The organism is Brachybacterium phenoliresistens (genome assembly GCF_000576425.1).
Lineage (GTDB): Bacteria > Actinomycetota > Actinomycetes > Actinomycetales > Dermabacteraceae > Brachybacterium > Brachybacterium phenoliresistens.
This window is the reverse complement of record NZ_KK069993.1, coordinates 114684-161998: the sequence shown is the minus strand read 5'-3', so window position 1 is coordinate 161998 and position 47315 is coordinate 114684. Positions and strand designations below refer to the sequence as shown.

Sequence of the window (47315 nt, the reverse complement as noted above, 5' to 3'; positions counted from 1 at the left end):
CGAGGGGCCCGCCCCCGCCGGGCCCCGTCCGGCCCGGCGGGCGCTCGCGCCCGCCCTTCCCGACGCGTCCGTCCCGCCCGCCCGATCCGTCCCGCCTGATCGCCGCCCGCCCCGACCGATGGAGACCCCGTGACCCCGCACCCCGCCCCCGCCCTGCCGGAGCCCGGCCGGCCCGCGAGCGACCCGCACTTCCCGAGCCTGCACCGCGTGCACCCCCGCGGCTGGATCAACGACCCCAACGGGATCCACTGCCACGACGGCCGCTGGCACGTGTACTTCCAGCACAACCCCCGCTCCACGGTCCACGAGCAGATCGAGTGGGGGCACATGTCCTCGCACGACCTCGTCACCTGGCGGGAGGAGCCGGCCGGCCCCCGGCCCCGGCCCGGGGAGGCGGACCGCGGCGGCTGCTGGAGCGGCGTGGGCCTGGTCGTGGACGGCGTGCCCACGCTCGTGTACTCCGGGGTGGACGGCGTCGACGACCAGCTCTCCCGCGTGATCCTCCAGCGCGGCGACGCACAGGAGACCCGCTGGACGCCGGTGCCCGGGACCGTCGCGGACGTCCCCGAGGAGCCGGGCCTGTTCGGGCTGCGCGACCCCTTCCTCCTCGAGCTCGACGGCCGGCGCTTCGCCGTCCAGGGCGCCGGCCTCGCCCGGCCCGACGGCACGCACGTGCCCGCGATCCTCGGCTGGGACGCCACCGACCTGGAGGACTGGCGCTACCTGGGGCCCGTCCTCACCGGCGAGCACCCGGTCGCCGCCGAGCATGCCCCCGCGCAGCTGTGGGAGTGCCCGCAGCTGGTCCCGGTCGACGGGCGGTGGGTGCTGATGCTCTCCCTGTGGTCGCTCGCCGAGGGCCCCGGAGCGGGCCGCGACACCGACGCCGTGACCTTCCTGCACGGGGACCTCGCCCTGCAGGACGGGCGCCTCGCCTTCACCCCGGCCGGCGGCGGCGTCGTCGACCACGGCCCCGACTTCTACGCCCCGCAGGCCGTGCGCGACGGCGATCGGACCCTGCTGTGGGGCTGGTCGTGGGAGGGCGGGGGCCTCGACTCCGAGCAGGCCGCGGCGCAGGCCGCCGCCCAGGGATGGGCCGGGGCCCTCACCCTCCCGCGCGCGCTGCACCTGCGCGGGGACGTGCTCGTCTCCTCCGTCCCCGAGGAGCTGCGCGCGCTGCGGGCGGGCGAGGTCCCCGTCCCGGGTGACGGGGCGGGCCTCGACCTCCCGGCCCCGGCCCGGGCCGAGGCCCGCGCGGCCGCGGGCCTGCGCCTCGAGCGGGTCCGCGCCGACGGCACCGCCGAGACGCTGCTCGGACCCGTGGAGGGGCCCGTGACCCTCCTGGCCGATGCCGGCATCCTCGAGCTCCTCCCGGCCGATGCCCCGGCCTCGACCCTTCGGATCCGCGTCGAGCACGGCGAGCACCTGCGCGTGCATGGCGAGGACCTGCAGGTCTGGGAGCTGGCGGTGCCCGACGCGGGCTGAGAGCGGCGGTCGATGCTCGTGTGAGCTCTGAGCCGGCTCAGATCTCCAGCCCTCGCCGGAAACCGGCGGTGTATGCCGCCAGCAGGTCTTCGGCGAGGGAGCTGCGCATGTCCCGTGCCAGGTGCCCTCGGAGCTGTGGATCCAGGAGCACGTCCATCACCGCTCCTCCGTCGCCCGGGGAGAAGGGCACCGCGGCGAGGCGGCCGGCGCGGTAGCTCGCGGCGGAGATGATGTCGTCATCGGTCGCGTCGAGCGCGTCGATGTCCTCCCAGACATCGTCCACGAACGGTTCTTCGGAGATCGCCTCGAGGATGGAGAACAGGTCTGCAGCATCCTTGGTGTTCGTGTGCCGACGATCCCTCCACGCGAGGATCTTCAGTGCCGTCTGGGCCGGGGCGTCCGCGACGCGGATCTCCGTGCCGCGAGGCATGCGGACGACGACCGAGGTCGAGAAGGCCTCCTCGAATCCTGTGACGTCGAGGACGTGGTCATCGGGGAATCGGATCGTCCGTTCGTGCTCCATCCCGCCGAAGGGGACGAGGTCGACCTCGACGCCGAGGACCTCGAAACGGTGCATGCCCTTCGTCGGGTGTCCCAGGGCCGTCGCGAGCTTCGAGAACTCCTGGTCGCCGCGGACGGCGATCGCGATGTCGATGTCCTTCGTCGCGCGGACCGGGTCTCGCTGCTGCCGGGCGTGGATGACGAGGTCTCGGGCTGCAGCGCCGATGAGCAGGGGGACGAGCCCGAGGCGTGCCGCGCGATCGCCCACGGCGGCGACGACGTCCTCGGGCACGGGGACATCCGTGCGACCGGTCAGATCGATCATCGTGAGTCCCCGAAAAGGCCGGAGGCGATCTCCGCGAGTCGAGGATCGTCCTCGAGGAGCAGGTCCGCTCGAAGCAGCGGGCGCGGAGCCGTCCGGCGGTCGGCGAGGAGGTCCACGGACCATGGTGCCGTGCGCAGCCGGATCCATCCTCCGTCCTGCGGTCGCAGCCTTCCGAGGCGGATGACGTCGCTGCGCACCTCGTCGGGCACGTGGACGAGCGCAGAGCCGGCGCGGATCGGTGCGCCGCCCTCCTCCGCAGCGAGTTCGGATCCGAGGACCGCACCTCGAGGAAGGGGAGCATCGAGAAGGTCCTGCGGAGAATTCCAGACGGAGCTCGTGTACGACTCCTCGGCGGGTCGGGTCGACGCATACGCACGGATCCATGCGTCCTCGAGCTCACCGGGGAGCCGGAGCGTCCCGTCCACCTCGATCATCGGAGGCCTCTGCTCGCGCAGGGCGCGGATGACGCGATTCACCGTGCCCAGCGATGCGCCGCTCAGGTGCATGAGCTCGCGCTGGGTGGGATTCCTCTTCGTCTCCCCGTGGGTGACGAGCAGGGCGAACGTGACAGGCAGTCCGGCTCGGGTCAGCGCGGCCATCGACCTCGGCGGAGTCCGGCTCGGTGTGCTGCGTCTTCCGCTCACCTGGAGCAGGAGACCCGGAGCGCGGACATGCGCGTTTCCCGCGGAATCCACGTAGCCGCCCCACCCGCGGGCCGCGATCGTCTCCGCTCGTGCAGGCGGCACATGCTCGGTGATGAGGATCGTCTGCTCGTCATGGGGCAGCAGGGTGAGGTCCGCAATGCTCGCCGCGGTGCTGGCCACCGCGGGAAAGGTATGTCGGACGTCTCCGGTCTCGATGGTCAAGGTGCCCGTGCTGACGCGAGGATCCTGTGCTTCCCTGCGCGGTCGCTCCCAGCGGGCCGTGACGCCCAGATCCTCAAGGCTCTTCCGGGCGCGGTCGACCAAGGCTTCCGCCGGATCTGGGTGTTCAAAACGAGCCATGTGTTCAACATACTGGAACACGGGCGGATTTTGAACAACCGGGCGCCGAGCGATCGACCGAGATCCAGTCGGGCCGGCCCGGCGGCGTGCGCGGCACTTCGCGGCGCGCGACGACGGGCGGGTCGGCGCCGCAGGGCGACGGGCGGCTCAGCGCCGCAGCGCCGACGGCCGGGGCAGCCCGATGTCCTCGAGCAGGTCGCCGAGTGCGCGGTCCAGCTCGGCGCCGCCCTGGGTGATCTTGTTCGTCCCGAAGGAGCGCAGCTGGGCGCTCGGCACGTCGAGGGTGAGGACGGTGCCCGGTCGCGCGGTGGTGTGCGCCTGGATCCGCAGGTGGGTGTCGCGGATCGTGGCCGGTTCGATGCGGTGCAGGCGCGCGGCGATCGCGTGGTGCACGATCGTCCAGACCACGCTCCGGGACCGGCTGCCCGCGTGCTGCAGCAGGTCGCTGGGCCGCCACGTCGCCGTCCGCACGAAGCCGCTGGGCGACTCCCATTCCAGGCCGCGCACGAACGCCGCCCAGTCCGAGGCGAGCTGCGTGAGCGCCTCCTCGTCGCTCAGTGCCGGCACGGTGGTCTCGAACGCCGCGACCAGGGAGTCGAAGTGCGCGGTCGTGGCCAGGCGCAGGCGCAGCGCGCGATGCTCGGTGACGGTCTCCTCGACGCCGTAGCTCATGGGGCCATTGTCCCGGTCCGCGCCGGGGCCGGGGTGCTCGGCGCGGCGGGGGTCCCGGGGGCCGTTGCGCGGCGGGGTGTAAGCGCTTATATTGGACGGAAGCTGTAAGCGCTTCCACTCCGGGGGCGCCCGCACCCGCCGGGGGACCGGCGCTCGAGGACGAGAAGGGTGGTGCCGATGACGAGCAGCGGACCGCGGTCCTCCGGCGTCACGATCTACGAGGTCGCGCAGCGCGCCGGCGTCTCGATCGCGACGGTCAGCCGCGCCTTCTCCGACGGGGCGAAGGTCGCCCCCGCCACCCGCGACGCCGTCCATGCCGCGGCCCGCGAGCTCCGGTACGTGCCCGCGGCGGCGGCCCGCGCGCTCGCCGTGCGGCGCAGCCGGGCGCTCGGCGTGGTGCTGCCCCACATCGACGGCCCGTACTTCGCCGAGCTCCTGGTCGGCTTCGAGCTCGCCGCCTCCGAGCTGGGGTTCTCCGTCGTGCTCGCCCTGGACACCCCGCACACCGGGCGCCCCAGCACGGTGCTCGACATGCTGGGGCGGGTCGACGGCATCGCCTTCATGGCCCGCAGCGCCGCCGAGGACGGCACCGTCCGCGAGGTCGCCGCGCTGCGGCCCACGGTCAGCGTCGCCCGCGCGCACGTGGAGGGGGCCGATGCGTTCTACGCCGAGAACCGCGAGAGCGCCCGCCGCCTGACCGCGCACCTCATCGACCACGGCCGCACCCGGATCGGCTTCGCCGGGACCCCGGAGCCCGGCTCCGACATCGGCCGCCGCTACCGGGGCTACCTCGATGCGATGACCGCCGCGGGCCTGCGCCCGGGCCGCCACCACGAGATCACCCCCGTCGAGGCCTCGGGCACCGCCCTCGCCGAGCAGATCCTCGCCGAGCCCGGCGACCTCGACGCCCTGGTCTGCGGCAACGACGAGATCGCGCTCGCCGTCGTCGCCCGGCTCACCCGCGGCGGCATGTCCGTGCCCGAGGACCTGGCCGTCACCGGCTGGGACGACACCATCACCGCCCGCTACCTGACCCCCGGGCTGACCACCGTCCGCCAGGACGTCGCGCATCTCGGCGGGCTCGCGGCGCGGCGCCTCGCCGCCCGCATCGACGGGGAGCCGGCGCAGGAGCCGGTCACCGTCGCCTCCACCATCGTGCGCCGCCGCTCCTGCGGCTGCCCCGACCCGGCACCACCCACCGCATCACCGACGAAGGAGTCATCATGACCAGCACCCGCATCACCCGACGCTCCCTGGCCGGAATCGGCGCGCTCACCGCCGCCGGGGCGCTCGCCGCCTGCGGCCGGCCCGAGGACGGGGGATCCGACCCCGCCGCCCCCGCCCAGCCGATCGCCGAGGGGCCTGCCACGGGCGAGCTCACCGTCTGGGCGATGGGCGCCGAGGGCGAGGCCCTACCCGAGCTCCTGGACGGCTTCCGCGAGGAGAACCCCGAGGTCACCGTCGATGTGACCCCCGTGCCGTGGGACTCCGCCCACGATAAGTTCACCTCGGCGATCGCCGCCGGGACCGCCCCCGACGTCGCCCAGATCGGCTCGACCTGGATGTCGGAGTTCGTGAGCCTGAACGCCCTGGAGCCCACTCCGGACAGCTTCCCGATCGAGGACTTCTTCCCGGGCGCCGTCGAGAGCGTCACCGTCGACGGCACCGTCTACGGCATCCCGTGGTACGTGGAGACCCGCCTCGTCTTCTACCGGACCGACATCGCCGAGGCCGCCGGCATCACCGAGCCGCCGACGGACTGGGAGGGCCTGTTCGCCATGGCCCGCGCCATGCAGGAGCAGCCCGACGGCACCTGGGGCATCGCGCTCCAGCCCGGCGGGCAGGGATCGCACCAGAGCGTCCTGCCGTTCGTCTGGTCCGCCGGCGGCGCGGTCGTCTCCGAGGACGGCACGGAGTTCACCTTCGCATCGGCGCAGAACGAGGAGGCGCTGGCCTACTACCAGTCCTACTTCACCGACGGCGTCGCCAACCCCACGCCGGCCGACGGCACGACGGAGCAGGACTTCGTCTCCGGAGCGGTGCCGATGTTCATCTCGGGGCCGTGGATGATGGCCGCGGTCGAAGGGCTCGGCGGGGAGGGCTTCGCCGAGAAGTACGGCGTGTTCGTGATGCCCCAGAAGGAGATCAGCGCCAGCTACCTCGGCGGGGCGAACGTGGGCGTCTTCCAGGGGAGCGAGAACCGCGACTCCGCCTGGAAGCTCGTGGAGTACCTGACCCGGCCCGAGGTGCAGGTGCGGTGGTTCGAGATCGTCGCCGCCCTGCCCAGCCACCAGGGTGCGTGGGAGGACGAGACCGTGGCATCGAACGCGAAGTTCGAGGCCTTCCACACCCAGCTGCAGACCGCGTTCGCGGTCCCGACGATCGCCACCTGGGAGGAGGTCGTCGCGCGCTTCGACGCCCAGATCGAGCAGGTGTGCAAGCAGGGCCTGGACCCGGCGGAGGCCCTCGCCACCACGCAGTCCGAGGCGCAGACCATCGGCACCGGGTCCTGAGATGACGACGACCACCGCGCTGGGGCCCGATGCCCCGCGGCCCCTCGGCCCTCGGGGCCGCGGCGGGCCCGCCCGCCGCCGCGGCCGACGCTCCGCCGCGGAAGCCCGGGCCGGGCTCCTGCTCTCGCTCCCGTTCGTGCTCCTGTTCGCCGTCTTCATCGCCTGGCCGGTCGTGCAGTCGATGTTCATGTCCTTCACCGACATGCGCATCAGCGACATCCGCTCGCCGTTCGCGGTGAACTTCGTCGGGCTGGACAACTACCTCACCGCGTTCCGGGATCCCGTCTTCCGGCGGGCCGCCGCGAACACCGGCGTGTTCGTGCTGATCGGTGTGCCGCTGACGATCGCGGCCGGCCTCGCCGCCGCGGTGGCCCTGGACCGGGGCATCGGACGCCTGCGCGGCGTGTTCCGCATGGGCTTCTACACCCCCGTCATCACCTCCATCGTCGCCGTCGCCGTGGTGTGGCGCTTCCTGCTGCAGGCCGAGAACGGGCTGGTGAACACCGTCCTGGGCTGGGTGGGGATCGACGGGCCCAACTGGCTGGGCGATGAGCGCACCGCGCTGCTCTCGCTGATCGTGATGGCGGTCTGGCGCAACTTCGGCACCTCCATGGTCATCTTCCTCGCCGGCCTCCAGGCCGTGGACCGCGGCCTGCACGAGGCCGCCGCCCTCGACGGCGCCGGCGCATGGCAGCGGTTCCGCCACATCACCCTCCCCTCGATCCGGCCGACGATGCTGTTCGTCCTCGTCACCACGTCCATCGGATACCTGCAGTTCTTCGAGGAGCCGTTCGTCATGACCAGCGGAGGGCCGCTGAACGCGACCATCTCCGCGTCGATGTACACCTACAACCAGTTCGGGTTCGGCAACTACGGCGTCGCCGGGGCGATGGCCTACCTGACCTTCGTGGTCATCGGCATCGTCACCCTCGCGCAGTTCCGCCTCATGAGGGAGAAGTGATGCTCGACCGCCGCCGCCCCGTCCTGACCTACATCGTCCTGACCGTCTTCCTGCTGCTGGTGATCACTCCGTTCGTGTGGATGATCCTCGGCAGCCTGAAGACCCAGGGCGAGCTGCTGCGCGTCCCGCCCACCTGGCTTCCCGAGGAGCCGACGGGGGACAACTTCCGCCGCCTGTTCGAGCGCCCCTTCGGCCTCTACTTCCGCAACTCGACGGTCGTGGCCCTCGCCGTGACCCTCGGGAACCTGTTCTTCAGCTCGATGTTCGGGTACGCGCTCGCGCACCTGGACTTCCCGCTGAAGCGGCTCCTGTTCGTGCTGGTGCTGGTGTGCCTCATGATCCCTGGTCTGGTCACCTTCATCCCGCAGTACGTGCTGGTGGTGAACCTGGGGCTGGCCAACACGATCCCCGCCCTGATCCTGCCGTTCCTGGTGCAGCCGTTCAGCGTGTTCCTCATGCGGCAGTTCTTCCTGGGCCTGCCGCGGGAGCTGCTCGAGGCCGGCCGCATCGACGGGGTGGGGGAGATCGCGATCTTCTTCCGGATCTACCTGCCGCTGGCAGGGCCCGCCTTCGCGACCCTCGGGATCCTGACGTTCCTCGGGTCCTGGAACAACTTCCTGTGGCCGCTGGTCGTCTCCTCCGACGAGTCGACCTACACGCTCCCGGTGGCGCTGGCTCTCATCTCCACGGGGCAGAACCAGACGGACTACGGGCTGCTGCTGGCGGGCGCCACCCTCATCGTCCTGCCGATCCTCGTGGTGTTCCTGTTCTTCCAGCGGCACTTCATCCAGGGCATCGCCAGCTCCGGGATCAAGTGACCTCGGCGGGCCTGCCGGTGCAGTGCAGGCGCGCTGTCTTGGTGGTCCCGCAGCTCCGCGTCGTGCGGCTCAGCGCTCGCCCTCTGCTGAAGCACGACGCCATCCTGTCTGCTTGACCCACCGCTGCGGCGGTTCGAACTCCGCATCCCACGGCATCGGCTCGTACGAGCGGCAGGAAGCGCTGCCCGCGCCGGGCCAGGCGGTGCCGAATGAGCGCCGGCAAGGACAGACGTGCTCGGTGCGAGGATTGCGCAGCACCCGGAACCTCGGTGGGCGGATCCGCGCGGAATAGTCGAGGGTCGACCCGGTAAGTACATCGAGCGCCTCGGGCGCGACGAGGAGCCACGCCCCGGGGCAGCCGAAGAGGGCCGCGCCGCTCGCCTCCGCGGGGTTCTCGAGCACGGCGTAGGCGTAGACCGTCCCGCAGCAGCCTCCGGAGCCGAGGCCGATGTGCACCGCGCCGCCGAGCGCCACGATCTGCGCGACGGCGGCTCGGGTCACGGTGAACGGCGGGAGCACGGGATCGTTCATGGACCAGGTCTATCGGCGGTGGGGGACGGATCGTGTCCGCGAACGACGCGTGCCTCCTGGTTCATCCCGCTGATCGTCAGGAACGGTGATTTTCGGATGGGATGGAGCACCGGCCCGGTTCCCCGCTCGCGCCCAGCATCTCCCCATCTCCTCCCCGACTCACCCCCAGGACCTCCTCCCTGACCTGCATAGGCTCCAGATCATGAGCCAGCAGCGCACCGACTTCACCCCGCTCGAGGAGCGGATCGACGATTGGGCGCATCGGCGCTCCGCGGCGCTCGCGGCCGATGCCGGGCCGCTGCGCCGCGGCCTCATCGAGCTGGTCGTGTTCACCCTCAAGCAGGCGTGGGCCTGCGTGTTCGGGGCGGCGATGCTCGTGCTGCTGGTGGCTGCCCGGCTGCTCTACCCGGACGATGCCCTGCTGGTGCGCAGCGACGCCCTGGTGATCGCGGCGGTCGCGCTGCAGGCGGCGATGGTCGCCTTCCGCCTCGAGAGCGGGCGGGAGATGTGGGTGATCGTGCTGTTCCATGTGGTCGGCACCGTCATGGAGATCTTCAAGACCTACGCCGGCTCCTGGAGCTACGAAACCGATGGATTCCTGAGGATCGGGGGAGTGCCGCTGTACACGGGGTTCATGTACGCGGCCGTCGGCTCGTACATGGTGCGCGTGTTCCGTCTGTTCGACCTGCGCTTCGCCCGGTACCCGCCGCTGTGGGCGACCGGCCTGCTGGCCGCGGCGATCTACGCCAACTTCTTCACCCACCACTACCTGCCCGATGCCCGCTGGGTGCTCCTCGCGCTGGTCGCCCTGCTGTACGGCCGATGCGTCATGTCCTTCCGCAACCAGCGCACCGGCCCGTGGCGGCGCATGCCCGTGCTGCTCGCCTTCGTGGGCGTCGCCTTCTTCCTGTGGGTCGCCGAGAACGTCGGCACCGGCGCGGGCGCCTGGATCTACCCCCACCAGCAGGCGGGCTGGGAGATGGTGCCGCTGAGCAAGATGGTCTCCTGGCTGCTGCTCATGATGATCTCGGTGGTGCTGGTGACGGTGGTGTACCGGCCGCGGGCGGTGGAGGAGCGGTGACGATGCGGCTGGGGGACGGCGTCAGCGCCCCGTCGGCTCGAGGATCCGCTGGGCCTTCTCGCGGGAGACGGGCCGAGCCAGCGCGACGATCGCCATCACAAGATTGAGGATCGGGCCGATGGCCACCAGGTAGATCCCGAACGGGAGGGCGAAGCCGAAGATGACCAGCGGATCCTCCTCGGCGGTGTAGGTGCCGTCGCCGAAGAACGAGCCGATGAACAGCACCGCCAGGAACAGCACCACCACCAGGATGTTCACCGCGCCGAACGTCGCGGCTCGGCGCCCGGTCCGCGCGGCGACAGGGTTCTTGCGCTGCTGCAGCAGCCCCGCGATCACCATGGCGATGCCGGGCGCGAGCAGAGACACGAACGGCAGTCCCAGCACCGCCAGGAAGCCCAGGATCCAGGGCAGGCGCCCGTCCAGGGAGATGCCGCCGGGGAAGTGCTCGGGCCGGACGGGTCCGCGAGTGTCCGGGGAAGCGGGAGGCGGACCGGCCTGCGGCGGTGGTCCGTACCCCTGCTGCGGCGGTCCGTACTCCTGCGGCCGGACGGCGTCCTGATCGGGTGCGCCGTACCCCTGCGGTGCTTCATAGCTGAGCTGGTCGATGGGTGGTCGGGACGGATCGGGAGCGCTCATGCGTCGAGCCTATGACCGCGACGCGGGGCGGGCGATGGGGACCTCTCCCCACCGCCCGCCCCGCGCGGCATCAGCCGCAGCGGCGGTCACTGCACGACCGAGATCACCCCGGTGATGATCAGCGCCGTCAGCGTCGTCCAGCCGACGATCGCGATGCCCTGCCACAGCAGGATCCAGCCCTTGCGCACCCCGGTCGCGGCGAGCATCGTCGCGGTGAAATGGGTGGGCAGCAGCAGCGGGCCCAGCAGGCTCACGCCGGGGACGCCGAAGCGCTCGTAGGCGCGCTGGAACTTCTCACGGCGGGCGGCCTTGCGCGGGTTCACGGGCTGGGGCGCGGGGAGCAGATCGGCCCCGTCGGCCGGATCGAATCCATCGGCCGCACCGGCCCGGGAGCCGGCCCCGCCGACGGCGACCGGGGTGCGCGCGCCGCGGCGGGTGACGACGGCCTCGCGCGCCCCGGAGCTCGCCATGACCAGCCCGGCCACGATGAGGAAGTTCCCGGCCATCGCCGCGAGAGCGGCGAGCACCGGCGGGACGCCGCCGAGGATCCCGATCGCCGCGCCGCCCTCGCCCTCGACGAAGGGGATCATCCCCGCGAGCGCGGAGACGAGCGGCTGCAGGGGGTCGGGGAGCATGCCCAACAGGTTCTGGAGGTGGTCGATGATGCTCATGCGGAGCTCCTGGAGTCGTGGTCCCGGGAGGGTCCCGGGGTGATGGCTCCAGTCCACTCCTCGCGCGCGCCGCGCGGCAGTGTCGTCGCGTCACCGCCGTGCGGGCGGAACACCCAGGTGATCCCTGACTTTTGTCACGGCTGTACCGTGGCGGCATGAGCGAGCTGCCCCCACCGGACGCACAGGCCGCGGAGGCCCTGCGCCGGGGCCTGCCGCTGCGCCGCAGCGTCACCGCGACCTGGTGGTACGTGGCCGGCGGCGTCGTCTTCTTCGAGCTGATGGTGGTGCTGCTGTCCACGGCGGAGCTCGCCGCCCGGGAGGCGCGGCCGGCGGCCGTGCTCGGGCTCTCCGCCTGCGGCCTCGCCTGGGTGGCGGCGGGGCTGATCCCGCTGGCCGACTACCGCCACCGCAGCGCCTCGACGCCGCTGCTGCGCTGGCCCCGCTCCGCGCTGCCGCTGGCGGCCTCGCTGCTGTTCGGCGCGGCGCTCGGCCTCACCACGGGGTCGTGGACCCTCGCGGCGATGCCGCTGCTGCAGATGCTCGTGCTGCTGAACTGGCCCGCCGGCGTGCGGCTGCGGGTCGTTCTCGCCGTGACCGTCCTGCTCATCGCGCTCGCCGCGATCGACACCCGGCAGGCCATCGCCGATCAGGTGGCGGACCGCTGGTACCAGATGGTCTCGCTGGTCGTGATCCTTCCGCCCGTGTCCGTCTCCTCCCTGTGGTGGTGGGACGTGGTGGTGCGCCTGGACCGCGCCCGGGCCTCGGAGGCGAAGCTCGCCGCCACCCAGGAGCGTCTGCACCTGGCCACCGACGTGCACGATCTGCAGGGCCACCATCTGCAGGTCATCGCGCTGCAGCTGGAGCTGGCCGAGCGGCTCATGCCCCGTGACCCCGAGGCGGGGATGGCGCAGCTGCGGGCCGCGCGCGGCAGCGTCGACGAGGCCCGCCAGGGCACCCGCGACCTCGCCGCCCGTTTCCGCTCCGTGCCGCTGGGCGACGAGGTCGCCAACGCCGCCGACCTGCTGCGCGCCGCCGGCGCCCGCATCGAGTCCGATGTCCACGCCGAGGCGTCCCTCGCCCCGGCGGACGTGCTGGGCCCGGTGATCCGGGAGACCACCACCAACGCGCTGCGCCACGGCGGCGGCCGATGGGCCCGCCTCGCCCTCGCCCGCGAGGCGGGGACCTGGCGCTACGAGATCGCCAACGACCTGGTGGCCGATGCTCCCGCCGACCCCGCCGATGGCGTCATCGACCGGGGCACGGGCCTGGAGGGCATCGGCCGCCGCGTCGCCGAGGCGGGCGGCACCCTCGCGGTGCGCCGGGACGGCGGCGCCTTCACCGTGACCGTCACGGTGCCCGACGTCGCGGGGGAGGGCCGATGATCCGCGTGCTGCTGGCCGATGACGAGGGCATGATCCGCTCGGCGCTGGCCGCCCTGCTGGGCCTGGAGCCCGACATCGAGGTCGTCGCCGAGTGCGCCGACGGCGAGGCCGCCGTCGCCGAGGCCCGGCGGCTGGTGCCCGATGTGTGCCTGCTGGACCTGGAGATGCCGAAGCTCGACGGCGTCGAGGTCGCCGAGCAGCTGCGCCGCTGCGTCGCCACCCGCTGCGTGATCGTCACCCGTCACGCACGGCCCGGCGTGCTGCGGCGGGCCCTGGCCTCCGGCGCGGCCGGCTTCCTGCCCAAGTCCCGCGGCGCGGACGAGGTCGCCGCGGTGATCCGCCGCGTCGCCGGCGGCGCCCGCTACGTCGACCCCGAGGTCGCGGCCGATGCTCTCAGCGACGCGCGCCCGCCCCTGACCGCCCGCGAGCTCGACGTGCTGCGCGCCGGCCGCCACGGCGAGAGCACCCGGCAGATCGCCCAGACCCTGCACCTGGCCCCGGGCACGGTGCGCAACCACATCTCCGCCGCCCTCGGGAAGCTGGGCGTGGAGAACCGGCGCCAGGCCGTGGCGATGGCGGAGGAGCGGGGGTGGATCTGAAGGGCCCGCGACGGGCGAGCCGCCGCGGCGGGCCGGATGCGGAGGCCGCGACCGATCAGCCGCCCTCCGCCGTCAGGCTCTCCGGCGGCAGCCAGTCCGCCCCGAGCAGCTGCGCGAGGTCGGTGAGGCCGGCGGTGTCGCCGCCCACGGAGTCGGAGGCCGCGGCGATGCGCTCGACCATCAGCTTGGAGACCTGCTCCTCGACGGTGCCCTGGGCGTAGGCGATGTGCCAGGGGGAGACCTGGTGGTCGCGGTGGGTGCGGCCGGTGACCTGCCGGCCCGCGATCCCCGAGAAGCGGGCCTGGTGGAAGACGCCCACCCGCGGCTCGGTGCTCGCCTGCCGGCCGCCCGCGAGGGTCTCCCCGGCGTGCAGGCTGATCGAGGCGACCGTCGTGAACACGCAGACCTTCGCCTGACCTGTCTGGAACCGGAGCCGCTCGGCCTCGACGTCGAACCGGCCCTGGCCGTAGATCGTGGCGACGTCCAGGCCGGAGTCCCGCAACCGCTCCGTGATCGGCTCCGCCGCGGTGCCGACGAACTCGACCGAGCACGCCACCTGCCGCTCCGCCTCGACCTGCTGGGCGATCCACGCGACCGTCGAGTCGACGCGGATCAGCCCGGCCTTCTGCCGGAAGCGCAGCAGCGCCGCGCGGCCCTTGGCGGTGCTGCGGCCCCGCCGGGCGATGTCCATTTCGCGGCAGAACTCGCCCCATTCGGCCTCGTAGGCCGCGCGCTCGGCCGGGGTGAGCGTCACCGGCATGCCGGAGATCGGCACCGGCCCCCAGGGCGCCGCGCGGTGGAGCATCGCCGGCGGCTGCTGATCCTCGAGCCAGCCGCGCACCCTCGCGAGGTCTGCGGCGCGGCGCTGCGCATCGGAGGTCCAGGTCGCGCCGTAGCGTCCCCGCTCCATTCCGACTCCGTGGCGCTCGAGGGCCTCGGCGAACACGGCGCCGGGCTGGGCCGCGGAGGTCCACTCCGTGATGCTCTCGCCGTGCGCCTGGGCGTAGGCCGGGGCCAGGTAGGGCAGCTCGAGCGGGGTGTGGCCCGGGGTCGCGGTCGTGGTGATGACGAACGGCGCCTTCTCGTGCGCCGCGCCGTGCCCGGAGATTCGCGCCCAGAGCGTCCACCGCTTCGTCGTGGTCCGGCGCAGCGCATGCGCCTCATCCGCGATGATCACGTCCCAGGTGTGGCCGGTGACCTTCTCCAGCCGGTCCCAGGTGATCACCACCCACTCGAGTCCGCTGTCGCCCAGGGCCGTGATGGTGCGGCACCAGTGCCCGATGGTGATCGCGGCGGGTCGGTCCGCGACGACGAGCACGCGCCGCGCCCCGCGCAGATCGCCCACCGCGCTCGCGCCCAGCACGGCGGAGATCGTCTTGCCGACGCCGGGCTCATCGGCCAGCAGGAACTGCCGCCCGCCGGCCGCGGCGCGCTGGGCGATCGCATCGGACGCCTCGTACTGGTGCTGGCGGGGCTCGAGATCCTCGGCCGGCACGGGACTGGGCGCAGGATCATCGGGGTTGAGCATGTTCTCGAGGAACCGCCCCAGGGTGTGCGGGCCGGGGGCATAGGGCGCCAGATGCGCGGGCAGCGTGCGGCCGGCGTAGAGATGCATCCTCACCGCGGGGTGCCAGGCGGCGCCCTCGACCTGCGTGCCGTAGGGGACGTCCAGCACCCACAGCCGCTCGCCCGGGCCGACGAACGGCAGCTCCCGCGGCGTCGAGCTCGCCCTGGACCGGCGCGAGGACCTGCGGCGACGGGTGGTGGTTCGGCGAGGGGAGGGCACCGTGCGACCCTACCGGGCGCCGGCGCCCCAGTTCGCGCTCCGCCGGGTCGCGTCGCGGAGGCTCGCGGACGATGCGAGGGCTCAGCCGGCCGTGAACTTGTCGGCGAGCTGGCCGTCGTCCTGCTCGGGAAGGTCGTGGTGGAAGATCTCCGGCGCGCTGCGCTCGAGGTGCGCCCTCCAGTACAGATCGGCGATCGCCTCAGGCGCGGACGCCGGCCGGCCGCTGCCGATCCGAGCGCCAATGGCGACATGGGCGACGTGGACCCCGCGCTCCGCGACGGAGTCGTGCAGGGCCAGGAGCCAGTTGCGCAGGGCGGCGTTCGCGATGTTCGCATTGGCCACCTGCGGGCCGACCATCGGACCCGACCCGGCGCCGCTCGTGCCGAGGATCGTGCCGGTGCCCCGCGCGAGCATGCCCGGCAGCACCTGCTGGATCGCGGTGATCGCGCCGAACAGGCTGGTCTCGAGCGAGGGCAGAGCGGCCTCGACCGTGAGGTCCACGGCGGAGACAAGGGTGCGCCGCGAGGTCGGCCAGGGTCGGGGCGGGGGAGTACTCCAGGACGTCGATGGGGCCGAAGCGCTGCTCCGCCTCCGCCAGCACTCTCTGCAGAGCGGGCCGGTCGGTGACATCGGCCGTGAAGCCGGCGGCCGAGATGCCCTCGCGCTGGAGCTGGTCGGTCATGGCCGCGAGCTGCGAGGCGCGTCACGCGACCAGCGCCACGTCGAAGCCTCCGCTTACGGCGATGGTCCTGCCGATGGCATGGCTGAGCTGGAGCCCGGCGCCGATGATCGCGATGGTGGGCATGGGGGAAAGACCACGGGCAGAGTTTGCCTGGCGCAGGAAGTCCACGCCGTCGAGATTCGGACGGCCGACCACGTCCGGCCGCTGTCTCGTCGGTACGAGAAGCACAGGGAGGCGTTTGGTGTGCCCGAAGACTACTGTCTGGTGGACTAGAGAGTTGTCAACGCACACATGGTGGCGATCATCGGACAACCACTCGCTTTTGGGCTAGGATCGCTCCATGGCGCTCCAGGGGATCGAACTCAAACGTTTTGAATATGCAGGCGGGCCGGCACCGGATAGATATCGGGCCAAGCTGATCAACGCGATCGAGAACTCCGGATTCTCAATCGAATACTTATACGAAACGGAGCGATCGCGAGACAGGGAATCTGGAGAGACTTTCGGTGTCTTCATAAAGCCCGACCGCCGAGCGAAGGCTAGGTACGGGATCGATCGAGAGGTGCTGGTTTGGTGCTCGACCTACCCGACATTTTCGGCCCGAGATACGAACAAGATTCGAAGCGTTCGTGAAGAATACGGCACTCGACTGAGCAGCATGTTCACTGTGCTCGTCTCCCGGTACGCGCGGGCAGACCGGAGTGCACTGGAAGTGGAGTCTGGAGAGTCACAGACGATAGTCCATCTGACGTTCGACGACCTAGACTCAAAAGAGTTGACCCAATTGCTAGATTCTAGGTTGTTTTCCCGTGACCCGTTTGACCTTGCGGGCGCCGTTGTCCGGTCTGCAGACTTTTTCGGGAGAAGAGATCAGATAGATAGCATTGTAGCCGAGATCGAGTCGGGTACCTCGCAGCTTGGAATATTTGGACTTCGCAAATCAGGAAAGACCAGTCTACTAAATCGCCTTCATGATAAACTACAGAATTCCGCTCGAGTTTACGTGGCGCGGATGGACCTTCAATGGACGGTGTCAATTAACGGTTCGCCCGAGTATTCGGCATGGGCGCTAGGCGAAAGCATCTTTGCTTCCCACAGGGATATTAGAAAGATTGGGGAATTTCGCCTTCTTGGAGCGTACGACACCTTTGGTGATATTTCAGATCGCGAATTGATATGGGAATGGCTCGCAAATGATTTATCCCGAATTGCCAATCAAGCTCGACGTCCAGTGTGTCTTTTGATCGACGAGATCGAGCGAATGTTAGAAGGATCTTCTGCAGGCTTCCTGAGGTTCTGGAGAGTCTTGAGAGGACTTGATCAGCAAACGCCTGGACGGCTAAGGATAGTGGTCGGCGGAACGAGTCCACAATGTGCAGAAATGGGTTACATTGACGGCAAAGATAACCCAATGTTCAATTACTTGCGTGTGCACTACTTGGGTCCATTGTCGTCTAAAGATTCTAGCGATATGCTAACTTCACTGGGCCGCCTCGCGGGAATGGAATTTGATGCCGAAGTCTTAGCATCTGCATATAGAAGCACTGGCGGACATCCGGCGTTGATTCGATCACTGGGTAGCGCGATGCACTCCGTGCGCGACAGCGATGAGGGGCTTGTTGAGATCGGGAGGGACGACATTCGTGACGCCAGCGATCTCGTCCAACAAAATTCGGGTTCGCTGATTGATCAGATGTTAACGTCGCTCGCCGCACAATATCCCGATGAATCGAATCTGTTGGAAGACCTCGCAAAAGGGCATCTGTATGCATTCAAGCAATTCGCGGTTGAGTTCCCCAAGGAATATCGACGCTTGGTTAATTATGGTCTCGTGACAGCCGGCGACCCCCCTACCGTAAGGATCGGACTGCTACAGGCTAGGATCCAAAAGCTCGCAAATAGAGAGCCACGTGCAATCAAGGACTTTCGGTACAATGTCGGTGACCGCATTGAGGACTGGGAAGTCCTCGAACCAATCTCTCACGGCGGATTCTCGGAAGTGTACCGAGTTATCAATGGCATTGGAGAAGAGCGCGCTCTGAAGGCTTTCACTAGCTCTAATGCCGCACGGGTGGCTAGAGAAGTGGAAGTACTTCGCGAGTTTAAGCATCCAAATATCGTTAGGTTCTATCATGTCGTAGCTAGCGAAGACGGCCATCCGTGCTTGATTATGGAATTGCTCAAGGGGCGTTCGCTTTCTGACTACTGTAACGCCGACTACAGGCCATCGTTTTCGGAGTGGCAAAGTTGGCTCACGCAAACGCTCGATGCGCTTGCCGCACTCCATCCAAGTTCGATAGGGCCACCCAACAGTGAGATGAACTACGAAGATTTTCTCAACTGGAATCAGTCAAAGTTCGGATACGTCCATCGGGACATCAAGCCCGAGAATATTATCGTCACTAAAGCTCGAGGTCCTGTGCTTTTCGATTTTAATATATCTTCCAAGGTTGGGGATCCTGTCCTAACCGTTTCGGCAACGCCAGGTTACTCGCCACCTACTGGCGTTCGCTGGGACGCAGGCGCCGACTTGTATGCTCTGGGTATATCCTTTGCGGAAGCTGGGGCTGGTGTGCGCGTAATGGATACCGCGCTGGAAGATCTAAAAGTCGCACTCCGTGCGGCGCAGGGGCCCAAGGCGCTGAGTGTTGTCGAATATCTTCTAGGCTGTTCTGGCAAGGCATTGACAACTAAGTCAATCTTGTCAAACGTAAAGAAGTTACTTGCGGGTGTGGCCGTTTCTGAGTCGTGTTGACCGACGATCTCTGGCCCCGATAGATGGCGGGCGGCCTGTCTGTGGGGTCAAAATTTTGGCGGGTAACGTTTAAGGTTGGTCGAGATATGTATCCGACGCTGGCTGCCATCTTGCTTACCGCCGCCGGAACAGCTGCGCCGGCTTCCCGACATCCCCGCGCCGCCGCTGCCCGGTGGGCTCGAGCCGGGGGAGCATCGCCCGGCGGAAGGTGTCCGGCTGCAGCGCCGCGCCGTGCACCGCCTCATGCACGCGCCGCAGGTCGCGCAGGGTGAGTTCGGGGCCCAGCAGGTGCTCCGGGTCCGGGTGATCGACGTAGCGGTCGCGGATCCAACGGGCCGCCTGCTCCACGATCGCGTCGTGGTCGAAGTCCAGGCCGGTCGCGGCCGATGTCGGGACCAGCTCGAGGGCGCCGGTCGACTCCGCCGGGACGACGACCACGTGCGCCACCGACAGCACCCAGCCGCGGGAGTCGCGATCCAGAGCATCGAACACATGCAGCTGCGCGGGCGCGACGCCCTCGAGTCCCGCCTTCTGCGCGAGCGAGCGGCGCACGGCGCCCGCGAGCGTCTCGCCCTCGTGCAGGAAGGCGCCGGGCAATCGCGGCCGGCCCGGGACCAGCCCGACGTACAGCTCCGCGCCGCGCACGGTGAGCACCGCCGTGTCCACGGCGACGGAGGGGCGCGGATAGTCGGTCAGCGGCCGGTCGATCGGGTCCATGGGGACATTCAAGCAAGAACGCGCTAAGCTCGGCGCCAGACTTACCGCAGATTCGCGCTAACAGGGGAGGGCTCATGCGCCTCAGCACCATCCAGCAGGACCGGGCGATCGGCGCGATCCTCGGCTCCGCCGCCGGGGACGCCCTCGGCGCGCCCTACGAGTTCCAGCCCTCCATCGGCCCCGACGCCCCCGTGACCATGCGCGCCGGCGGGCCCTGGGGGCTGGGCGAATGGACCGACGACACCTCCATGGCCCTGCCCATCCTGTGGGCGCTCGCCGAGGGCCGCAGCCTCGAGGAGGAGGCGACCCTGGACCGCATCGTCGCCACCTGGGCCGACTGGGCGCGCGATGCCAAGGACGTCGGCATCCAGACCCGGCAGGTCCTCGCCACCGCCCGTACCGCCGCCGATGCCCGCGCCGCGACCCGTGCCCTCCACGCGGACACCGGCCGCACCGCCGGCAACGGCAGCCTCATGCGCACCGGGCCCGTGGCCCTCGGGTACCTCGATGCGCCCGACGCGGTCCTGGCCGTTGTTGCCCGCCGCCTCAGCGACCTCACCCACGCCGACCCCGAGGCCGGCGACGGCTGCGTGCTGTGGTCCCTCGCGATCCGCCGCGCGATCCTCGACGGTGCGCTGGACCTGCGCGCGGGCCTGACGCAGCTGCCTGCGGCGCGGCGAGAGCTGTGGGCGGGGCGCATCGACGAGGCCGAGGCGCGCATGCCCTGGGAGTTCACGAACAACGGTTGGGTGGTCGCCGCCATGCAGGCGGCGTGGTCCGCGATCGTGCACGCCGAGGGGCTCGAGGAGCGGCTCGCCATGGCGGTGCGGGCCGGGGATGACACGGACACGGTGGCGGCGATCGCGGGGTCGCTCGCCGGGGCGGCCGAGGGAGCGTCGGCGGTGCCGGGGGAGTGGCGGCGGGAGCTGCACGGGTGGGCAGGAGAGGCGACAGGAACTGCTCAGGGGTTGGAGGCGTGGGCTGCTTCGGCTGTGGCCTCGGGCGGCGAGCAGTCCGGTTCCGCCCGCTGCTGAGTCGGGCACTCCGTGCCGCGGTGACGCTCCGCTCTCTGTGGCGTCGGTGATGCGTGGTGGCGCACGATGATTGACTTAATCGCTTGCAACGGACAAACTATCGGCGATCCCATCCGGGACCCCTGCGGCCCGTCTGCGGCCGCGCAGATCACGCTCAGAGCCGAGGTTGATCCCCATGTCATCGATAGAACTCTCCCGTCGCGCGCTATGGGGCTCAGCCGGCATCGGCGGAGTCCTCGCCCTCACCGCTTCGGCGTGCGGCCCGAACTCCGGCGGCAGCTCGGGGAGCGATGGATCCCGCGGCCTCAGGTTCTCCTGGTGGGGGAACGACGATCGCGCCGAGGTGACCGAACGCGCCCTGGAGGCCTTCACCGCCGCGCACCCGGAGATCCCGGTCCAGGGCGAGTGGGGCGGCTTCGACGGCTACTTCGACAAGATCGCGACCCAGGTCGCCGGCGGCGGGGCGCCCCACGCGTTCCAGCTGAACGAGTGGACCCTGCGCGAGTATGCGGACCGCGGCGCGCTCGCCGACCTCGCCGAGCACGGGTTCACCGACGCGGCCTGGGACCCGGGCGCGAACCTGAGCGGGCAGGTCGACGGGAAGGTCTTCGGCGCGTCGGCCGGGATCGGGCTGCAGGCCGTGGCGCTGAACCCGGCCTTCTTCGAAGAGGTCGGCGTGGAGATCCCCGACGACACCACGTGGACCTGGCAGCAGTACCACGAGGTGGCGCGGGAGCTCTCGCAGAAATCGGCCGAGGGCTCGTACGGCACGACCTACCAGGCGGCCGACCAGATCACCTTCGGCTACGCCATGGCCCAGCTGGGCACCCACCTCTTCGACGGCGAGACCGTGGCCGCCGGAGCGGACCAGGCCGAGGAATGGTTCGCCCTGTGGGCCGCGATGACGCAGAACGGCACGGTCCCGCCGCCCTCGGAATCCCTCGAGAACGCCACCGCGGAACCCGGCGAGACGCTGATGGGGAAGGGCAAGGCGGCCATGCAGATCCTGCCGGTCAACCTCGCGGTCGAGTTCGAGAAGCCTCTTGACGCCGAGCTGCAGCTGCTGAGGATCCCCACGCAGAGCGGCGATCCACAGGGGCTCGGGATGTGGTACCGACCCAGCATGTTCTACTGCGCCGCCGCGCAGTCCGACGCCCCGGCCGATGCGACGGCTCTGATCGGCTTCCTGCTCAACGACCCGGCGGCCGGGAAGATCCTCCTGGCCGATCGCGGGGTACCGCCGAACGCGGAGATCCGCGAGGCGATCGCGGCGGAGCTCCCCGACGCCGCCGCCCGGATGGTCGCCTACACCGAGGCCTGCGCCCCGGATCTCGCCGACGCCCCGGAGCCCCCGCCGGTGGGCGCCGCCAGCTACCCGCAGATCCTCGGCCGATACGCCGAGGACCTGCTCTTCGGACGCACCGATCCCGCGGCCGCTGCGCAGGGCTTCCTCGACGAGCTCACGGCGGAGCTCGCATGAGCCGCCCGCCGGCCGCGGTGCCGAACATCCTCATCGTCCACTGCCACGACCTCGGCACGTGGCTGTCGAGCTACGGGCACCAGGTGCCCAGTCCTCACCTCGGAGCCTTCGGCGAGGAGTCCGTCGTCTTCGGCCGATGCTTCAGCACCAGCCCGCTCTGCAGCCCGGCGCGCGGCGCCCTCTGGACGGGCCGATACCCCCACGCCAACGGGCTGCAGGGGCTGACTCACCGGGGATGGGAGTACCACCCCGGTGAACGCACCCTGCCGATGCACCTGGCCGAGGCGGGGTTCCGGACGGCGCTCATCGGCCTCCAGCACGAGTCCCGCGACGACGCCCGGACGGGGTTCCAGGAGACGGACTGCTTCACCCCGAGTCGCGCGGAGGAGGTCGCCGAGCGCGCCGAGCGCTGGCTGATGAGCCATGCGGATGACGAGCAGCCCTTCCTGCTCACCTGCGGGATGACCGAGGTGCACCGGGACTGGCCCGCCGAGCGGTACCCGCCGCAGGACGCCGAAGGCCTCGACGTGCCGGCGTACCTTCCGGACAATCCGTTCACCCGCGAGGACCTCGGGTCCTTCGCGAGCGCCATTGCGGTGGCCGATCGGGCGTTCGGGCGGATCCTGTCCGCGCTGCGGCGGACGGGCCTGCTCGAGCGCACCCTGGTCATCTTCACCACTGACCACGGGGCGCCGTTCCCGGGGGCCAAGAGCACCCTGTACGACCCCGGGGTGAACGTCGCCCTGCTCATGCGCGTCCCCCCGAGCCTCGCCCCGAGGCCTCCCGGGATGGTCGAGGACCTCGTGAGCCACATCGACCTGCTGCCCACCGTCCTGGACCTCCTGGGGCGGCCCATCCCGGACGACGTCCACGGCGAGAGCTTCGCACCGCTTCTGCGGGGCGAGTCCGGCCGGCCGCGGCGCAGCCTGCTGCTGGAGAAGACCTACCACGCCGACTACGACCCGATCCGGGCGGTGCGCACCGACCGGTACAAGTACATCGTGAACTTCGAGCAGCGCCCGCTGCTGGCCCTGCCGCCGGACCTGGAGTCCTCACCGACGCGGCGCGGTATGGGGGACGATCATCTGCGCCCCCGCCCGGCCGTCGAGCTCTACGACCTGCACGAGGATCCCGACGAGACGGTGAACCTGGCTGAGGACGGCGGGCACGTCGAGGTCCGCCAGGCGCTGCACCGGGAGCTCTTCGCGGCGCTCGAGGCCACGGGGGACCCGCTGCTGGACGGGCCGGTGCCGCCGCCCGCATGATCCGTCCCGCCTCGGCCGTCACCGGCAGGGGCGGGGCGTCCCTCACCGGGTTCCGGGGATGGGGGCCTGAGCGGCCTCGGGAGCTGCGGGGGAGCGGAGGCCCTCCTCGAGCTCGAGGGGCGCGCCGAGGTAGCTGTGCAGGGCGAGGGCCGCGGAGGCCCGCGCCCAGCCGCCCGGCAGCGAGTCCTGCCGGTGCTCCACCTCGACCTCGCGCCCCACCAGCGAGCGGTAGCGATCCCGCACGATGGTCAGGCACAGTTCGACCTCGTCCGTGGCCCCGATGGCGCCGCGCAGGATCGTCCGCTCCGGATCGACGAGGGTGATGATCGCGGGAAGCACACGGCCCAGCTGCTCGGCGCGCTCGATGCGCAGGGCCCGCAGCGCCTCACCATCCTCCTCGGGCACGGGGTAGAGATCCTGCTGTGCGGCCCCCGCAGGGAGCGCGCCGGCGGCGATCGCCCTCGCCAGCAGGGCATCGTCGGTGCAGGTCGCGGCGATGCACCCGGACTGCCCGCATTCGCAGGGGGCGCTGGACCCCGGGACGACGAGGTGGGAGACCATGCCGCCGGTGCCGCGCTCGCTCCAGACCAGCTCCTCCTCGCGCATGTGGGCGAGGCCCACGGAGCGGCCCACCAGCACCGTCAGCACGTCGCCGTGCAGGGCGCTCCACCAGTAGTGCTCCACCGCGAGCGCGCGGACGTTCGAGTCCACCCGGACGGGCAGTCCGGTCGCCGCGCGGACCGCCGTCTCCAGCTGCGCATGCCCGACGTCCCACGGGCGCGGAGCAGGGAAGGACCGGTGCTGCTCGGCCCAGGGGGTGGCGATGCCGATCCCCAGCACCGTGCTACCGCCGAGCTCGCCCAGGAACTCGCGCGCCAGCGACGCGGCCTCGGCCGAACGTTCTTCGGTCGATGTTCCAGCGGCCGGCAGGGCCGCCTCGCGCACGCACTCGCCGCGCAGCGTGTAGGCGCCGATCGCGGTGCGCTGAGGGTGCAGGTGCGCCCCCACGACCAGGCGTTCCCCACCGGGGAGATCCAGCGGGATCTCCGGGCGGCCGGTCCGTTCCGGCATGCGGTGGCCGCTGACCTCGAGGAGCGCGCCCCGCTCCACCAGGTCCGCGACGATCCTCGTGACCGTCGTGGAGCTCGCCCCCGTCGCGGCGGCGAGCCGCTTCCTGCCCAGGGGGCCCTCGCGCAGGATCGCGCGCAGGATCGCCGCCGACGTGCGATTGCGCTGGCTCTCCATCAGATGGGTCCGGCCGGGCTTCTTCACCGTGCCTATCCTAGGGCGGCGCCGCGGCGGGCCGGGCGCTGGTGCGCGTCGGCTCGTCCGGGTCAGCGCGGCCGCCGCTCCTCCCGCGTGCCGATCTCCCCGTCCACCCCGATGGGCCGGTCGAGGTACCAGTACGCCACGCTGGCCAGGTCGTCGTTGCGCTCGAAGAGCCCGTTGTCCCAGTCGCCGATCATCTGCTGGGTGACGCGCAGGTCCTCGGCGAAATGGATCGGATCCAGCATGTGCCAGCGGTACATGTCGAACTGCGGCGGCATGGCGCGCTCGTAGTTCGAGAACCGGGTGGTCTCCTTGGTGGCGACGCGGGTGAACCCGAAGGAGTGGCTGGAGTACGTGTGCGGGACGGGCTCGGGGTCCTTCTGCAGACCGTCCTGGAACGCCCACGACCCGCCCACGTAGTCCTCGAGGCCGGTGCTGGTGAGCGAGGGCCACTCGTCGTCGCCGTCGACGTAGAACTTGATCTCGCCCTCTCCCCACCAGTAGCGCTCCAGGGACGTCACGGAGAAGAACGTCCCCAGGTACACCCCGCGCCCGCGCACGGTGTCCAGCACGACATGGTCGGTGCCGCGGCCCAGGTCGCCGTTCGAGCGCCGCCACTGCGCATGGAAGTAGCCGATGTCCTCGCCCAGCTCGTCCCCGGTGGTGGCGTCCACCTGGTAGAAGAAGCCCTTCACCGTGTCCGGGTGCTCGCTGGCCACGACGATGCGGGCACGGGTGCGGAACGGCATGGCGACGAAGGCGTTGAACCCGGAGTTCGGGGCGACGACGATCGGCAGCGACTCGACGCGGCTGGAGACGGCGCCTCCGCAGCAGAAGAAGTCGCCCAGCGGCGCGACGACGGACGGCTCCTCGGCATCGTCCCAGTACATCTTCAGCACCAGGTTGCGGTACACGAACGGATCGGCCGGGGTGATCGCGTTGCAGGTGATCCAGATGTGGCGGATCATCCCGGGCCCGTCGACGTCGGCGAGGACGAGCTCCTGGCCGGGGTGCAGGTCAAGGGCGGGCGACCCCTTCCGGCCGACGCCCAGACGGGAGGCCGCCTGGGCCGCGGCTCCCTTGCGTCCCTGCGGGTTCTCGGCGTTGAAGGTGCGGGTGGTGACGCCGCGCTGCATGCGGGTCGGCGTGAACATGTCGAACAACGGTGCTCCTTGGGGTTACTTCACGGCTCCGGCGGTGACGCCGTTGCTCAGGGTCCTCTGGAAGATGAGGAAGAAGAGGATGGTGGGCAGGAGGGACAGGAACGAGCCGGCGTTGACGACCGTCATGTCCACGGAGTGCTGGCCGCGCAGGGTGGCCAGGGCGATGGGGATCGTCTGCGCGCTCTGGTCGTTCAGCAGCACGACGGGGATGTAGAACTCGTTCCACGTCCAGATGAAGAAGAAGACCATGAGGACGGAGAGCGTCGGCCGGATCACGGGGACGACCACGGCCCAGAGGATCCGCCATCGGCCGGCCCCGTCCATGCGCGCGGCCTCCAGCAGCTCCTTCGGGAAGGTGCCCAGCACCCCGGACAGGAGGTAGGTGCCGAAGGCCCCCTGCAGCACCACGAAGATGACGGTCACCGACCAGATGGTGTTCAGCGTCCCGGTCGCCTGGGCGATGGAGAACAGCGGGTAGATGAGGGCCTCCTGCGGGATCATCGTGGCCAGCAGGAGCACGGCGAGCACGCCCGTGCGCATCCGGATGCGGCCGATGCCGATCGCGTAGGCGGCCAGCACCGAGACGAGGACGCCGAGCACCGCGACGAGCACGGAGATGACGACGGAGTTGGTGAGGGCCCGCGGGAAGTCGACGATCTCCAGGTAGCCCTGCACCGCTGCGAGGTCCAGGCGCTCCGGGAATGCCAGGGGACCGTGGGTGGAGTAGTCGGCCTGGCTCTTGAAGGCGTTCAGCAGCACGAGCAGGAACGGGGCGAGCACGAGGATGGCGCCGGCGACCGTGGCCGCCAGGACCAGCAGGGACAGCGGCCGGTAGCGGATGTGCGGGCCACGGCGGCGCGGCGTGGAGGCGCGCGCCGGCGACGCGGCGGGGGCGAGGGTGTCAGACATTCTCGGTCCTCCTCTGGAACCACAGCATCACCAGGGCGACCACGAGGATCACGCCCGCCATCACGGTGGCGATCGCGCTGCCGTAGCCGACCTGCGAGAGCTCGAAGAAGTTCCGGTAGGCGTAGTAGGACGGGACGACGGTCGATCCCTCCGGTCCGCCGCCGGTGAGGATGAGGATCGGGGCGAACACCTTCAGCGCCGCCACGGTCGCGGTGAGGGAGACGATGAAGATCTCCGGGCGGATCTCGGGGATGGTGATGCGCCGCAGCTGCTGGAGGAAGGACGCGCCGTCCAGATCGGCCGCCTCGTACAGCGAGGGGTCCACGCGCCCCAGCGCTGCCATGAAGATGACCAGCGGGTACCCCAGCTGGAGCCACATCATCATGAGCATGACGGTGAGGATCGCGATCCGGGGATCGCCCAGCCAGTCCGGTGGATTCGTGATGCCGAGCGTCCTCAGGGCGGAGTTCACCGCTCCCGCGTCGGTGTTCATCACCCAGCTCCAGATGAAGCCGGCCACCGCGATCGGCAGGATCTGCGGGAGGTAGAAGCTGCCGCGCAGGATGCTGGCGATCCGGCTGCCGTAGCGCGGGGCGACGAGGTTGAACAGGAGCGCCGCGATGACCAGGCCCAGCAGGGTCGGGACCACCACGATCGCGACGATCATGAGCAGCGAGTTGCGGAAGGACTTCCAGAAGTCCGCATCCTGCAGCAGATCGACGTAGTTCCCCAGGCCCACCCATTCCATCTCCGCGGCGCCGCCGCGCCAGGAGAACAGGCTGATCACCACGTTCGCGCCGAGCGGGATCAGCACGATGACGGCGAATCCGATCGCCATCGGCAGCAGGTAGGGCCAGTAGCTCTCGCGGCGGGCCGGAGGGCGACGGGCCTCGATCTCCGCTCGGGCCGGAGAGCTCGTCAGGGCGGTCATCGGGGACTCCTCCTCCGTGCGTGCAGGGTGGTCACTTCTGCGTGCCCTCGTCGTAGAAGGACTGCAGCGCCTCGAGGTACTCCTGCGCGGTCTCGTTGCCGTTGGACATGGCCTGCATGTGCTCCTGGATGAAATCGAGGAACCCGATCACCGGGTAGTCCGGGTAGTAGGAGAGCGTGTTGGCGTCCATGAGTTCGACGAAGCCCTCCGTGTACTCGCGAGTGCGCTCCTCGGTGATCGCTGAGGGATCTCCCGCGATGGGAAGGCCACCCAACCCGCCGATGAGGTTCTGCACCTCCTCGGAGAGCGTGATGTCGATCCACTCGTAGGCCAGCTCCTTGTTCCGCGCGCCCTCGGGGACGCCCCAGAGGTGGCCGGAGGAGCCCATGACGAGGTTCGCGCCGGGCATCGTCATCCAGCCCCAGGCGAAATCGGCCTCGGAGGCCGCGCGGTGGAACACGCCGTGGTTCCACATGACCATGGCGGCCTTCCCGCTGAGGAAGTTCACGGTGGCCTGCTCGAAGTTCAGGCCGGAGATGCCGGTGCCGACGTAGCCGCGCTCGATCCAGGCCTGGAAGCGTTCGGTGGCCTCCGCCCATGGGGCCGCGGAGAAGTCGACCGGGGCCTTCACGAACATGAAGTCGTCGATCTGGTCGCGGGTGGCGATCGCGCACACCAGTGAGTACCAGATCCACATCTGGTTGAAGCCCTGGCTGGTCGCGGCGGAGCTCGCGATGGGCGTGATGCCGGCGGCGAAGAAGGTGTCCATCGCCGCCTCGAGGCCGTCGAGGTCCGTGATGTCGGGGGAGACCCCGTGCTGGTCGAAGAGGTCCTGGTTGTAGAAGAAGGTGACGTACTCGCCGATGTTCGGGATCCCGTACCAGGGCCCGGAGCCTGCCATGCCGTCCTCGTACTGGCAGAAGGAGCGCATGGACTCGGTGACCTTCGCGTCCCATCCCCGGGAGCTGACCTGCTCGGTGAGGTCGGTGAGCAGGCCCTGGGCGGCGAGCTGCCCGCCGTCCGCATTGCCCTTGTTGAACTCGATGACGTCGGGGACGTCCTTGCCGGACAGGGTGATCTTGGCGTTCTGGCGGACGGCGTCGAAGCTGGTCTGCTGGAAGTCGACGGTGACCTCGGGGTGCTTCTCCTGGAACAGCTCGAGCGCCCGCTTCCAGCCCTGGCCCTGCGCGGTGGTGGGGTCCTCGTACTGGAGGATCGTCAGTGAGGTGCCGTCCTCCTGCTCGCCGGCGGAGCCGCAGGCGGCGAGGCCTGTGGACAGGGCGGGGACTGCGGCGGCGGTGCCGAGGGCGCCGAGGGTCTGGCGACGGGTGAACGTCATCGTTCTGCCTTTCACGGGGTGGTGGTGGGTGGATCAGATCTGAGGGACGACGGAGTCGCGGAGGATGAGCGGGCAGGGCACCTTGATGCGCTGCGGGCCCTCGCGGGGGTTCTCGATGCGATGGACCAGCTGGTGCACGGCCTCGGCGCTCATCTGCTGGTGGGGCAGCTCGACGGTGGACAGCCGCGGGCTGAAGAACTCGGAGGTGTACTCGACGTTGTCGAAGCCGACGATGCTCAGGTCCTCGGGGAGTCCCAGGCCGTGGGCCCGGGCCGCCTGGGCGACGCCGAAGGCGGTGCGGTCCGAAAAGCAGAACAAGGCCGTGGGCCGACGCGCAGCATCGCGGGCGAGCAGCTCGCGTGCCGCGGCCTCCCCGGCGGTGATCGACGGATCCGCGGCGTCGACGATCAGCGGGCTCGCCCCGGCACCCAGGTGCTCGCGCACCGCCTCGCGGAAGCCGCGCTCGCGCAGATGCCGGGCGAGGTAGCGGTCATCTTTCACACCGATGTACCCGACATGGGTGTGCCCGGCCCGCAGCAGATGGGCCGTCGCCTCGTAGGAGCCCTGGACCTCATCGGCGATCACCTCGGTGACCACGGGATTCGATCCGGTGCTGATGCAGTCCAGGAAGACGAACGGCGTCGTGTCCGGCACCTCGGGGATGGACCGGCGGCGGTAGTAGTCGGCCGCGAAGATGATGCCGTCCACATCCCGCTGCAGCGCGGTCTCGATCGCCTCGTCCTCCGCGCCCGGGGCCGCCGAGACGGGGATCGTGATGAGGATGTACCCGGCCTCGGTCGCCGCGGCCTGCGCCCCGCCCGTCATCGCCGAGAGGAACGGATCATCCGGCGTGGTGCGGCAGATCAGGGCGATCGCGTGGCTCTTGTTGAGCTTCAGCCCCAGCGCGTGGAGGTTCGGCCGGTAGCCCATCCTGTCCGCGGTCTCCCGGATCCTCTCGGCCAGCGGCGGGTTCACCCGTCCCTGGTCCTTGTGGTTCACGGCCAGCGAGACCGTGGAGACCGAGATGCCGAGCTCCGCGGCGATGTCCCGCATCCGGACCATGGCGAGCCCCTTCCTGGCGTGTCGTCAATCGATTGATGACGGACGCTAGGAGCGTCAAACGGTTGACGCAACGGAGAGTGCCCTGTGACGCAGAGCACAGTAGCCTTCGGCCGTGATTCGTCGAACGGATGGGCACCACGTACTCAGGTCCCGATCGCGAACCCCCAGCCGGCACGCAAAAACGCCCTGGCACCGGAGTTCTACGTCGCGATATTCATGCAGAACGCGACTGGGCTGAGCCTGAAGAAGATCATCATCTGGTCACGCCATAGTTCGCGCGTGGTGGGATTTGTCGAGGTTCCGCCGCAGCACCCCCACCATCTCCTCATGGTGGGCGCGGATGTCCTGATCACTCCACCCGCCGGCCTTGGCGCGCCGCGCCATGAGCTCGAGCTTCAGACTCTGGCGACGTGCGGCGGCGTTGTTCGCCTTCTCCTGCGGTTGGTAGTTGGAGAACTTCGAGTTCGCGCTCACCGTCACCAGCGCGAGGTTCCCGAGCGTCTCGAGGAGCTCGCGGTCCTCTACGTGGTAGGCGCTCGAGACGTGTTCGGAGTCCTCCGTGCGCGGGGAGAAGTGCTCGATCGACGTCCGGTAGCTGAACGTGAAGTCCCAGCTGTTCATCGTCTCCACGAGCAGGTAGTCGAGGTAGGTGAAGACGATGCGTGGCACCCCGAACCCGAGCGGCGTGCCGTCCGCTGCGACCTCATCCGGTGCCGACACGGGGAAGAGCGCCTGCGCGACCCGCTCACGGGTGAACGCCTCGAGGTGCTCGAGCAAGCCCGCCCCGTCGACGCGGGCGCCGCGAGCCGCACATTCGGTGGCGTATCGCAGCACCTCGGTCATCCAGTGCATCGATCGTGGGGACGTGTAGGTGATCCGCAGAGCTGACTGCAGCAGCAGGAGTCTGCGGTGCACGCTGCGGGGGCCGGCACCGAACTCATCGGAGGCGAACGCCGGCTGGTAACGAGGTGAGGTCTTGCCATTGGACGTACCCTGCACGACGCGCGACAGCGACCAGCTTCCGGGCTCCTCGTCGCTCGAGGACTCGTGGGCGCTGGTCAGCGTCGCATCGCGTTTGAGGACGCACCGGTCGAACAGGAAGCGGGTGCGCAGGAGGTCGGTCGTGAACGAGCGGACCCACGCCTCCTGGGCGCCGGCGTCCTTGCCTCCCAGTTCGTCGGTGAATCGACGGATCAGCAGCTTGTCGTCGAGATCCCGATCGCTCGTGACGGTGCCTGTATCGGGACGTTGGACGGCCAGCACATGGAGCAGCAGCGTGGCGAAGGAGATCTGCGAGCTGAACCTTTCGCTGTCGTCGGAGCCCGTCTCGATCCGTGCCTCCGGCGCCTGGGCGTAGGTGGTGATCGCGTCCTCGAAGGCAAGAGAGCCCGTGACGAGGGCCGATGCGGTCCCGACGGTCTTGTCGGCGCCTGGGGAACGGTCTATCAGCTGCGTTCGCAGCGTGGAGAAGTCGGCGGTCGGTGCGTCGTCCCAGTCCGGTCCGAACACCTGGCGGCGCCACTCGGTGCTGTCCGGGGTGACGGTCATAGAGACGTAGTGGTCCATGTCGGAGCAGGCGGTCCACACCTTGTTCAGCAGCGCCCTGTCGGCGTCGCCGGTGAGGCAGCGCAGCAGTCGAGCTTTGACGATGTCGACGGGGCTGAGTTGTAGTCCGCGCGTGTTCATGACCTCGAAGTACCGGTTGAGGTCCCTGGAGCGAACGGGCATGCGGATCAGCTTCACCCGGGTGAGCAGGTAGTCCACGAAGTCGGACTCCTCGAGCCGACGCGTCAGCTCGTTGTCGTGGAGCCGCAGCTCGATCCGTCGCCGCGCGCGGAGGATGCCCGCGTCCTCATGTTCGCGGTCCTCGTTCTCGTGCTGCGGGGCGAGAATCCCGCGGAGTGCGAGTGTCGACTTCTCCCGGGACTCGTAGGTCAGCGGATGCAGCTCGCCGATCGGATGCTGGTGCTCGCTCAGCTTCATCAGCAGGATGTACAGGGTGGTCAGGCGCTGCTGACCGTCGATGACGTCGAAGGGGTCGTCCACGTGCACCGGCGGTGCGACGACGAGGTTCCCGAGGAAGTAGTCCTTCCAGACCGGGCGCTCGGCCTCGTCGAGGACGTCGTCGATCAGCCGGTCGATCTGCTCCTCGCCCCAGGTGTAGTTTCGCTGGTACAGGGGGATCTGGTACTTCACGGAGCTCGAGCTGAAGAGCTCGCCGATGGTCACGGCGATCGCGGCGTCGGCCGCGGCGGTCGTGGACATGTCAGATCCCCTCGTTCAGCAGGCGACGGAGCGTGACGTCGTCCTCGTGGTCGTTCCTGGTGGACAGCGGGACCTCGAGGTCCGTGAGCCGCAGGCCTGAGGGATCCAGCGCATCGCGCATCGCGGCGAAGAGGTTCACGTGGACGAGACCGTCGAGGTCGGGCGCCCTGCCGAGGGCGTAATTGTCGGTGGACCGCCAGGTGAGCCGGTCGTAGCTGAGACGCGGAGTGTAGGCCCAGCGGAAGAGCTGCTGGCGGACGAGCGGAAAGTTCTGCTCCCCGTACTTGTTCGTGTAATACAGCGCCGCGGCGAGGAACAGCTCGCGCGAGAACCGGTAGCGGCGCCCGTCGCGGAGGTTCTCGAGGGTGGGATCCTGCTCGGCGCTGGGCAAGTCTCGCCGGTAGAGAAGGGTGGAGAGCCGCCGGGACTCCTCGAGCATGAACGCCGCAAAGTCGAAGAACGGGCGCCCGGCGGCGACGGGCGTGTCAAGCTGGTGCCGGGCTCGCTTCAGATCGCGGGCCTGATCGGGTGCGGCGTCGAGATGCGACCACTGCTGAAGGCCCGGGAGGATCGCCTTCGCCGCACGGTGGTACTCGGCGCCGGGAAGCCGGCGGGTGGAGCGGCTGACTCCCTTGAACAGGCCGATGTCCTCCGCCGTGAAGGCATGAGCGGAGAGATTCCGACTCCACCAGTGGATGCGAGCCAGGTAAGTGCTGAAGAGCTGGTCGAGCTCGTTCTCGTCGGCGGCCTCCCATTGCTCGACGACAGCGCGCTGCTCGGCGGCGCTCGAACCGGACATCTCGCGAAGGTGGTAGGCCTTCAGTAGGTCGTGCGGTCGCAGCGCCTTGCCGCGGAAGTTCTGCGAGTCGAAGAACTGGAACGCCTCATCCTCGTCGTCCGTGACGATCCGCAGCACCGTGGCGCCGTGCTCGACGAAGTCGCGGAAGCAGTCGCGCTTCAGCTGGTCCTCGAACTGTTGAGTGAGCCGCTCGAGCTCCCGGTACACCCCGTGCAGCGCAGTCTCCCCGCTGCGCAGCACCGGGATCTCGCCGCCGCGAAGCAGGGTGCGCAGCAGGTGGAGGGTGATCAGCCGCTGCTGACCATCGACCACGTCGTCGTGCCCGTAGCCGTCGCGCCGAAGGAGGATTACGGTGCCCATGATGTAGGGATGCTCGGAGTGCTCATCGGGGGAGTGGCCCTCTGGAAGCTCTCGGTGCGCATGCATGAGGTCGTTGACGAGGTCGGCGGCGTTGCTGGACGTCCACGAATACGGGCGCTGGAAGTCCGGAATTCGCAGGGGCTGGGCCCGGGTTCCGAACAAGTCGTCGACCGTCAGGAACCCGAGCGCGTCGGCGAGGATCGTCATGAAACCGGACGATACCGAAGGGGAGCGACATCGTGGGCGGTGGCGCCGGCGAGTCGGCGAGTCACGAGGGCACGGCGGCGTCCTCCGCGCAGAGTCCGCGGCACGGCATCCACGTCCGTCTGAGGCCTGCCGTACGGTTCCTACATGACGAAGCGGAAAAAGTTGGAGCAGTACATCGCGGTGTCGAGCGGGAACTGATACGCAAAGCTCGCCCTCACCGGTCCAGTGCTCGGTGATATCGGTCAGCCACAGCTTGTTGACGTCATCGGCAACGAAGTCCCGTTCCACGAGGTCGTCTTCTACGGGCGGACCCGGGCGATTGCCGTTCTTGACGCGCTTCTTCCCGAACACTGACCACCGCTGATTGTCTCGCGGGCGAGCCGCGTCACCGCAGGGGACGGGAAGACCTTCAACCCAGGGTTCTACCGGGACGGCGACACGAGATTCGAGACGAGTGCGCGCATCGACACGCTGCGCGCCACCGGGCCGGACGTCGTGGCTCTGCTCGGGCACGCCCTGCGCCATCTTGTGGGTGCGGCCCAGTCAGCCACCACGACGCCGGGTTGACTGCAAGCGGCCACGGCGGGGCGGCACCTCGCGACCTGAGGCTGGACTCGTGCGCTCTGCGGCTGGACCGAAACTGCCGGGAAGGTCCATGAACTCGAGGCATCAGAACCTCTGGCAGTCGACCGCGGGAAAGCAGGGATCTCGCGGGGTCGAGACGAAGGCGTGGCATCGGTGGCCGACGGAGATGTGCGTCGGCGGAAGCGCCTATCCTGCCCGCAGGCCCGGCAACACATGGCGGGCACAGGGGCGAAGAGGGGAAGGCCATGCCAGAGGACGACATGCTGCAGTCAGGGACGAACGACGTGGCGCTCCCGGAAGACCAGTTCTCGGATGAGGACGAGGAACTCCCCGAGTCGCAGCGGATGGAGGCAGAGAAGTTCGCGCTCGAGTTCCTCGGCAAGGTCATCCGCCTGAGGGGCGTCCGGATCGACCGCGAGCACTTCCTGACAGCCGAACTCCATCGTCGGGGCCTCGGAACGACGGCCATCGAGCGGGCGCTCGCGGAGAGTCCCGCTGCTGCCGGGATCCCCCTGGAGGAGCTCGACCGCATCGCCGCTTCCGTCGTGGAGTTCGAGACCCGGAAATCCACGGCGATGTCGTTCGCGGCGGGGATACCCGGAGGGTTCGCGATGATCGGCACCATCCCCGGTGACGTCACGCAGTTCTACGTCCACGCCTTCCGCATCATGCAGAAGGTCGCGTACGTGTACGGGTGGAAGGACCTTCTCACCGACGTCGACGCCGTCGACGACGAGACCTTGGGCAAGCTGGCGGCCTTCCTCGGCGTGATGATGGGAGTCGGTGGTGCGTCGGCCACGGTCACCAACTTCGCCTCGAGCGTGGCCCGCCCCGCCGTGCAGAAGCAGATCGCCGGGGTCGCCCTCACGAAGACCAGTTGGTACGTCCCGATGAAGAACGTGCTGCGAGTCATCGGGGTGAAGCTCACGAAAGACAGCTTCGCGAAGGCCACCTCGAAAGTGGTGCCCGTCGCCGGAGGGGTCATCTCCGGAGGTCTCACCTACACCACGCTGCGCCTGCAATCTCGACGGCTCATCAAGCACCTGCGGCAGCTGCCGCCGCCAGGCGTCGATGCCGAAGAGTACTTGGCACGACTCCACGCCGTCGACGAAACAGAGGCCGAGAAAGCCGGAGCTTCCTTGCAGGTCAGGATCTCCACGGCGGCGGGTTCTCTGAGAGACCGCCTGCCCTCACCGCGAGCCGAGGAGAACGCGGGTGGCCGTGCCCGCGCGGCGGCGAAGGAGGCCGGCGCAAGAGCGGAACGAGCCGTCGGCTCGGTGAAGGGACGCGTTGACGCGTTGTTCACCAGGAAGACGCGGGGCGGGGAAGCCGGAGCTGACGAAGTCGAGTAGGACGAGGAGGCAGCCTCGCTCAGTCTTCCGTTCCCGAGCCCCGCCTGGTCCGATCCCTCTGCTCATCCACCAGTTTCCGGTACTCGTTCTTCAGTGCGTTGAGCCGCCGGCCGTCGGGCAGCTGCCAGAAGGTCCAGCCGTTCGCGGAGCCGCCACGCACATGTGCGGCGGAACCCGATGGCGAGTCGAAGGGGACGCCGTCGACCTCGATCCGGCCGTCGGCCAGGACCACGGCGACCACGTCCCGGTCGCCCCTCGGGCGCAACCGCGTGCCCGGGGCGACGAGGCCGGCGGCGACGATGCGACGGAAGTCGATCCAGGCCGCATCGCTCTGGCCCTTGCGTGCCTCGGGCACGATGGAGTGCCCGTCGGGAGCCGGCCAGGTACGGATCAGGGCGTCGATGCTCGCGCCGGTCCTTCGGTCGATGCTCTCCTCGTCCCAGCCATCGGCGTCGCGCAGCGGGCGGTTGACCAGGAGCACGTCGTGCCGGGTGAGGACCTCGCGCTTCCCGCCGGCTCCGGACCACGCCCGGTTCGAGAGGGACGAGTTCAGCGGTGTGGTCAGCAGCGTGAGGTTCCCGAGCCGGTGGATGCGTGCGTCGCGCTCGATCTCCTCCTGCTCCGTGGCGACTGGCCAGTTCTGCCGCCACCGTCGCGGAAGGATGTGCTCGATGTTCATCGTGTCCCGGGGGACGCGGCTTCCGCTCCACGCGCCCTGGCCCGAGGTGTAGCCCCGGGCATCGTCCTCGATCGCCTCGAGGACCATCCGGAGTCGCGAACGGGACAGCTTGCGGTAGATCGGCACCTCGTGCAGCTCCCTGCGCAGCTCATCGTCGGACGGCCAATAGGTGGCGGGACTGTCCAGACGCTGCAGATGGTCTCTCACTGTCAGCGCGACGGCGTCCGGGGCCGAACGCTTGAGCTCCGTGATCAGGTGCGCGACGGTGCGGGAGACGTCTGCGGAGGGGAGCCCGAGGATGGCGCGTCGGATCACCCAGCTCTCGAACCAGGTGAGCGCTGCTTCGGCCTCGCGAGGGGGAACGTTGTTGGCCGGATCGAACAGCCACAGAGCGAAAGGGGCGACCGTGCGCATATCGGCCGCAAGGGTGCGGTAGAAGAAGAGTTCGACCGTACTGACGGGCCGCTCTTTCGCCTGCGCCGCGCGGATCCACTGCTGATATTCGACCGCGCGATCGTGAAGGTCCTGGACGATGTCGAGGACCGTTCCCGTGTTCTCGTACGTCAGCCAGTGCTTGAATCGGGCGAAGGTCGCCGGGGTGCGCACCTCCTCGCCGGTGCGGGCGACGAGCCAGTGGTTGAGGAACAGGGAGACGTGCGGGATGGTGAACCGGCCGAGGCGGACCTCCGAGGTCCAGAAGGTCTCGTCGAACAGGCTCCAGTTCTGCTCATAGGCTCGGCCGATGTCGGAACCTTCCGCCTCGAGCCTCTGGAAGACCAGGTTCTTGGCGAGGTCGGCCTGCGTGAGGGGCGTGCCCCGCGCGTTGAGGGTCTCGAAGATGGACTGGGAGTCCTCCGTCGCGTCGAGGCTGATGACGACGATCTCCAAGCCCTGCATGAGAGAGGTGGCGAGTGCCCAGGAGCGCTGAATGGAGTCCTCCGGGGTGCCCTCCGCCAGCCACGCGGAGGCTCTGCCGTAGAAGAACAGGTAGGCCGACGTGATCAGGTGCGGCGAATCGGAGGTGCCGATCTCGGTCGGGGAGCTGGCGACCATGACCTCTTGGAAGGGCGTCCCATCGCTGTTGGTGTGGCGCACCTTGAGCCGGTCCACGCCCTCGATGCCGAGGCCCTCGTCGTGGAGCGTCAGCTTGCGGAGGTTGTTCGCGGGCGCGGCGTGCCCCAGGTCGCGCATCGCGGCGCTGCACGCGTTCAGCAAAAGCTGGAGAGTCGTCAAGCGCTGCTGCCCGTCGATAAGGGCGTACTCGCTGACGAAACCCATCGCTCGGAGGTGCCTTTGCATCACTACGGCACCCAGGAAGTGAGTTGCCGAGGGAGCCTGAGTCATTCTCAGGTCGACGAGGCGCTCGACGTCCTCCTCCAGCGGTGTCCACTGCCGCTCCTCGGTCCACACGTACGGGCGCTGGAAGAGGGGGATGACGAGCGTCTGCGGCAGATGGAACAGCTTGCCCGGATCCTGTACGTGCGTCTCCATGGTCCGACTCTATGCAGAGCGGCGACATTCAGGGGCGAGTCCCGAGAGCCGGCACCCGTCGTGCTCGCAGGCGGGACGTGCTCGACACCGTCTAAGAAGAGCGATCGTGCGTCGCAACGGTGCTGATCGGATGCCGTTCGGCCGGAGCTGCAGAACGCTCGCTTGGAACGTTCAGTCCCATCGTGGCCGAGAAGCGACGTGCTCTTGAACGTTGAACGTCCAACGAACTTCGATCTTCCCTGGACCCTCACGATCCTCTTCCGTGCTCTCGTCGTAGGAGATGAGCCAAGGTTTGAAAAATTCTTCGGGTGGCGCCGAGTACCTTCGAGCGTCTCTCTCGTCGTGCTCCCAGATCATTGGGGTTCCGGATCCTGCGGGGGTAATGCGAAGCGGGCCATCGCCCGGCCAGTCCATTGCCTGCAGCCACACGGAAACGCTCCCGCCAGATATCAATAGTGAGCTGAAATCGACCCATAGGTTGGTCCCGTTCGGCCGGTATATGTGCTCGAGGTAGTCAGGCTCCAGTGTCGAGGCAATAAACTTGCAGAAGTCCACAAATCGGTTGGATGGATTGTGGAGCGCATATGCGGCATCCCACTCGCTCGAGTCGCGCTCGACTGCCGCAGAACGTCTCTCGGTGAGAATCAAATGGATCGCGGGATTTCGCTCCAGGTAGTTCGAGACTCCGATCGGGTGCACCGTCGAAGCTCCTGCAGGGGTGCGAGGCAGTTGGAAGGGGCCGATGGTCCGAGCGAGGCCGAGTCGGCTCATCCCGGATTCGAGTCGGCGGAACCACGGTGGGCGCTGGATGGATTCTGCGAGATAGATGGCGATGAGCGGTTCCGGTGGGATGCTCAGCTCGAGGCATTGGGCCTCGATCCTGGACAGGTCTTCCCGCGAACGTCGCAACGCCTTCTTCACCACCTCGTCCATCTGGTTGCTGTTGAGCTCCAGTGAGCGTCCGATAAGTGTCAGGGCGGCGACGAAGAGTGCAGTGATGATCGCTTCAGAGATGCTCGACGCGTCGGGGAGGACCTTGTCGGCGAGTGGAATCAGCAGTACTCCCGCGGGCACCGATAGTGTCACGATGAGGGCAGAGGCTGTGAGCCATCCGAGATCAGACGGTGAGAGCTTGCGGTTATATGTTCGTCGGTTGCCGATCTTGAGTGCTGAAGATATTGCAATGTAACTGAGGGTCAGTACGACTGCAAATGTCCAGATATTCGATCCCGGCCAGCGGGACGCATAGGTTCCGAAGAAGACGGTCGTCACGATGACGGGTATCGCCCTGAACGTGACATAGAACCAGATCGAGCTTGAGATGAGGGCGCCGAAGGCGTCTTCGGGTCCGAAGTATAGTCGTGGCCACGAAGTTCGAATCAGCTGGTACAGTCCCACGACCGCAAGGGCGGCAACGAATCCGATAATCGCGCTCGACATGGCCACTTCCTTCTTGGTCGCGCCGCGACCCGGTCTGGTGAGGCAACGGGCGGGATGGCACGGACGGATCCCCAGGTCCGTGCCGCCGCAGTCCTTGGAAGATACCCCTGAGCTACGCAGCTGTCAGCCGTATCGCCGGCGTCTCGCTGTGTCCGTCCCTTGCCCTGACCAGCACCTGTCCCCTCCGTGCCTTAAGGTCAGAAGGACGACGTAGCCAGGGGAAGGGGCGCAGTGGACGCACAGGTGGTCGAGGGGGAGGCGAGCGTGATCTCGCCCGGCTCGCTGGTCGTGGTGCGCGACGAGACCTGGTTGGTCACCGCCGTGGAGGACACGGCGGATGGTCCCCTGTACTCCGTCCGCGGCGTCAGCGACTTCGTGAAGGATCAGTCGTCCGCGTTCTACGCCAGCATCGACACGGTTCGTGCGCTGAACCCGGAGGACGCCCGCGTGGTCGCCGACACCTCCCCGCGCTACCGCCGCACCCGCCTGTGGATCGAGGCGACGTTGCGCAAGAGCCCCGTCCCGGTGGACCACCCGGGTCTGACGGTCGCCGCCGACATGCTCGCCGACGAGCTCCCGTACCAGCGCGAAGCCGTGGAGCTGGCACTGGACCCCGAGCGCGCGCGCCCCCGCGTACTGATCGCCGATGCGGTGGGCCTTGGCAAGACCCTCGAGATCGGCATGATCCTGGCGGAGCTGATCCGCCGCGGGAAGGGCCGTCGCATCCTCATCGTGTGCCCGCGCCACGTGCTTGAGCAGATGCAGCACGAGCTGTGGACCCGTTTCGCGATTCCGTTCGTCCGCTTGGACTCCGAGGGCGTGCAGCAGGTCAAGCAGAAGCTGCCGGTCTCACGGAACCCGTTCACCTTCTTCGAGAAGGTGATCATCTCGATGGACACCCTGAAGCAGGACCGCTTCGTCCACGACCTGCGCCACCACCGCTGGGACGCGGTGGTGATCGACGAGTCCCACAACGTCACCAACCAGTCCACGCAAAACAACCAGCTCGCCCATGTCCTCGCCCCGAACACGGACGCGCTGATCCTGGCCTCGGCCACCCCGCACAACGGCAGCAACGACTCCTTCGCGCAGCTGATCAGCCTGCTCGAGCCCACCGCGGTCTCCCCGAAACGGGAGATCGCCGAGGGCGCCACGCAGCGCCTCATGATCCGACGGCACCGTTACTCCGAGTCCGTCAAGGACGTGGTGGGCGAGAACTGGGCCGAGCGCCGCCCGCCGGAGCTGTTGCCCATCGAGCCGTCCCCGCAGGAGCTCGCCGTCGCCCAGGAGATCGCGGCGACCTGGACCCATCCTGCCTCCGGCTCGGGGCCGATGTCCGGCCGCGGGAGCCAGCTGTTCCCGTGGACCCTCGCCAAGGCGTTCCTGTCCTCCCCGGTCGCCCTCGCCGAGACCCTCAGCAACCGCACTCGCGAGCTGCTCGCCAAGGCGCAGGCGGACTCCCTCGACCAGATCCTGCCCACCAGCGCCTACGCCGCGGAGGCCGCCGCCCTGGGCCGCCTGGCCACCCTGAACGAGGCCTGCATCCCCGAGGGGACCGCGCCACGCTCGGGCAAGTACCGGGCCCTCGTGGACCTGCTGCGCGACAAAGGCGTCTCCCGCACCTCGCCGGAGCGCGTGGTGGTCTTCGCCGAGCGAGTGGCGACCCTCAAGTGGCTGCGCACCCACCTGCTCGAGGACCTGGGCATGCGGGACGAGCGGATCGCCGTCCTCCACGGCGGCCTCACCGATGTGGATCAGCAGCGGGTGGTGGAGTCCTTCAAGCAGTCGTCCTCGCCCATCCGCGTGCTGATCACCGGGGACATCGCCTCCGAGGGCGTGAACCTCCACGCCCAGTGCCACGAGCTGGTCCACTTCGACGTGCCGTGGTCGCTGATCCGCATCGAGCAGCGCAACGGCCGCATCGATCGCTACGGCCAGCGCACGCCTCCGCAGATCACCGCGCTGTTGCTGGACCTCTCCCGGATCGACGGCTTCGATGGCGACATCTACGTGCTGCGCCGCCTGCTGCAGCGGGAGAAGGAGGCGCACGAACAGCTGGGTGATGCCGCCTCCCTCATGCAGAAGTACGACGCCGCCGCGGAGGAGCGCGCCCTCATCGACGTGCTGCGCAGCGCCGTCCCCGTCGACGAGGTCCTCCCGGACGTCTCCTCCGTGAACCCCCTCGGCGACTTCCTCGCGGCCCTGCTCGCGGAGGACCAGCCCGCACCGCGCCGCCGCGACGGGCACCGCGCCCAGCGCGAGGAGTCCTTCACCACGGGCCTGTTCCACAGCGACGCGGACTTCCTGCTGAACGGCCTGACGGAGCTGCACCCCGAACCCGGCCGGCCCGTCGCCCAGGGCGGCGTGGGCCTCGAGCTTGACCAGGCGACCGGGCTCATCCAGTTCACCCCGCGGGAGGACCTGATCCGCCGCCTGGAGCACCTGCCGCAGTCCTACCTGAAGGACCGGCGCGTGCTGGAGACCGTGCGGCTCACCTCCCGGCGGGACGTCGCCTCCCAGCGCCTGCGCGCCGCCCTCACCGACGACACCGGCACCAACTGGCCCGACGTGCACTACCTGGGCCCGCTGCACCCCGTCCTCGACTGGATCAGCGACCGCACCCTGGCGGGCCTGCCCAGCGGTCAGGTGCTCGCCATACACGGTGAGGTGGACCGCCCCTGGGTGATCTTCCAAGGCACGCTCACCACCGAGCGAGGCCAGATCGTGTCCGCGTCCGTCCTGGGTATCGCCGATTATCAGGGCACTCCGCGCGCGGTGCCGCATACGACGCCCTCGGCCCTGTTCGAGGAGATCGGGCTGGGACCGGAGTCCGTCGGCACCGCAGTCGAGGACCCCGGCCGGTACCAGGCGCTGCTGCGCGCCGCCGTCCCTGTCGCCCGCACGTTCATGGAGGAGCAGATCTCCCCGGAGCTGAAGGCCCGCGCCCGGGCCCGCGTCGACCGTTGGGAGCAGGAGCAGCTGCGCTGGAAGGCCGATGCCGACCGCACTCGCGGCCAGTCGTCCCTGCGGCTGGCCACCCGTGATGCCATCGAGGTGGAGAAGAAGCTCGTCACCGGGATGGAACCGAAACGCACCTTCGTGCGCCCGCTGCTCGTCGTCGTCCCCCGCACGGAAGCCTGAGGAGGACCCCTGTGGCCATCAGCGATGCCCTGTACATCGTCGAGGACTGGATCAGCGAGCACTACTTCGTCTCCGAGGACCGGGCCGGCTCCTTCGCCGCCCGCACTCGCGCCCTGATGGACAGGTGGCGCGAGACGTCCGAGGAGACCCCCTCGTGGCGCAGCCCCCGTGAGCGCTTCACCAGCTCCCGCACCGCCCTGCTCTCCCGCCTGCTGGACCTGCAGGCCGATGCCGCCGCGCTGCCCGAGCAGGCCGCGAGCGCCGAGCGCCGTGAGCGGCTCGCCGAGCGCTCGATCGACGTGGCCGATGCCCTCCGCGCGATCCTCTGCTACACCGACGACCCGACCGACGGCACCGCCCCGGTCCCCGAGCGTTGGGAGGTGCACGTCACCGGTCCGCTGCGTCGATACGCGACTCGTGGCGTGGGCGAGGCCCCGCTGGCGATGCTCGACGCCCTCGCCGCCGAGGACGTCGAGGACGTGCTGTCCAAGCACGCCGGCCACCTCCCGGCCGATGTGGTCCTGCACGAGGGCACGGAGCAGGAACAGGTCCTCACCACCGTCCCGCAGGTGCTCTCCGCTCTGTCCGTGGACCGCGATGCCCCCGAGTTCCTGCTGGTCCTGGCCGGCCGCTACGCGGTGCTGACCTCCTCCCGGCTGTGGCCGCAGGGCCGATACCTGGTGGCGGACATCCAGACCATCGCCGAGCGGAACGACCTCAAGCGCGGGGGAGAGGTCGAGCGGATGCTCGCCGCCCTCAGCGCCGACTCCCTGGCACCGGATGCGAACTCGCAGATCTGGTGGAGCGAGACCGTCGCCGAGTCGATCAGCAACGCCGTGGGCGTCTCCGCGGACCTGCGCGACGGGGTCCGCGAGAGCATCGAGATCATCGCCAACGAGGTGCTCGAGCGGCGCCGCGCCCAGAGGCTCGAGCCGCTGCCGAACGAGCAGGCACAGGTCCTGGCCCTGCAGGCGCTGCGGTACCTGTACCGGATCCTGTTCTTGCTGTACGCGGAGGCGAGCCCGGAGCTGGGCATCCTCCCCGTGGGCACGCAGGAGTACCAGGCCGGCTACTCGGTGGACCGGCTGCGCGACCTCACCCAGCGGGAGGTCCCCCTCTCCGCAGCGGACGGCACCTACCTGTACGAGTCCCTCGACCTGCTGTTCCGCCTGGTCAACACAGGCCACGGAGCCCCGCCAGAGGAGCTCGAGGAAGGGAAAGCCGCCCAGCACGGCAGCGGAACCCTCGTCTTCGAGAACCTCGAGGCGGACCTCTTCGCCCCGGAGCGCACCCGGCTCATCGACGAGGTGCAGCTCGGCAACGCCGCCCTGCAGAAGGTGCTCGAGAACCTCCTGCTGTCCAAGGAGAAGAAGGGCAAGGCCCGCGGCTTCATCAGCTACGTGGCGCTGGGCATCAACCAGTTGGGAGCCGTGTACGAGTCGCTCATGAGCTACACCGGTTCCTTCGCGGACCAGGACCTAGTGGAGGTCGCGCGCAACGGCGACCCGAAGAACGGCTCCTGGGTGGTGCCGGTGGATCGCGTGGACGAGTCCATGCGCCCCCATCTGGTGATGGTCGAGGACGAGTACGGCGAGAAGACGCCGCGCACCTACCGCCACGGCGAGTTCGTCTTCCGCCTCTCCGGTCGCGCCCGCCAGCAGTCCGCCTCCTACTACTCGCCGGAGGTGATCACGAAGTTCACCGTCTCCCAGGGGCTCGCGGAACTGCTGGACCCCGTGGTCAACGAGGAGACGGTGCTGCCAGAGGGCGCCGAGGTCTTCAAGGATCAGGACTTCGACAGGCACCCGATCCGCCGGCGCCGCACCACCGCCGCGGAGATCCTCGAGATGTCGATCTGCGAGCCGGCGCTCGGTTCCGGCGCGTTCGCCATCGAGGCCGTCCGGCAGCTGGCGGAAGAGTACCTGACCCGCCGCCAGGCCGAGCTGGACACTCGCATCGACCCGGACGAATACGCGCAGGAGCTGCAGCGCGTCAAGGCCTACATCGCCTGCACAACGTGTACGGGGTGGACCTGAATCCGACCGCGGTGGAGCTGGCGGAGGTGTCGCTCTGGCTGGACACCATGGCCCCCGGGCTGAAGGCACCGTGGTTCGGCCTGCGGCTGCGCGCCGGCAACTCCCTGATCGGTGCCCGGCACAGCATCTATTCGCGCGCCGCGCTGGACACGCAGCGCCTGAAGGACGTCGTCCAGACATCGCCGCGGCCGCTGCCGGTGACGACGGTGCGGGACGACCCGGCCGGGGACGGCAAGCGGCCCAGCGTCTCCGGCGGGATCTTCCACTTCCTGCTGCCGGGGGAGGGGTGGCTCGCAGCCGCTTCCGACACGGAGATCAAGAAGCTCGCCCCGGCGCAGGCCAAGGCCCTGCGGGACCACGCGAAGGGCTGGGGAAAGAAGCTCACGAAGACCCAGCTGGAAATCCTGGAGGAGCTGTCGCAGCGGGTGGAGGAGCTGTGGAACCTGGCGCTGCGCCGCGTGGTCGCGGCGGAGGCCAATGCCCGCCGCGCCATCCCCGTGTGGGGAGCGGAGACCACCGAGGGCGGGGAGGTGACCCGCGCCCAGATCGAGCAGAGCCTGAACGACTCGAACTCCTCCTACCAGCGGCTGCGTCTGGTGATGGACGCCTGGTGCGCCCTGTGGTTCTGGCCCGTCCTTCCCGATGATGAGGTCTCGCCCCCGACCTTCGAGGAGTGGCTGGACACGCTCCAGAAGATCCTGGGCCGCAGTCTCGAGGTCGTCGCGCACAAGGGCAAGAGCAAGGGCCCAGGTCCCGCGCAGATCGCCGTGGATGATGTCCGCACCTGGCAGGGACTGGACGCCATCGAGTCGATGTTCTCGGTGAGCGGCGCGGCGAACATCGACGTGTTCACGGCCGAGACCCCGTGGCTGCAGCGCGCGCGGGACGTCGCCCGGGAACAGCGCTTCTTCCATTGGGAACTGGACTTCGCCGCTGCGTTCGATCGTGGCGGCTTCAACTTGCAGGTGGGGAACCCACCGTGGGTACGGCCGACCCTAGACGTACCCGCGCTGCTGGCGGACTTTGACCCGTGGTGGGTGCTTGCGAACAAGCCGAGCGAAGTGGAGAAGATGGAGCGTCGAGAATCCACGCTCGCGCGTGGGGGCCCTGCACAGTCGCTGCTGCTCGGCACTAGAGATATTTCGGCGACAGCCGAGTTCGCGGGAGCCAAATCGATGTATCCCGAGCTGGTGGGGACGCAGCCGGATCTCTACCGCAATTTCATGGCGCGCACGTGGGCCCATTTGCGGGACGGTGGGGTGGTCACGCTCATCCACCCGGCATCACACCTTACGGACGCGCGCGGCTACTCGCTGCGTGGAGCGACCTTCTCGCGGCTGCGGCGGCACTGGCGGTTCATCAACGATCTAAAGTTGTTTCGCGAAGTTCACAATCTGGTCGAATATTCGATCAACGTCTACGTGAATGCGTCGGACGTTGATTTCCTGAGTGCGGTGAGCGTATATCATCCGGCAGTCATTGAAGGATCTTTGCGACATGACGGTCACGGGCCGCAGCCTGGCTTTAAGGATGTGGAGGGAAACTGGGACCTAAGTCCGCATCGAGCTCGCATACAGCGGAACGGGCGGCGGCAGCTCGAACTGTGGCACGCACTCATGGAATCCGGCGACCCGGAAGTGCCATTCATTCGGAGTCGGATGCTCTCTAGCGTTAATGGGGCGTCCGCGGGGACACTCGCGCAGCTCGCTAAGGTCGCGTCGATCGGTGGTATGACGCCGAAGTTCTCCTCCGGGTGGCACGAATCTGGAGGCCGTCGGGCCGGGCACTTCGAGAGCCGCTGGGGTGCCCCGGAGTCGTGGCGCGACGTGATCCTTCAAGGGCCGTATTTCGCTGTGGGTAATCCGTTCGCGAGTGCTCGAAATAAGACGATGTCCAGTAATCGAGACTACTCGGCCGTTGATCTCGAGCGGCTCGCGCCGGACGCCCTGCCGATCACGGAGTACAAGCCGATCTACGGCACGCGCATCGACGAGACGGGCTCCGAGGTCGCGGACACGCGCCGCTACGACGCGGACTACGGCAAATGGGTGCTCTCCTATGACCCAGTGGGAAAGCCCGACAAGACGACGCCTGTGCGAGATCACTACCGGGTTATGTGGCGCCGGATGGCGGCCACCACGGGTGAACGAACGTTGATTCCTGCTATTTTCCCGCCTGGAGCTGGGCATGTGCACCCTGTCCATGCAATAGGGTGTTTTTCTGGCTCGATCGCGGAATTGGTTCTCGCGGCAGCGTCTATGTCCAGTCTTGTTGCCGATTTTGAGATTCGTTCTACGGTGTCGGGAGATATTCACAAGGATGCTGTAGATCGTCTTCCGCGCATCCTCTCCAGCCACCCCCTGGCCCCCACCGCAATCCTCCGCACCCTCCGTCTGAACTGCCTCACCACCGCCTACGCGGACCTCTGGCGTGACTGTTTCGATCCGTCTTTCGCCGCCGACTCCTGGACCTGCGGCCTGACTCGACCAAACCGCCCGGCCCTCGGCGACGTCGGCCCCGAGTGGACCGCCGCGACGCCGCTGCGCATCGACGAGGACCGCCGCCAGGCGCTGGTGGAGATCGACGCGATCATGGCGATCGTCACCGGGATTTCCATCGACGACCTGGTGACGATCTACCGCACCCAGTTCGGGGTCCTCAACGACTACGACCGCGGCGAGGGCAAGAAGGCGTACATCTTCGACGCGAACGGTCGGCAGATCCCCAGCTCGGTGCGCACCGCCTGGAACAAGGCGGGCCGCCCCGAGACGGGCCTGCCGCTCGAGGACCGCACTGCCGTGCACCCCAGCGCCACCGGCACGGGCCGCACCGTTGTACACGAGCAGCCGTTCCGGATCCTCGACCGCGAGGCGGACATGCGCACCGCCTACGCCGAGTTCCGGCGACGCATGGAGGAGAGTTCATGACGGAGCTGCTGCCCACCCGGCAGGCCGCCGACCTGCGGCGGGCCGTGCTCGACTACGTGACCACGGCGATCTCCCTCGCCGACCCTTCCGTGGGCACGGCCCTGGACGCCTTCCTCGAGCACGAGGATGCGGGCATCTTCCAGGGGCCCTACATCCGCACCCGCCTGCCCTTCGCCGCCGGGGTCAACACGAAGGAGGCTCGTGCTCTTGTCCCGAGCCTGCCGGAATGGTTCGCGCCCTACGCTCATCAAGCGACCGCGTTCTCCCGCTTGACCACGAACCCGGCCGTGCCGGGGGAGCAGGACGAGCACGGGCTGCGCCTGCCGCTGCCCACCATCGTCACCACCGGCACCGGCTCCGGGAAGACCGAGTCCTTCCTGTACCCCGTGCTGGATCACGTGGCGAGGGCGCGCAGCGCCGGGATCGGGGGGATCAAGGCGCTGATCCTCTACCCGATGAACGCGC

Annotated in this window: 36 protein-coding genes (1 of these 36 only partly in view); 17 read left to right on the top strand and 19 right to left on the bottom strand. The window is 69.0% G+C overall.

From position 1 onward, the window contains the following. The first annotated feature begins 129 nt into the window (after nt 1–129). The gene (locus BF93_RS09415; protein WP_156954111.1) at nt 130–1482 is read left to right on the top strand and encodes a glycoside hydrolase family 32 protein; all 1353 of its coding nucleotides are present in this window, start codon (nt 130–132) and stop codon (nt 1480–1482) included. Between the two features lie 37 nt (nt 1483–1519). Here the strand turns inward: BF93_RS09415 and BF93_RS09410 are convergent, their stop codons facing one another. From BF93_RS09410 to BF93_RS18990, 3 genes are all read right to left on the bottom strand, one after another. Further along, entirely contained in the window at nt 1520–2308 is a 789-nt protein-coding gene (locus BF93_RS09410) for a nucleotidyl transferase AbiEii/AbiGii toxin family protein (RefSeq protein WP_038372217.1), read from the bottom strand. Next, nucleotides 2305–3333 carry a type IV toxin-antitoxin system AbiEi family antitoxin gene (locus BF93_RS09405; protein WP_038372216.1) on the bottom strand — a complete coding sequence of 343 codons (1029 nt, stop codon included), beginning with the start codon at nt 3331–3333 and terminating at the stop codon, nt 2305–2307. The genes BF93_RS09410 and BF93_RS09405 overlap by 4 nt, the downstream gene beginning before the upstream one ends. A 126-nt stretch (nt 3334–3459) precedes the next feature. Then, nucleotides 3460–3984: a hypothetical protein gene (locus BF93_RS18990; protein WP_051486788.1), complete on the bottom strand. Its 525-nt coding sequence runs from the start codon at nt 3982–3984 to the stop codon at nt 3460–3462. Between the two features lie 177 nt (nt 3985–4161). On the opposite strand from BF93_RS18990, the gene BF93_RS09395 reads away from it, so the two are divergent. The 4 genes from BF93_RS09395 to BF93_RS09380 are packed head-to-tail and all read left to right on the top strand — an operon-like array spanning nt 4162 to nt 8276. Next, nucleotides 4162–5211, top strand: coding sequence for a LacI family DNA-binding transcriptional regulator (locus BF93_RS09395; protein WP_051486793.1), 1050 nt, complete (start codon nt 4162–4164; stop codon nt 5209–5211). Continuing rightward, nucleotides 5208–6497 (top strand): sugar ABC transporter substrate-binding protein, encoded by a 1290-nt coding sequence (locus BF93_RS09390; protein ID WP_038372215.1) that lies wholly within the window; start codon nt 5208–5210, stop codon nt 6495–6497. Before BF93_RS09395 ends, BF93_RS09390 begins: the two co-directional genes overlap by 4 nt. A 1-nt stretch (nt 6498) precedes the next feature. Then, on the top strand, nt 6499–7458 hold the full coding sequence (locus BF93_RS09385; RefSeq protein WP_084148424.1) for a carbohydrate ABC transporter permease: 960 nt from the start codon (nt 6499–6501) through the stop codon (nt 7456–7458). Further along, the gene (locus BF93_RS09380; RefSeq protein ID WP_038372213.1) at nt 7458–8276 is read left to right on the top strand and encodes a carbohydrate ABC transporter permease; all 819 of its coding nucleotides are present in this window, start codon (nt 7458–7460) and stop codon (nt 8274–8276) included. The genes BF93_RS09385 and BF93_RS09380 overlap by 1 nt, the downstream gene beginning before the upstream one ends. 69 nt (nt 8277–8345) lie before the next feature. Here BF93_RS09380 and BF93_RS09375 read toward each other — a convergent pair whose 3' ends face one another. Further along, the gene (locus BF93_RS09375) at nt 8346–8807 is read right to left on the bottom strand and encodes a HesB/IscA family protein (protein WP_198025396.1); all 462 of its coding nucleotides are present in this window, start codon (nt 8805–8807) and stop codon (nt 8346–8348) included. A 202-nt stretch (nt 8808–9009) separates the two neighbouring features. Here BF93_RS09375 and BF93_RS09370 point away from each other — a divergent pair, with 202 nt between their 5' ends. Then, entirely contained in the window at nt 9010–9888 is an 879-nt protein-coding gene (locus BF93_RS09370; protein ID WP_038372211.1) for a DUF817 domain-containing protein, read from the top strand. Nucleotides 9889–9909: 21 nt separating this feature from the next. Here the strand turns inward: BF93_RS09370 and BF93_RS09365 are convergent, their stop codons facing one another. Beyond that, nucleotides 9910–10524, bottom strand: a complete 615-nt coding sequence (locus BF93_RS09365) for a hypothetical protein (RefSeq protein ID WP_038372209.1) — start codon at nt 10522–10524, stop codon at nt 9910–9912. Nucleotides 10525–10610: 86 nt separating this feature from the next. Beyond that, complete coding sequence (locus BF93_RS09360; RefSeq protein WP_038372208.1) at nt 10611–11195, bottom strand: hypothetical protein; 585 nt, start codon at nt 11193–11195, stop codon at nt 10611–10613. A 155-nt stretch (nt 11196–11350) separates the two neighbouring features. On the opposite strand from BF93_RS09360, the gene BF93_RS09355 reads away from it, so the two are divergent. Both BF93_RS09355 and BF93_RS09350 read left to right on the top strand, forming a co-directional pair. Next, entirely contained in the window at nt 11351–12577 is a 1227-nt protein-coding gene (locus BF93_RS09355) for a sensor histidine kinase (RefSeq protein WP_038372207.1), read from the top strand. Further along, on the top strand, nt 12574–13176 hold the full coding sequence (locus BF93_RS09350; RefSeq protein WP_038372206.1) for a response regulator transcription factor: 603 nt from the start codon (nt 12574–12576) through the stop codon (nt 13174–13176). Before BF93_RS09355 ends, BF93_RS09350 begins: the two co-directional genes overlap by 4 nt. A 55-nt stretch (nt 13177–13231) precedes the next feature. Here BF93_RS09350 and BF93_RS09345 read toward each other — a convergent pair whose 3' ends face one another. Beyond that, nucleotides 13232–14962 (bottom strand): DEAD/DEAH box helicase, encoded by a 1731-nt coding sequence (locus BF93_RS09345; protein WP_038372204.1) that lies wholly within the window; start codon nt 14960–14962, stop codon nt 13232–13234. An 81-nt stretch (nt 14963–15043) separates the two neighbouring features. Beyond that, nucleotides 15044–15463, bottom strand: a complete 420-nt coding sequence (locus tag BF93_RS19790) for a Rossmann-fold NAD(P)-binding domain-containing protein (RefSeq protein WP_198025395.1) — start codon at nt 15461–15463, stop codon at nt 15044–15046. Nucleotides 15464–15984: 521 nt separating this feature from the next. On the opposite strand from BF93_RS19790, the gene BF93_RS19335 reads away from it, so the two are divergent. Then, entirely contained in the window at nt 15985–18399 is a 2415-nt protein-coding gene (locus BF93_RS19335) for a serine/threonine-protein kinase (RefSeq protein ID WP_084148431.1), read from the top strand. A gap of 114 nt (nt 18400–18513) precedes the next feature. Here BF93_RS19335 and BF93_RS09335 read toward each other — a convergent pair whose 3' ends face one another. Continuing rightward, nucleotides 18514–19116, bottom strand: coding sequence for an NrtR DNA-binding winged helix domain-containing protein (locus BF93_RS09335; protein ID WP_038372202.1), 603 nt, complete (start codon nt 19114–19116; stop codon nt 18514–18516). Nucleotides 19117–19190: 74 nt separating this feature from the next. Here BF93_RS09335 and BF93_RS09330 point away from each other — a divergent pair, with 74 nt between their 5' ends. From BF93_RS09330 to BF93_RS09320, 3 genes are all read left to right on the top strand, one after another. After that, nucleotides 19191–20150, top strand: a complete 960-nt coding sequence (locus tag BF93_RS09330; RefSeq protein WP_051486787.1) for an ADP-ribosylglycohydrolase family protein — start codon at nt 19191–19193, stop codon at nt 20148–20150. Nucleotides 20151–20493: 343 nt separating this feature from the next. After that, nucleotides 20494–21630: an ABC transporter substrate-binding protein gene (locus BF93_RS09325; protein ID WP_038372201.1), complete on the top strand. Its 1137-nt coding sequence runs from the start codon at nt 20494–20496 to the stop codon at nt 21628–21630. Next, on the top strand, nt 21627–22895 hold the full coding sequence (locus tag BF93_RS09320) for a sulfatase family protein (RefSeq protein ID WP_051486786.1): 1269 nt from the start codon (nt 21627–21629) through the stop codon (nt 22893–22895). The genes BF93_RS09325 and BF93_RS09320 overlap by 4 nt, the downstream gene beginning before the upstream one ends. A 42-nt stretch (nt 22896–22937) precedes the next feature. Here BF93_RS09320 and BF93_RS18985 read toward each other — a convergent pair whose 3' ends face one another. From BF93_RS18985 to BF93_RS09285, 8 genes are all read right to left on the bottom strand, one after another. Continuing rightward, the gene (locus tag BF93_RS18985) at nt 22938–24167 is read right to left on the bottom strand and encodes an ROK family transcriptional regulator (RefSeq protein WP_051486785.1); all 1230 of its coding nucleotides are present in this window, start codon (nt 24165–24167) and stop codon (nt 22938–22940) included. Between the two features lie 62 nt (nt 24168–24229). After that, nucleotides 24230–25318 (bottom strand): glycoside hydrolase family 172 protein, encoded by a 1089-nt coding sequence (locus BF93_RS09315; protein ID WP_038372267.1) that lies wholly within the window; start codon nt 25316–25318, stop codon nt 24230–24232. A gap of 24 nt (nt 25319–25342) precedes the next feature. Next, complete coding sequence (locus tag BF93_RS09310; protein ID WP_038372200.1) at nt 25343–26236, bottom strand: carbohydrate ABC transporter permease; 894 nt, start codon at nt 26234–26236, stop codon at nt 25343–25345. Then, nucleotides 26229–27167: a carbohydrate ABC transporter permease gene (locus tag BF93_RS09305; protein WP_232226300.1), complete on the bottom strand. Its 939-nt coding sequence runs from the start codon at nt 27165–27167 to the stop codon at nt 26229–26231. The genes BF93_RS09310 and BF93_RS09305 overlap by 8 nt, the downstream gene beginning before the upstream one ends. A 31-nt stretch (nt 27168–27198) precedes the next feature. After that, on the bottom strand, nt 27199–28506 hold the full coding sequence (locus BF93_RS09300) for an ABC transporter substrate-binding protein (RefSeq protein WP_038372199.1): 1308 nt from the start codon (nt 28504–28506) through the stop codon (nt 27199–27201). 33 nt (nt 28507–28539) lie between these two features. After that, nucleotides 28540–29568 carry a LacI family DNA-binding transcriptional regulator gene (locus BF93_RS09295; RefSeq protein WP_038372197.1) on the bottom strand — a complete coding sequence of 343 codons (1029 nt, stop codon included), beginning with the start codon at nt 29566–29568 and terminating at the stop codon, nt 28540–28542. Nucleotides 29569–29829: 261 nt separating this feature from the next. Beyond that, complete coding sequence (locus BF93_RS09290; RefSeq protein ID WP_051486784.1) at nt 29830–31833, bottom strand: DUF262 domain-containing protein; 2004 nt, start codon at nt 31831–31833, stop codon at nt 29830–29832. A 1-nt stretch (nt 31834) separates the two neighbouring features. After that, nucleotides 31835–33199: a DUF262 domain-containing protein gene (locus BF93_RS09285; RefSeq protein WP_051486783.1), complete on the bottom strand. Its 1365-nt coding sequence runs from the start codon at nt 33197–33199 to the stop codon at nt 31835–31837. A gap of 830 nt (nt 33200–34029) precedes the next feature. Here BF93_RS09285 and BF93_RS09280 point away from each other — a divergent pair. Continuing rightward, entirely contained in the window at nt 34030–35136 is a 1107-nt protein-coding gene (locus tag BF93_RS09280; RefSeq protein ID WP_051486782.1) for a hypothetical protein, read from the top strand. Between the two features lie 19 nt (nt 35137–35155). Here BF93_RS09280 and BF93_RS09275 read toward each other — a convergent pair whose 3' ends face one another. Together BF93_RS09275 and BF93_RS19580 are read right to left on the bottom strand one after the other, a co-directional pair. Next, on the bottom strand, nt 35156–37306 hold the full coding sequence (locus tag BF93_RS09275) for a GmrSD restriction endonuclease domain-containing protein (RefSeq protein WP_051486781.1): 2151 nt from the start codon (nt 37304–37306) through the stop codon (nt 35156–35158). Nucleotides 37307–37477: 171 nt separating this feature from the next. Beyond that, nucleotides 37478–38746 carry a hypothetical protein gene (locus tag BF93_RS19580; protein ID WP_156954109.1) on the bottom strand — a complete coding sequence of 423 codons (1269 nt, stop codon included), beginning with the start codon at nt 38744–38746 and terminating at the stop codon, nt 37478–37480. A gap of 231 nt (nt 38747–38977) precedes the next feature. Here BF93_RS19580 and BF93_RS09265 point away from each other — a divergent pair, with 231 nt between their 5' ends. The 4 genes in view from BF93_RS09265 to BF93_RS09255 are tightly spaced (at most 11 nt apart) and all read left to right on the top strand, a layout consistent with a single transcriptional unit that may run on beyond the window. Next, the gene (locus BF93_RS09265; protein WP_038372195.1) at nt 38978–41887 is read left to right on the top strand and encodes a DEAD/DEAH box helicase; all 2910 of its coding nucleotides are present in this window, start codon (nt 38978–38980) and stop codon (nt 41885–41887) included. A gap of 11 nt (nt 41888–41898) precedes the next feature. Then, nucleotides 41899–43923 (top strand): hypothetical protein, encoded by a 2025-nt coding sequence (locus tag BF93_RS20045; protein WP_232226298.1) that lies wholly within the window; start codon nt 41899–41901, stop codon nt 43921–43923. Continuing rightward, nucleotides 43914–46850 (top strand): hypothetical protein, encoded by a 2937-nt coding sequence (locus BF93_RS20040; protein WP_232226297.1) that lies wholly within the window; start codon nt 43914–43916, stop codon nt 46848–46850. The genes BF93_RS20045 and BF93_RS20040 overlap by 10 nt, the downstream gene beginning before the upstream one ends. Continuing rightward, nucleotides 46847–47315, top strand: the beginning of a protein-coding gene (locus BF93_RS09255; RefSeq protein ID WP_038372193.1) for a DEAD/DEAH box helicase. It continues 6182 nt past the right edge of the window; the window shows 469 of its 6651 coding nt (coding positions 1–469); its start codon is at nt 46847–46849; its stop codon lies off the right edge, out of view. Before BF93_RS20040 ends, BF93_RS09255 begins: the two co-directional genes overlap by 4 nt.

Bases quoted from the DNA above. Each gene is read 5' to 3' on its own strand.
- BF93_RS09410 (WP_038372217.1), bottom strand. From the start codon at position 2,308: ATGATCGATCTGACCGGTCGCACGGATGTCCCCGTGCCCGAGGACGTC.
- BF93_RS18990 (WP_051486788.1), bottom strand. From the start codon at position 3,984: ATGAGCTACGGCGTCGAGGAGACCGTCACCGAGCATCGCGCGCTGCGC.
- BF93_RS09395 (WP_051486793.1), top strand. From the start codon at position 4,162: ATGACGAGCAGCGGACCGCGGTCCTCCGGCGTCACGATCTACGAGGTC.
- BF93_RS09390 (WP_038372215.1), top strand. From the start codon at position 5,208: ATGACCAGCACCCGCATCACCCGACGCTCCCTGGCCGGAATCGGCGCG.
- BF93_RS09385 (WP_084148424.1), top strand. From the start codon at position 6,499: ATGACGACGACCACCGCGCTGGGGCCCGATGCCCCGCGGCCCCTCGGC.
- BF93_RS09380 (WP_038372213.1), top strand. From the start codon at position 7,458: ATGCTCGACCGCCGCCGCCCCGTCCTGACCTACATCGTCCTGACCGTC.
- BF93_RS09375 (WP_198025396.1), bottom strand. From the start codon at position 8,807: ATGAACGATCCCGTGCTCCCGCCGTTCACCGTGACCCGAGCCGCCGTC.
- BF93_RS09370 (WP_038372211.1), top strand. From the start codon at position 9,010: ATGAGCCAGCAGCGCACCGACTTCACCCCGCTCGAGGAGCGGATCGAC.
- BF93_RS09365 (WP_038372209.1), bottom strand. From the start codon at position 10,524: ATGAGCGCTCCCGATCCGTCCCGACCACCCATCGACCAGCTCAGCTAT.
- BF93_RS09360 (WP_038372208.1), bottom strand. From the start codon at position 11,195: ATGAGCATCATCGACCACCTCCAGAACCTGTTGGGCATGCTCCCCGAC.
- BF93_RS09355 (WP_038372207.1), top strand. From the start codon at position 11,351: ATGAGCGAGCTGCCCCCACCGGACGCACAGGCCGCGGAGGCCCTGCGC.
- BF93_RS09350 (WP_038372206.1), top strand. From the start codon at position 12,574: ATGATCCGCGTGCTGCTGGCCGATGACGAGGGCATGATCCGCTCGGCG.
- BF93_RS19335 (WP_084148431.1), top strand. From the start codon at position 15,985: ATGGCGCTCCAGGGGATCGAACTCAAACGTTTTGAATATGCAGGCGGG.
- BF93_RS09335 (WP_038372202.1), bottom strand. From the start codon at position 19,116: ATGGACCCGATCGACCGGCCGCTGACCGACTATCCGCGCCCCTCCGTC.
- BF93_RS09330 (WP_051486787.1), top strand. From the start codon at position 19,191: ATGCGCCTCAGCACCATCCAGCAGGACCGGGCGATCGGCGCGATCCTC.
- BF93_RS09320 (WP_051486786.1), top strand. From the start codon at position 21,627: ATGAGCCGCCCGCCGGCCGCGGTGCCGAACATCCTCATCGTCCACTGC.
- BF93_RS09315 (WP_038372267.1), bottom strand. From the start codon at position 25,318: ATGTTCACGCCGACCCGCATGCAGCGCGGCGTCACCACCCGCACCTTC.
- BF93_RS09310 (WP_038372200.1), bottom strand. From the start codon at position 26,236: ATGTCTGACACCCTCGCCCCCGCCGCGTCGCCGGCGCGCGCCTCCACG.
- BF93_RS09305 (WP_232226300.1), bottom strand. From the start codon at position 27,167: ATGACCGCCCTGACGAGCTCTCCGGCCCGAGCGGAGATCGAGGCCCGT.
- BF93_RS09300 (WP_038372199.1), bottom strand. From the start codon at position 28,506: ATGACGTTCACCCGTCGCCAGACCCTCGGCGCCCTCGGCACCGCCGCC.
- BF93_RS09295 (WP_038372197.1), bottom strand. From the start codon at position 29,568: ATGGTCCGGATGCGGGACATCGCCGCGGAGCTCGGCATCTCGGTCTCC.
- BF93_RS09290 (WP_051486784.1), bottom strand. From the start codon at position 31,833: ATGTCCACGACCGCCGCGGCCGACGCCGCGATCGCCGTGACCATCGGC.
- BF93_RS09285 (WP_051486783.1), bottom strand. From the start codon at position 33,199: ATGACGATCCTCGCCGACGCGCTCGGGTTCCTGACGGTCGACGACTTG.
- BF93_RS09280 (WP_051486782.1), top strand. From the start codon at position 34,030: ATGCCAGAGGACGACATGCTGCAGTCAGGGACGAACGACGTGGCGCTC.
- BF93_RS09275 (WP_051486781.1), bottom strand. From the start codon at position 37,306: ATGGAGACGCACGTACAGGATCCGGGCAAGCTGTTCCATCTGCCGCAG.
- BF93_RS19580 (WP_156954109.1), bottom strand. From the start codon at position 38,746: ATGTCGAGCGCGATTATCGGATTCGTTGCCGCCCTTGCGGTCGTGGGA.